The 47068-nt window shown below is 39.5% G+C and carries 40 protein-coding genes; 25 read left to right on the forward strand and 15 right to left on the reverse strand.

Features of this window, described 5'->3' with window-relative positions; translation table 11 throughout:
- Window positions 1-285: 285 nt before the first annotated feature.
- Window positions 286-1056 carry a Rossmann-fold NAD(P)-binding domain-containing protein gene (locus tag CWB66_RS05560; RefSeq protein WP_077536234.1) on the forward strand — a complete coding sequence of 257 codons (771 nt, stop codon included), beginning with the start codon at window positions 286-288 and terminating at the stop codon, window positions 1054-1056.
- Window positions 1057-1240: 184 nt separating this feature from the next.
- Here CWB66_RS05560 and hutH read toward each other — a convergent pair whose 3' ends face one another.
- The 3 genes from hutH to hutC all read right to left on the reverse strand — a co-directional run bounded on the left by hutH (window position 1241) and on the right by hutC (window position 5224).
- Window positions 1241-2773, reverse strand: a complete 1533-nt coding sequence (gene hutH / locus CWB66_RS05565; protein WP_138584613.1) for a histidine ammonia-lyase — start codon at window positions 2771-2773, stop codon at window positions 1241-1243.
- A gap of 2 nt (window positions 2774-2775) precedes the next feature.
- Window positions 2776-4449: a urocanate hydratase gene (gene hutU / locus CWB66_RS05570; RefSeq protein WP_138584614.1), complete on the reverse strand. Its 1674-nt coding sequence runs from the start codon at window positions 4447-4449 to the stop codon at window positions 2776-2778.
- Window positions 4450-4516: 67 nt separating this feature from the next.
- Window positions 4517-5224, reverse strand: coding sequence for a histidine utilization transcriptional repressor HutC (hutC, locus tag CWB66_RS05575; RefSeq protein WP_077536229.1), 708 nt, complete (start codon window positions 5222-5224; stop codon window positions 4517-4519).
- Between the two features lie 118 nt (window positions 5225-5342).
- Between hutC and hutI the strand changes: the two genes are divergently transcribed.
- Window positions 5343-6590: an imidazolonepropionase gene (hutI, locus tag CWB66_RS05580; RefSeq protein WP_138584615.1), complete on the forward strand. Its 1248-nt coding sequence runs from the start codon at window positions 5343-5345 to the stop codon at window positions 6588-6590.
- A gap of 123 nt (window positions 6591-6713) precedes the next feature.
- A complete protein-coding gene (locus tag CWB66_RS05585; protein ID WP_171037467.1) occupies window positions 6714-8375 on the forward strand; it encodes a bifunctional diguanylate cyclase/phosphodiesterase in 1662 nt (553 codons plus the stop codon).
- Here the strand turns inward: CWB66_RS05585 and CWB66_RS05590 are convergent.
- Together CWB66_RS05590 and rraA are read right to left on the reverse strand one after the other, a co-directional pair.
- Complete coding sequence (locus tag CWB66_RS05590; protein WP_138584617.1) at window positions 8372-9421, reverse strand: formimidoylglutamase; 1050 nt, start codon at window positions 9419-9421, stop codon at window positions 8372-8374. The genes CWB66_RS05585 and CWB66_RS05590 overlap by 4 nt on opposite strands.
- 1 nt (window position 9422) lies before the next feature.
- Window positions 9423-9920: a ribonuclease E activity regulator RraA gene (gene rraA, locus CWB66_RS05595; protein ID WP_138584618.1), complete on the reverse strand. Its 498-nt coding sequence runs from the start codon at window positions 9918-9920 to the stop codon at window positions 9423-9425.
- 205 nt (window positions 9921-10125) lie between these two features.
- Here rraA and CWB66_RS05600 point away from each other — a divergent pair, with 205 nt between their 5' ends.
- The 3 genes from CWB66_RS05600 (at window position 10126) to CWB66_RS05610 (ending at window position 13668) form a co-directional block, all read left to right on the forward strand.
- Window positions 10126-10665, forward strand: a complete 540-nt coding sequence (locus tag CWB66_RS05600; protein WP_138584619.1) for a phosphatase PAP2 family protein — start codon at window positions 10126-10128, stop codon at window positions 10663-10665.
- Window positions 10662-11696: an MJ1255/VC2487 family glycosyltransferase gene (locus CWB66_RS05605; protein ID WP_138584620.1), complete on the forward strand. Its 1035-nt coding sequence runs from the start codon at window positions 10662-10664 to the stop codon at window positions 11694-11696. Before CWB66_RS05600 ends, CWB66_RS05605 begins: the two co-directional genes overlap by 4 nt.
- A gap of 91 nt (window positions 11697-11787) precedes the next feature.
- On the forward strand, window positions 11788-13668 hold the full coding sequence (locus tag CWB66_RS05610; RefSeq protein WP_138584621.1) for a methyl-accepting chemotaxis protein: 1881 nt from the start codon (window positions 11788-11790) through the stop codon (window positions 13666-13668).
- Between the two features lie 50 nt (window positions 13669-13718).
- On the opposite strand, the gene CWB66_RS05615 is transcribed toward CWB66_RS05610, so the two are convergent.
- The 5 genes from CWB66_RS05615 to priA all read right to left on the reverse strand — a co-directional run bounded on the left by CWB66_RS05615 (window position 13719) and on the right by priA (window position 18812).
- Complete coding sequence (locus CWB66_RS05615) at window positions 13719-14093, reverse strand: gamma-butyrobetaine hydroxylase family protein (RefSeq protein WP_138584622.1); 375 nt, start codon at window positions 14091-14093, stop codon at window positions 13719-13721.
- A 55-nt stretch (window positions 14094-14148) separates the two neighbouring features.
- Window positions 14149-15477, reverse strand: coding sequence for an ATP-dependent protease ATPase subunit HslU (gene hslU, locus CWB66_RS05620; protein WP_138584623.1), 1329 nt, complete (start codon window positions 15475-15477; stop codon window positions 14149-14151).
- 11 nt (window positions 15478-15488) lie between these two features.
- The gene (hslV, locus tag CWB66_RS05625) at window positions 15489-16007 is read right to left on the reverse strand and encodes an ATP-dependent protease subunit HslV (protein WP_002958366.1); all 519 of its coding nucleotides are present in this window, start codon (window positions 16005-16007) and stop codon (window positions 15489-15491) included.
- 79 nt (window positions 16008-16086) lie between these two features.
- Window positions 16087-16605 carry an SPOR domain-containing protein gene (locus CWB66_RS05630; protein ID WP_077536212.1) on the reverse strand — a complete coding sequence of 173 codons (519 nt, stop codon included), beginning with the start codon at window positions 16603-16605 and terminating at the stop codon, window positions 16087-16089.
- A gap of 20 nt (window positions 16606-16625) precedes the next feature.
- Window positions 16626-18812, reverse strand: coding sequence for a primosomal protein N' (priA, locus tag CWB66_RS05635; RefSeq protein WP_138584624.1), 2187 nt, complete (start codon window positions 18810-18812; stop codon window positions 16626-16628).
- A gap of 232 nt (window positions 18813-19044) precedes the next feature.
- Here priA and rpmE point away from each other — a divergent pair, with 232 nt between their 5' ends.
- Window positions 19045-19260, forward strand: a complete 216-nt coding sequence (gene rpmE / locus CWB66_RS05640) for a 50S ribosomal protein L31 (protein WP_007377245.1) — start codon at window positions 19045-19047, stop codon at window positions 19258-19260.
- A gap of 523 nt (window positions 19261-19783) precedes the next feature.
- The gene (locus CWB66_RS05645; RefSeq protein ID WP_077536209.1) at window positions 19784-21025 is read left to right on the forward strand and encodes a malic enzyme-like NAD(P)-binding protein; all 1242 of its coding nucleotides are present in this window, start codon (window positions 19784-19786) and stop codon (window positions 21023-21025) included.
- A gap of 94 nt (window positions 21026-21119) precedes the next feature.
- Here CWB66_RS05645 and metJ read toward each other — a convergent pair whose 3' ends face one another.
- Window positions 21120-21440: a met regulon transcriptional regulator MetJ gene (gene metJ / locus CWB66_RS05650; protein WP_077536207.1), complete on the reverse strand. Its 321-nt coding sequence runs from the start codon at window positions 21438-21440 to the stop codon at window positions 21120-21122.
- 198 nt (window positions 21441-21638) lie between these two features.
- Between metJ and metB the strand changes: the two genes are divergently transcribed.
- Window positions 21639-22886, forward strand: a complete 1248-nt coding sequence (metB, locus tag CWB66_RS05655; protein ID WP_138584625.1) for a cystathionine gamma-synthase — start codon at window positions 21639-21641, stop codon at window positions 22884-22886.
- Between the two features lie 20 nt (window positions 22887-22906).
- Window positions 22907-25252, forward strand: coding sequence for a bifunctional aspartate kinase/homoserine dehydrogenase II (gene metL / locus CWB66_RS05660; RefSeq protein ID WP_138584639.1), 2346 nt, complete (start codon window positions 22907-22909; stop codon window positions 25250-25252).
- Between the two features lie 62 nt (window positions 25253-25314).
- On the opposite strand, the gene CWB66_RS05665 is transcribed toward metL, so the two are convergent.
- Entirely contained in the window at window positions 25315-27816 is a 2502-nt protein-coding gene (locus CWB66_RS05665; RefSeq protein WP_138584626.1) for a penicillin-binding protein 1A, read from the reverse strand.
- Window positions 27817-27947: 131 nt separating this feature from the next.
- Between CWB66_RS05665 and CWB66_RS05670 the strand changes: the two genes are divergently transcribed.
- The 9 genes from CWB66_RS05670 to CWB66_RS05710 all read left to right on the forward strand — a co-directional run bounded on the left by CWB66_RS05670 (window position 27948) and on the right by CWB66_RS05710 (window position 36858).
- Window positions 27948-29027, forward strand: a complete 1080-nt coding sequence (locus tag CWB66_RS05670; RefSeq protein WP_077536202.1) for a pilus assembly protein PilM — start codon at window positions 27948-27950, stop codon at window positions 29025-29027.
- Window positions 29015-29587 carry a PilN domain-containing protein gene (locus CWB66_RS05675; protein WP_077536201.1) on the forward strand — a complete coding sequence of 191 codons (573 nt, stop codon included), beginning with the start codon at window positions 29015-29017 and terminating at the stop codon, window positions 29585-29587. Before CWB66_RS05670 ends, CWB66_RS05675 begins: the two co-directional genes overlap by 13 nt.
- Window positions 29577-30182, forward strand: a complete 606-nt coding sequence (locus CWB66_RS05680; RefSeq protein ID WP_138584627.1) for a type IV pilus inner membrane component PilO — start codon at window positions 29577-29579, stop codon at window positions 30180-30182. Before CWB66_RS05675 ends, CWB66_RS05680 begins: the two co-directional genes overlap by 11 nt.
- Window positions 30179-30715: a pilus assembly protein PilP gene (locus CWB66_RS05685; protein WP_138584628.1), complete on the forward strand. Its 537-nt coding sequence runs from the start codon at window positions 30179-30181 to the stop codon at window positions 30713-30715. The genes CWB66_RS05680 and CWB66_RS05685 overlap by 4 nt, the downstream gene beginning before the upstream one ends.
- Window positions 30702-32795: a type IV pilus secretin PilQ gene (locus tag CWB66_RS05690; protein ID WP_138584629.1), complete on the forward strand. Its 2094-nt coding sequence runs from the start codon at window positions 30702-30704 to the stop codon at window positions 32793-32795. Before CWB66_RS05685 ends, CWB66_RS05690 begins: the two co-directional genes overlap by 14 nt.
- A 184-nt stretch (window positions 32796-32979) precedes the next feature.
- Window positions 32980-33498 carry a shikimate kinase AroK gene (gene aroK / locus CWB66_RS05695; RefSeq protein WP_006793103.1) on the forward strand — a complete coding sequence of 173 codons (519 nt, stop codon included), beginning with the start codon at window positions 32980-32982 and terminating at the stop codon, window positions 33496-33498.
- A 27-nt stretch (window positions 33499-33525) separates the two neighbouring features.
- Window positions 33526-34596 carry a 3-dehydroquinate synthase gene (aroB, locus tag CWB66_RS05700; protein WP_077536194.1) on the forward strand — a complete coding sequence of 357 codons (1071 nt, stop codon included), beginning with the start codon at window positions 33526-33528 and terminating at the stop codon, window positions 34594-34596.
- Window positions 34597-35952 (forward strand): SPOR domain-containing protein, encoded by a 1356-nt coding sequence (locus CWB66_RS05705; RefSeq protein WP_138584630.1) that lies wholly within the window; start codon window positions 34597-34599, stop codon window positions 35950-35952.
- 54 nt (window positions 35953-36006) lie between these two features.
- A complete protein-coding gene (locus CWB66_RS05710) occupies window positions 36007-36858 on the forward strand; it encodes a Dam family site-specific DNA-(adenine-N6)-methyltransferase (RefSeq protein WP_138584631.1) in 852 nt (283 codons plus the stop codon).
- On the opposite strand, the gene CWB66_RS05715 is transcribed toward CWB66_RS05710, so the two are convergent.
- Window positions 36821-37006: a DUF2970 domain-containing protein gene (locus CWB66_RS05715; protein ID WP_138584632.1), complete on the reverse strand. Its 186-nt coding sequence runs from the start codon at window positions 37004-37006 to the stop codon at window positions 36821-36823. The genes CWB66_RS05710 and CWB66_RS05715 overlap by 38 nt on opposite strands.
- Window positions 37006-37287 (reverse strand): hypothetical protein, encoded by a 282-nt coding sequence (locus CWB66_RS05720; protein ID WP_138584633.1) that lies wholly within the window; start codon window positions 37285-37287, stop codon window positions 37006-37008. The genes CWB66_RS05715 and CWB66_RS05720 overlap by 1 nt, the downstream gene beginning before the upstream one ends.
- A 215-nt stretch (window positions 37288-37502) precedes the next feature.
- Here CWB66_RS05720 and rpe point away from each other — a divergent pair, with 215 nt between their 5' ends.
- The 3 genes from rpe to trpS are packed head-to-tail and all read left to right on the forward strand — an operon-like array spanning window position 37503 to window position 39888.
- A complete protein-coding gene (rpe, locus tag CWB66_RS05725; protein ID WP_138584634.1) occupies window positions 37503-38186 on the forward strand; it encodes a ribulose-phosphate 3-epimerase in 684 nt (227 codons plus the stop codon).
- Complete coding sequence (locus CWB66_RS05730) at window positions 38186-38851, forward strand: phosphoglycolate phosphatase (RefSeq protein WP_138584635.1); 666 nt, start codon at window positions 38186-38188, stop codon at window positions 38849-38851. Before rpe ends, CWB66_RS05730 begins: the two co-directional genes overlap by 1 nt.
- Before the next feature lie 32 nt (window positions 38852-38883).
- Window positions 38884-39888: a tryptophan--tRNA ligase gene (gene trpS / locus CWB66_RS05735; RefSeq protein ID WP_138584636.1), complete on the forward strand. Its 1005-nt coding sequence runs from the start codon at window positions 38884-38886 to the stop codon at window positions 39886-39888.
- Window positions 39889-40045: 157 nt separating this feature from the next.
- On the opposite strand, the gene uvrA is transcribed toward trpS, so the two are convergent.
- A complete protein-coding gene (uvrA, locus tag CWB66_RS05740; protein ID WP_138584637.1) occupies window positions 40046-42871 on the reverse strand; it encodes an excinuclease ABC subunit UvrA in 2826 nt (941 codons plus the stop codon).
- A 162-nt stretch (window positions 42872-43033) separates the two neighbouring features.
- Here uvrA and CWB66_RS05745 point away from each other — a divergent pair, with 162 nt between their 5' ends.
- The 3 genes from CWB66_RS05745 (at window position 43034) to CWB66_RS05755 (ending at window position 46969) form a co-directional block, all read left to right on the forward strand.
- Window positions 43034-44401, forward strand: a complete 1368-nt coding sequence (locus tag CWB66_RS05745; protein WP_138584638.1) for an MFS transporter — start codon at window positions 43034-43036, stop codon at window positions 44399-44401.
- 20 nt (window positions 44402-44421) lie between these two features.
- Complete coding sequence (ssb, locus tag CWB66_RS05750) at window positions 44422-45147, forward strand: single-stranded DNA-binding protein (RefSeq protein ID WP_077536174.1); 726 nt, start codon at window positions 44422-44424, stop codon at window positions 45145-45147.
- A 91-nt stretch (window positions 45148-45238) separates the two neighbouring features.
- The gene (locus CWB66_RS05755) at window positions 45239-46969 is read left to right on the forward strand and encodes an EAL domain-containing protein (protein WP_354384675.1); all 1731 of its coding nucleotides are present in this window, start codon (window positions 45239-45241) and stop codon (window positions 46967-46969) included.
- Window positions 46970-47068 lie beyond the last annotated feature (99 nt).

A 47068-nucleotide genomic window follows, 5' to 3' on the forward strand; every position in this document is an offset into this window, starting at 1 on the left:
GAGCCTCTTTTTCATTTAAAACATGTGGCTCACTCGTAATCATGGCTGGCCTATTGCAAGTAAATTCAACGCAGTTAGCGCTGAAAATAGCTGCTCGAGATAGATTTATTATCAAGAGTTCAGGTTAAATAGTGTTGTTGCATTTTACGTAATAACTAACGGTTTAATACAAGTGCACATATTCTTTTGATTTAGTAGAGTACCTATAATTATATCGCGTTTGAAATCTGTATTAAAGTTAGACAAAAATACTAATTTTTCTTTTAAAGTGGAGGCTTACACAAAATGGAAAATAAAATAAATAAATTGGTAGTTTTAGGAGCCGGTTGGCTAGGTCATACTTTATGTGTAAATGCACAAACAGCGGGCTGGCAAGTGCAAGGGACGCATAGAAGTGATGTACACAAGTTTGATTTTGAACGTCAATTTATACTCGAGAATGACCAATTAACACATCAAATAGACTTGCAAGATGCTTATTGGGTGTGTGCTATCGCGCCGCGTAGCAGGCACAATGAAAGTAATTATCCTGACACACTCACGGCAGCACTTAAACTTTCAAAGGGGCTAAACGCTAAAGGTTTTTTGTTATGTTCATCAACAGGTGTGTACGATCAAGAGCCTGGTGTATATAGCGAAAGCAGTGATATTTCGTGTACTAATGAGCGACAGATAAAGCTTTATGAGGCTGAAGAGCAAGTGCTGCAACAAGATGGCAAAGTACTTCGTTTAGCTGGGTTGTTTGGTCCTAACAGAGAACCTGGTCGTTTTGTTGCGGGTAAGGAGCTCAATACATCAAGTGAGCAAGTGGTAAATATGGTGCATCAACAAGATGTTATTAATGCCATTTTTGCTGTGATAGAACATTGGTCAGTTGGGCAAAATATTTATAATGTGGTTAATCCGGCGCATCCAACAAAAGCTGAATATTACGCATTAAAGTGTCTGCAGCAGGGGAGTGAAATGCCTCGTTTTGCCAGTGACGAAAAAGCTGAGCGCAAAGTGATTGGCTCAGCTATTGAGGCGTTAGGCTTTACTTATCAATATGGGATTTAGCAAAGACATTCCACTAAAATTTTATACCAATTGCATTAAATGAGTGATCTATTATAGCGCTAAGAGAATAGCGCTATAACAAGGCGAAAATTATTATATATAGTTGTTCTATATAAATAATTTTTAACGCAGTAAGTGCGCTATTCAATGCGCTAGAACGATCATATTTTTTATAAAATTGGTATTAGTATGAAGGCAAGGGGTTGCTGTCAATAAAGTCACATAACTTGCCTTCACTTAATAGTGTATTTGTTTGTTCTATATCCGGTGCAAAATAGCGATCTTTATCATAGTAACTAACGTGTTCGCGTAATAATGTTTTTGCGTTTTGTACCTTATTAGATGGTTTGAGTGGCTTTCTAAACTCTAGCCCTTGCACCGATGCTAACCATTCTATAGCTAAAACACCCTGAGTATTATTGGCCATTTCACCTAAGCGCCTAGCTGCAAAAGTGGCCATAGATACATGATCCTCTTGATTTGCTGATGTTGGCAAACTATCGACCGAAGCGGGGTGTGCTAATGATTTATTTTCTGATGCGAGCGCTGCGGCGGTTACTTGTGCAATCATAAAGCCTGAATTTACACCGCCGTTTGCAACTAAAAATGGTGGTAATTTAGATAAGTTAGAATCGATAAGTAATGCAATTCGTCGCTCTGCTAATGCGCCAATTTCGGCAATAGCGATCGCTAAGTTATCGGCGGCCATCGCTACCGGCTCTGCATGAAAATTCCCACCAGAAATAATATCGCCTACATCCGCAAAAACTAATGGGTTATCGGTGACGCCGTTTGATTCACAGAGTAATACTTCTGCAGCTTGGCGTATTTGCGTTAAACACGCACCTAACACTTGTGGTTGGCAGCGCAGGCAATAAGGGTCTTGTACTTTTTCACAATTGACGTGTGAATCGCTAATTTGTGAATGAGTATCAAGTAACTCTCTAAATACTTGAGCAGTATCTATTTGCCCTCGTTGACCGCGAATGTCATGAATACGCGCATCAAATGGTGAACGACTGCCCATTGCGGCTTCAATACTAATAGATCCAATAACACAGCTTTGTGCATATAAATCTTCAGCTCTAAATAAGCCTTGTAGTGCAAATGCAGTAGATGCTTGTGTGCCATTTAATAATGCTAGGCCTTCTTTTGCTGCAAGGGTAAGCGGTTTAAGCTCTGCTATTTTTAAGCCTTCTTCGGCACTAATAATATTACCTTTATAGCGCATGTTACCCTCACTGAGTAAAGGTAGGCACATATGCGCAAGAGGGGCTAAATCGCCCGACGCACCCACAGAGCCTTTTTTAGGTACGCATGGGTAGACTTCACTATTAAGCAATTGCATAAAAAATTCGATAACTTGCAGGCGAATACCTGAGTAGCCACGAGACAGCGAATTAATTTTTAAGGTGATCATCAGCCTTACTGTACTGTCATCCATGTATTCGCCAATACCCGCTGCATGCGAAAGTACAATGGAGCGCTGTAATAATTCAAGTTCATCATCGGCAATTTTAGTATTGGCTAATAATCCAAAGCCGGTATTTATTCCGTATACAGTGCGGTGTTCGTTAATTACATTTTGAACGGTTTGTGCGCTTGCTGCTATTTGTGACTCAGCATGCTTGGCAAGGCTTAACTTTACTGATGAATTATTAATTTTTCTCAGCGTGCTTAAATCAAGCGAGCCAGGTGTGAGAGTAAGTTCTACCATGATCATTCCTCGTTTAGCATTGGTAAGTCTAAGTTTTGCTCTTTAGCACAGGTTTTTGCGATGTCGTAGCCCGCATCTGCATGGCGCATTACGCCAGTTGCAGGGTCGTTCCATAACACACGGCCAACACGCTCTTTGGCTTCGTCTGTTCCATCGGCAACAATAACCACACCAGAGTGCTGACTAAAGCCCATGCCAACGCCACCACCATGGTGAAGCGATACCCATGTAGCGCCACTTGCTGTATTAAGTAATGCATTAAGTAATGGCCAATCTGATACTGCATCAGAGCCATCTTTCATGCTTTCTGTTTCACGATTAGGGCTTGCAACAGAGCCTGAGTCTAGGTGATCGCGACCAATGACTATCGGTGCTTTAAGCTCGCCATTTTTAACCATTTCGTTAAAGGCCAATGCAAGGCGTGCTCTGTCTTTTAAACCAACCCAACAAATGCGTGCAGGTAAGCCCTGAAATTGAATACGTTCACGCGCCATATCTAGCCAATTATGTAAATGTGCATCATCGGGAATCAGCTCTTTTACTTTTGCATCGGTTTTATAAATATCTTCTGGGTCGCCCGATAAGGCTACCCATCTAAAGGGCCCAATACCTTGGCAAAATAAAGGTCGAATATAAGCAGGAACAAAGCCTGGAAAATCAAATGCGTTGGTAACGCCTTCATCAAATGCCATTTGGCGAATATTATTACCATAGTCAGTTGTTGCAGAACCTGCTTTTTGCAGCGCTAGCATGGCGTTAACTTGCACTGCCATTGATTGCTTAGCCGCTTTTACTACGGCTTTCGGATCTTGCTCACGCATTTTTGCTGCGTGCTCCATTGTCCAGTTTTGTGGTAAGTAACCATTTAATGGATCGTGAGCAGATGTTTGATCTGTGACTACATCAGGGGTAATGCCTGTTTTAACGAGTGTACTAAATACATCGGCAGCGTTGCCAAGTAAGCCCACCGAGAGGGCCTCACCTTTAACACATGCATCGGTTATTAATTGCAGTGCATGTTCAAGGTTCGTTGCTTTTACATCAACGTAACCTGTTTTTATACGAAAATCGATTCTGCTTTCATCGCACTCAACAACAAGTGCGCTAAATCCAGCCATTGTGGCTGCAAGCGGTTGTGCGCCGCCCATGCCGCCAAGACCACCTGTTAATACCCATTTTCCTTTAGCTTGACCGTCAAAATGCTGTTTTGCCATGGCAACAAACGTTTCGTAAGTGCCTTGCACTATGCCTTGCGAGCCAATGTAAATCCAAGATCCGGCAGTCATTTGCCCATACATCATCAAGCCTTTTTTATCGAGCTCGTTAAAGTGTTCCCAATTTGCCCAATGCGGCACTAGATTTGAGTTGGCAATCAGTACGCGCGGTGCATTACTGTGGGTTTTAAATACGCCGACGGGTTTGCCCGATTGTACAAGTAGGGTTTCGTCGTTTTCGAGCCTATCGAGGGTTTCTATAATTTTGTCATAACTTGGCCAATCGCGTGCTGCACGGCCAATACCACCATACACAACAAGCGAATGAGGATGTTCTGCAACCTCAGGATCTAAATTATTCATGAGCATGCGTTTAGCCGCTTCAGTTTGCCAGCTTTTAGCGCTTATTTTATCGCCATGCGGTGCACGTATTACGCGACTTGTGTCGAGTCGGTTGTTCATGTTTTGCTCCTGTTGTATATACAAGGTTGTTAATTATAAAAAAAGCGCAATAAGCGCAATTTTTTTGTTATTTTTTAAATGTTAAATGGCCACCTAAGCGGTATTTACTGCCAGGTGATACAAGGCGTGCAAAGCTTACAATGCCATGAATAGACCATGTGCGTCGAATAACTTGTAAGCATGGCTCTTCGTTATATAAATTGAGCCATTGGCACATTTCGCTGTTTGGCATAATGGCTTCTACGGTATGCCTTGCTTGAGTTAGCGGTGCAACGCTCGATAGATATTCATGAGGAGTGAGTGCCGTAAAATCTTGCTGTAGATAGCCACTAGCAAGTGCTGGATTTACAAAGCGTTCTTCTAGCTGCAAAGGGCTATCGTTCTCATTGTGTACGAGTACACTGCGATATACTACGCTGTCAATTTCAACACCAAGTGCAATAGCTATGGGCGCGACTGCATTTATAGATTCAAGTATGAGTACATTACAGGTGTAGTTCCCGTTGCGCTCTTTTACTTCATCAGCAATATTTTTGATTTCGAGTAATGATGACTGCGATTTAAATGTGGCAACGAATGTACCTAACCCTTGGCTGCGCGTTAAAATACCGGCTTCGGTTAGTTCGCTTAGCGCTCGACGAGCCGTCATTCTGCTCACGCTAAATTGACTAGCCAGCTCGTTTTCAGAGGGCACACGTTGATTTTCTTGCCATGTGGCGCTGCGAATTTTATCAACAATAAATTGTTTTATTTGCGCAAATTTAGGTGTCGTCATTAAATTAATGGTTACATTGAAAGTAAACTATATAAACAAGATGGCATAATTACCTTGTATATACAAGGTGAATTGCTAGACTATATTTTCATCATAATAGGGCAAAAAAGGGTATAAGATGCAAAGCACATCACAACATTATGAGTTAGAAGATCTCGACTTACTTTTAACCGACGCCAATATTGCCACTATGGATAGCAGTATCGATGCGGCTTATGGTGCCATTGAGAATGCAGCAATAGCCATTAAAAATGGTGAGATTGTGTGGCTTGGAAAGCAGTCGACATTACCAAGTTTTGATGTTTTTGCAACGCCGACATTAAGTATAAAAGGGCAATGGCTAACGCCTGGATTAATCGATTGTCATACGCATTTAGTGTTTGCAGGTTCAAGATCGCAAGAGTTTGAACAACGCTTGCAAGGAGTTAGCTATGAGCAAATTGCAGCACAAGGCGGTGGCATAGCGAGTACGGTAAAAGCGACTAGAGCGGCTGATCGAGAACAATTATTTGTTGATGCAAAAGACAGACTCAATACTTTGTTAAAAGAAGGGGTTACCACAGTCGAAATTAAGTCAGGCTATGGGTTAGATACTGAAAACGAAATAAAAATATTAGAAGTCGCCCGCTTGTTAGGTGAACACCATCCTATAGATATTAAAACTACGTTTTTGGGAGCACATGCTTTACCGCCAGAGTACAAAGGCCGTGCTGATGAGTATATTGATCTAGTTTGTACAGAAATGCTTGAGCAAGTAGTTGCTAGTGATCTTGCTGATGCTGTCGATGTATTTTGTGAAAATGTAGGATTTAGTTATGCACAAACCAAGCGTGTTTTTGAAGCCGCTAAAAAGCACAATCTTCCAGTTAAATGTCATGCTGAACAGTTATCTAATCAACATGGTGCTAAGCTAGTAGCGCAGTTTAATGGTCTTTCGGCCGATCATATTGAGCATCTTGATGAAGAGGGGGTAAAAGCAATGGCACAAGCAGGTACTGTTGCCGTGTTATTGCCTGGTGCATTTTATTTTTTGAGAGAAACTAAATTTCCACCCATTGAACTACTCAATCAATATAAGGTGCCGATAGCGATAGCCAGTGATTTTAATCCCGGAACTTCGCCATTATGCTCTGTGCAGTTGATGATGAATATGGCATGTACTCTATTTAGGTTAACGCCGGAACAGGCCTTATTAGGCGTAACTCAAAATGCGGCTAAGGCATTGGGATTAAAAGATCGTGGTGTGCTAAAGGTGGGTGCCAGAGCTGATATAGCGCACTGGGAAATAGGTCATCCATCACAGCTGAGCTATCAATTTGGTGTAAATAAACTGTTAAATCTATGGGTTTTGGGTAAACTTAATTAGTTTGAATTAATTTGGTTCACAATAAATATGCTTATACTGAATTTTTTAATCAATACGAGCGGTACAGATTTGGGAATTTTAGCTGATAGCCGTTTTGCTATTTTTTTTAGCGGTGCGTTGCTTATGGCGATGATTGCTACTTTGCTTGTTGTTAAAAGTAACAGTATTAAATTTAGTTATTTATGTATTGCGCTGATTGGCTTTGCGATTTTGAGCAATGAAACGCCTTGGCTTGTTATTTTACTTACCTTTGGGTTTTGCTTTTATTTATGGCAAGCTTTTGAGCATAATAATTGGGCTATGATCATGGTCAGTGCAGCTGCAGGCTTATTGTTTGTATTACTGCTAAGTGCCTATTTTTTAATACATATCCCTTTATTTTGGGTCGTGCTCGCTATCCTATTGTTAACATTAGCAGGTTTTTTCAATGATAATGCAGCTATAAAAAATCAACGAATAGAAAATACACCAGAGCAAGAAACATTTATTGATAACTCGCCTCTTGCCGCCTTCAGTAATATAAGTAAATTGCGTAAAAAGGTTGATGAGTGGTGTATTAATAAACCACTCAACGCCGTACTTGTTATTATCCGTTTAGAAGGTTTTGAGCAGGTAAATCAGCATTTAGGACGTAATTTTGGAGATTTACTTTTAGCGCAATCGGCCAATAGAATAAAGGCGCTATTAGAGAGTGATGAGGTTGTTAGCTTAGCCCCACAAGAGAAGCTTGCGCATTTGGGCGGGCTCAACTTCGCATTTATTTGTGATCTCGCGAATCAAAAGCATATTCATGAGCAGCTAATACAAAAAATACTAGATGCAACACTTAAGCCTTTTAATGTTGCCAATTGCACCGTTGAAGTAAAAGCAAGAGCAAGCTATGTGGATTGTACAGAGCAAAAAAATGACTTTGATAATTTAATATCCTTTGCTTACCTTGCGCTTGATAGTTACCCAGATAGACAAGTCATTGCTTATCGAAAACAAATGATGGTTGAGCAATTAGAACAGCAAGCTAGGTTAAAGGAGCTGGCCAATATCGATTTTTCGAGTGAATTTGAGTTATATTTTCAACCCATAATTTGTAATGAAAATGGAAAGATTGAGTTTTTAGAACTACTGCTGCGTTGGCAGCATCCAAAGCAAGGTATTTTATCGGCTAACCGATTTATTGATGACATTAAAATTGCGGGGCTTGCTTTTCAATTAGCGACGTTTGTGATGGAGCGAGCGGCGGAGCTGGCGATGGCGTTACGCATGGAAGGTATGGCGATACCGCTCAGTGTTAACGTATTTGGTCCTGAGATGCTAAATGAAGAATTTGTAGAGTTTGTTGACAACATAACAAAAGATCATCAATTAGAAACTGGCGATTTAATTGTTGAATGTCCATTGCATATTTTTACTAACTTAGACAGTAAAGGTAAAGCAATGATTGCTCGACTTAATAATATTGGTTTAAAAATATGTGTTGATGGCTTAGGCGATAATCCTGTGCTGCTGTCTAAATTACCCAGCTTGGCCGTTGAATATATTAAAGTTGCGCCATCATTAACCGCTGATTTTAGTAATCAAAATACGATACGCAGTTTGATCGGTGGTATGGTTGAAATGCATAACCAGCAAAAAACAAAAGTTATTTTTGAAGGGATTGAAACGCTTGAGCAACTGAGATTTATTAAAAGCTTAAATGCTTATGCCGCACAAGGTTATTACTTTGGGCACCCACTAAGTAGTGTAGGCTTAATGAGCTGGCTAAAGCAGTGGCTATTAGCTCAGCGTTAAAGGCTCTCTTTAGATTGTATGTAGCTATTGACGAGTGCCGTTATTACTTGCCCACAATGCTGCATTCCACTATCTAGTCCATTGGGGTGTTGACTCGGTGCCGCTTCACATAAATGTAGGTATGTAGATTGACGTTTTTTAGCTGCTAAATGTACAAAATGTTCAGTGTCGCTGACGCTAAATCCACAGCATGTATAAGCACTAACCGGCATACCAGTAATGCTATCTAAATCAACTTCTACACCTAGCGGTGCTTCATCAAAACAATTTAGTGCATTATTAATTGCTTGAGTAAGAGTAATCTCTCGTTTAACTTGTATTGCTTGATAACTATTAAACTTAAAGTTGGCTTCATTCATTGCTGTAATAATTGCTTGGTTGTTCTTTAACTCATGTAAGCCAATAACATGGTAATTATTTAAATGTTTTTCGTTGTATGCATAGCGAAAACCATTGCCACTATGGCGACCTTCACACTCTCTAAAATCAGCATGGGGATCAAAGTTTATCGCATTTATTGGTGTGTTTTTATGCTTGCTCAGCGCTCGAATAATTCCCAAGCAGTTGTTGTGTCCGCCACCAATTATTATGGGTTCAAGTCCTGCTTTAAAAATAAGATTCAAAACAGATTCAACGCGTTCATCAAGTTGTTGGCACAAAGCGCGTAACTGAGTTAATTGTTGAGTTTGTTGATTATCGAGTAGATTACTTTGCGCCATTAAATCATCAACATTAACTTCACCCAACAAAAGTACTTTTTGAGTCGTGATAAATTGATTATGAGGCTGGTTTAAAAAGCGTTTTAGAAATGCTGACCATGCTTGATTTGCACCGCCATTACCTAAGTTTGCTTTGGGGCCAATATCTTCGCAAATACCAAGAAGAACATAGCGAATACCAAATTGTGCAGCGTCAACAAGAGCTTGTTGTACGTTTACTTGGGTGTCGAGCAAGGCCATTGTTTGCCAAGCTTTTTTCTCGTTTGCGCGGGTAGAGCAAAGTGCTGTAACCGCGCTTTCATCATATACTTTTAATTGAATGGTCACGTTATATTTCTACGACTTCCAATTCTAGTTCCTCAGCAGATAGAACGATGCCTGTGCTGTCGGCATAAATAAAGTCGTCATCAAAAAAGGATACGCCAGCAAAGTTAACACCTATAGCGTCTTCGCCTGCACCCTCACTGTCGGCTGCAACAGGAATAGAAGCAATGGCTTGAATGCCTAAATCAAGCTCTTCAAGCTCGTCTACGTGGCGCACTGCGCCGTAAACAATAATGCCATTCCAGTTATTTTCAAGTGCTAACTCGGCCAGTTCAATATCAATAAGTGCACGACGAGTTGAGCCACCGCCATCAATAAGCAGCACTAAGCCTGTACCATCTTGAGAAAGCAATTCGCGGATCAGTTCATTATTTTCAAAACATTTGACCGTTTTAATGCGGCCACCAAAGCTGTGTCGACCACCAAAGTTGATGAACATAGGCTCTAGCACGTCAACCACATCAGCAAAGTGGTCACATAAGTCAGAAGTGCTGTAATCCATTATTTTATCCTCAAAAGATACATTAATTTATACCTCAGTATACCCTCCTTATATGCAATAACAACGACTTAATCGCAGTAAATTTAGCCAAAACAAAGCCTAAATCAATAATAGCAACAATAGTGTCTTAAAAGCGTCACTCAATTGTTATTTACAACACCTAAGCTAAATCAGTGTTCATATATTATGCAGCGTGGAGTAAGTGATGGATGATAATAATATGCTTAAAAAGGTAGCTCAGGTGGATGAGCAATTATTTTTAACTCTGTTTAATTGCAACTCACCTAGATGGCTTAAAGTAATAGCATTTGGGTTGTCTAAAAGCGGCGATGGTGGTTTGTACTTGCTTATGTGCGCAGCTGTTTGGTGGCTTAGCAATAACGAGCAGCACCAATTACTACCCATTACAATTTTGGTTGGCTTTGCCATAGAAAGACCCATCTATTTTTTAGCGAAAAAGAGCTTTGCCCGGGTGAGACCTTGTGATTGCTTAGTTACGAATGCGTACATAGTACCCAGTGATAAATTTAGTTTACCGTCAGGGCACAGTGCCGCCGCATTTCTTGTTGCTATTATATTGAGCAATTTTTTCCCTGAGTATGTGTGGTTGTTATTTGGCTGGGCTTCTAGTGTGGCAATTTCTCGTGTGGTCTTAGGTGTACACTTTCCTGCAGATATTATTCTCGGTGCAATTATTGGCAGTTCTTGTGGCTTATTTGCATTAGTCTTGGTGGTTCCTGTATGAAAATACTGTATGGCATTCAAGGCACTGGTAATGGTCACATAACGCGAGCTCGTGTTATGGCGAGCTGTTTTAAACAACATGGAATTGATGTTGATTATATTTTTTCAGGGCGTGCTACTAAAGACTATTTTGATATGCAGGAATTTGGACATTATAAGAGTTTTCGAGGGTTATCTTTTAACACTAAAAATGGTCAAATAAAAAGCTTACAAACAGTTAAAAATGCGCGGATTTGTGAGTTGGTTTCAGATATAAAGTCACTCGATATAAAACAGTATGATTTTATACTTAACGACTTTGAACCAATTACGGCATGGGCTGCAAAACGTGCAGGCGTTCCTGTTGTAGGAATTAGCCACCAAGCGGCGTTTTTATCAGACAGCGTGCCGATGTTCAGCCGAGGTATTTTACGTAAATCTTTAATTAAATATTATGCCCCAGCAAACACTTATCTCGGTGTTCATTGGCAGCCATTTGCAGATAATATTATTCCTCCTTTTATCGCAAACCATCAACATGGTAACCCTGTTGCAGTAATGAATAAGGTATTGGTATATTTACCATTTGAAAATTTAAATAGCATTATCGATTACTTAAAAGATTTCCCCGAAAAAGAGTTTTATTGTTACCACCCTCATGCATCAAATCAGTCAATGGGGCATATTCATTTACGTGCTCCATCGCGTGTTAGTTTTTTAAATGACTTAGCCAATACCAGTGGTGTTATTGGTAATGCAGGGTTTGAGCTGGCAAGTGAGGCGCTTAAGCTAGGTAAAAAGCTACTTTTAAAACCACTTGATGGGCAGTTTGAGCAAGGCGCGAATGCGCAAACGTTGTTATCAATGAGGATGGCGCATGTAATGAATTATTTAAACCCGCAAGCACTAGATGATTGGAATAGTGCCCCACAAAATAAACGAATTAATTATCCTAGTGATCCCACACCGTTAATTAACTGGTTGGTAAATAAGCAATGGTGTAATACGCAATCACTGCATAAAGGGCTTTGGGGAAGTGTAAATGTGTCATAGCAGAAATAAATTAAAAATTTACTCTGATAATTGAACCACTTGATCTATGCTTAGCTATACTAGAGAAGAATATTAAATATAGGCTCTTAGAATGAATTTTTTGCAGAATCTTACTATCAAACGTCGCTTGCAATTAAATGCGATTGTTGTTGGCTTAGCAATGATTGTTTTATTATGTGTGATAATTTTTGAATCACGTACCACTTTGAATTTAAATAAAACGATTCAATTGGCGGAAGAGCTTAATGTACATTCATTAGCATTACGTAACCACGAAAAAAACTTCTTGTTTTACAAGCAAGCAGATTCACTGGCTGAGTTTGAAATGAATTTTAAGCAGCTAAGCATTAAAATTACTAAGTTAAAACAATTAATGACTCAGCAGGGGATTTCTGCTGCTCAGCTTGAACGTTTTGAACAACTAATAAACAGCTATAACAACGACTTTAACACGGTTACTACGCTGCAAAAAGAGATTGGGTTGACCCCTAAAGATGGCTTATACGGAAAGCTAAGAAGTGCAGTGCACGAAGTCGAAGTACTATTAAAAGAGCAAGAAAACTACAAGCTTTTATCATCTATGTTACAACTTCGGCGCTCAGAAAAAGATTTTATGCTTAGATTTGATGATAAATATCTAGGCCGCTTTAATGAAAGTATAAATACCTTTAAGCAGCAGATTGCATCGGCTGATTTGTTAAGTAGTTATAAAACAAAAATAACCCCGCTAATTGATACCTACCAAAATGAGTTTAAAACACTTGTGCAAGCGCAAACTGAATTAGGGTTAGATCTCAACTCTGGTGCGCTGGGTGTTATGCAAGAGAGCGTAAATAAAAGTGAAAAAATTGTTACTCAAATCGTTCAAGATACCAAGCTACAAGTTGAAAAAAGCGTAGAGCAAGCGCAGTTTTTAGCTATTCTCGTTTTTGTTATTGCAGGTGTTATTGTTTTAGCTTTGGTTTATTTTACTAGTCGCTCAATTATCATTCCTATTGAACGTGTTTATCATACTATAAATGATATTCGCCGCAGCAATGATCTTACTATTTTGATAGAGCAGACTGGCAAAGATGAAATCACCACGATGACAGTCGACTTCAATAGCTTAATCGGTGACTTTAAACACCTAGTTAACGATGTTAATGGGGCTTTGAATACACTTAATATTGCCACAGAGCATTTGTCAGAGAATACAGCAGCAACAAGCTCTGGTATGCAAGAGCAATTGCATGAAGCTGATATGGTGGCAACGGCAGCCACTGAGATGCAAGCAACAATTCAGGATATTTCACATAATACTGAGGCTGCGGCTAAAAAAGCTGAATCAACCAACTTGAGCGCACAGCAAGGGCGTAATGAGGTTGAGTCAACCGTTAAGCAAATTAGAGAGCTGTCTGGCTCACTGGGAGATGCATCGAGCGTTGTTTCTCAATTAGAAAAAGATGGTGAGACTATTGGATCTGTACTCGATGTGATTCGTGCCATTGCAGAACAAACCAACTTATTGGCACTTAACGCAGCGATTGAAGCTGCAAGAGCTGGTGAATATGGACGCGGTTTTGCGGTTGTAGCAGATGAAGTTCGTTCATTAGCAAAACGTACCCAAGAGTCCACAAGTGAGATTGAAGGTATAATAAGTACTTTGCAGCAGCGTACACAAGAAGTCGTCAGTATTATGCATAAGTGCCGCTCACAGGGGGACGAAAGTGCATCGCAGGCAATTAAAGCTGGCGATTTACTTGGAGCAATAACGGAAGATGTACAAACGATAATGGAAATGAGCACACAAATTGCCGTAGCCATTGATGAGCAAAGCCAAGTGGCATCAGAGGTAAATAAAAACGTAGTGCGTATACGCGATATTGCACAAAGCGCATCAGAAAATGCATCTAGCAATGCACAAACAAGTGAAGAAGTATCTCAACAATCTCGTGTGCTATTTGCTGCTATTGATAAGTTTAAGGTGTAATCAACAAGCTATTTATAACTTACAATAAACTATTAAATGGCCAATAAGGTTTAAGGAATAAACTTTATTGGCACACTATCTTTATTGTTTTTATGCTCGTTTATACGTTGTAAATATTCATCCCACAGTGCGCTTTGCTGCTCTTGTAGTTTTGCAAAATATTGCCAGCTGAATAATCCACTATTATGACCATCATCAAAGCCTAAACGAAGCGCATAGTGCCCAACGGGTTCAATACTGTTAATACTCACAGATTGCTTATTAAACACTAACTTCATCGGACCTGAACCATGTCCTTGTACTTCAGCAGATGGAGAATGGACGCGTAAAAATTCACTACTAAATACCGATTTGCTTTCGTCATCAAAGTAAATATCTACGTTTTTACTTATGCTGTGGTAATGTATTTTTGTTACGTGTTTCATTTTTATCCCATTAAAAAGCCCCCATAACGGAGGCTTTTAGTATAAGGGGTATCAATTAAAGAATGAAGCGGCTTAAGTCTTCATCTTCAACCAATGCACCTAGGTGTTTTTCAACATAAGCGGCGTCAATAATAAGTGACGAACCTGCTTTTTCAGAAGCGTCGTATGAAATCTCTTCCATTAACTTTTCCATCACAGTATGCAAACGGCGAGCACCGATATTTTCAGTTTTTTCGTTAACTTGCCATGCCGCTTTTGCAATACGATCAATAGCATCATCACTAAACTCAACAGTTACCTGTTCAGTTTTTAGAAGCTCTCGTTGCTGCTCTGTAAGCGATGCATGAGGTTCTGTGAGAATGCGTTTGAAGTCATCAGCAGTAAGCGCTTCAAGCTCTACACGAATTGGCAGGCGACCTTGTAGCTCAGGGATCATGTCAGATGGTTTTGCCATTTGAAATGCACCAGAGGCAATAAACAACATATGGTCAGTTTTAACCATGCCGTGTTTAGTGTTTACTGTTGAACCTTCAATAAGCGGCAGTAAATCGCGCTGCACACCTTCACGGCTAACATCAGGACCTGAAGAATCACCACGCTTACAAATTTTGTCTATTTCATCAATAAACACAATACCATTTTGTTCTACTGCAAAAATAGCTTGTTCTTTTAGCTCTTCAGGGTTCACTAATTTCGCGGCTTCTTCTTCCGTTAATAGTTTGAAGGCTTCTTTGATTTTTAGCTTACGTTTAGTGCGTTTGTCGCCACCCATGTTTTGAAACATGCTTTGCAGCTGGTTGGTCATATCTTCCATACCAGGGGGCGCCATAATCTCTACGTTTGGCTGTGTTTGAGCTAAATCAATTTCAATTTCTTTATCATCTAGCTGGCCTTCACGTAGTTTTTTACGAAACGTTTGACGTGTTGAGGAGTTATCATCACGCTGTGTTTCGCCGTATTGATCTTTAACAGGAGGAAGCAAGGCATCTAAAATACGCTCTTCGGCCGCTTCTTCTGCGAGATGTTTAAATTTTTTGGTTTGCTGCTCACGAGTCATTTTAATCGACACGTCGACTAAATCACGGATGATCGTATCAACTTCTTTACCAACATAGCCAACTTCGGTGAATTTTGTCGCTTCTACTTTAATGAATGGCGCATTCGCTAATTTTGCTAAACGGCGTGCAATTTCTGTTTTACCTACGCCAGTTGGGCCAATCATTAGAATGTTTTTAGGTGTCACTTCACCACGTAAATCTTCATTAAGTTGCATACGGCGCCAGCGATTGCGAAGTGCAATAGCCACTGCTTTTTTTGCATTCGCTTGGCCAATAATATGTTGATCTAGTTCGTGAACAATTTCTCTTGGGGTCATTGCAGACATAGCGGTTCCTATTATAATTCTTCGATGGTTTGGAAATTATTAGTGAATACACAGATATTGCCTGCAATAGTTAAGCTTTTTTCGACGATTTCACGAGCGCTTAAGTCGGTATTTTCTAATAAGGCTGTTGCTGCAGATTGGGCAAAATTACCGCCACTGCCGATGGCGATTAGATCATTCTCTGGCTGCACCACATCACCGTTACCGGTAATAATAAGAGATGCAGTTTCATCTGCTACAGCGAGCAATGCTTCGAGTTTTCGAAGAGCCCGATCGCTGCGCCAGTCCTTAGCCATTTCGACCGCTGCTTTGGTTAGGTTGCCTTGGTGCATTTCTAATTTACTTTCAAAGCGTTCGAAAAGGGTAAAGGCATCAGCAGTACCGCCGGCAAAGCCAGCAATTACTTTGCCATTATAAAGGCGTCTAACTTTACGGGCGTTGCCTTTCATTACGGTGTTACCAAGAGATACTTGGCCGTCACCGCCGATTACAACTTTGTCGCCGCGGCGTACACTTACGATAGTAGTCATGTTATTCCTCATCATCGAGCTGTAGAGACAACTCGTAAAAAACGATTATGATGAGGTTATATGGGTGAATGGTTTATTTTCAAGTCCAGTTCCAAATTCCGCAGCTGACTATATTCACACGTTTAAGCTTGTTTTTATCACTTTCGGCTTGGCGTTTGGTTTTATAAGGCCCTAAACGCACCTTGTGCCAAGTGCCTTCTTGCTTAATTTCAGATATAAGTCCTGCAAATGCAATTTTAGCTTTGAGTGATTCGGCTTGGGCGTGGGTTTTAAATGAACCACATTGCATAACGTAAGGACCTTTTTGCTCAAGCTGTTTTACCTCAACTTGAATTTCGTGGTTTCTAATTTCTTTAATAAATGCGGGCGTACGTGGGATAACCACTTCGACCTTTTTTTCAGCTGTCGTCGGGTTAGCCTGCTTTTCTACCAGCTTAGGATCGGCGTTACTTTTAATAAACCATAACCCGTAGACGAAACCGCCTACAAGTAAAAGAGCAATACTCACTAAAAAAATCGGAAATGGTTTTTTCGCAGGTGCTTGCTTATTGTTTTTTCTGTTTGCTGGTTTTTTGTTAATGTAATCGTGCTGTGCCATAGCGTTATTTTGGCCTTAACCTAAATCATGTCTATAGGGTCTACGTCTAAGCTCCAGCGGACTTTTTGTGCGAGTTTGCTTGAGCTTAAATAATCAACCATTTGCGCAAGATATTGGTGCAGTATGCGGCGATCTTGCGCTTGAATATGTAACTGAAAACGATACATACCTGCGACCCTTTCTAGAGGCGCAGGTATCGGGCCGAGCAATTGTATACCAGATACCCCATTGACTGGAACCAAATCAGTCAAAAAGTCGACGACTTGCTTAATGCTATGTCCTTGAGCACGAACAATAGCCATATTTGTAATTGGAGGGAGATCGGCATCATCGCGTTCACTCAGTGCAAAGCGAGCAAAGTCTTGATATCCATTGTTAACCAAGTCTTGTAAAAGTGGATGCTCAGGAAAGTGGGTCTGCAATAGTACTTGGCCAGGTTCTCCAGAGCGCCCAGCACGTCCTGCTACTTGTGTAACAAGCTGAGCTAAATGTTCGGTTGCTCTAAAGTCACAGGAGTATAAACCGCTATCTACATCTAAAATAAGCACCAAGCTGACATCAGCAAAGTGATGACCTTTGGCAAGCATTTGTGTGCCAATTAAAATACGTGCTCCCCCTAAGTTAATTTCATCAAGTGCTTTTTCAAGACTCCCTTTTCGACGAGTTGAATCGCGATCAATGCGCGTGATCGGCGTATCAGGGAACTCAGTTGATAAAAACTCTTCTATTTGCTCTGTACCTTTGCCGTTGGGGAATATTTGTGTACTGCCACAATCAGGACATTGATGAGGCACCGGGTATTGATCGCCACAATGGTGGCAAATCATTTGACCAATCGCTTTGTGAAATGTTGCGCTAGTGCTACAGCGTTTACACTCGCTTAGCCAGCCGCACTCATGACAAATAAGCGTGGGCGAAAAGCCTCGGCGATTTAAAAATACCATCACCTGTTTACCACGATTTAAATGCTGACGCATAGTGGCAAGGCTTGCATGGGCTATACCAGCTTGATCGGGCTGGCCTTTCATGTCGAGTAATTTGAATTGGTTGTCGGTCGCGGTTTGTGCACGCTCAGTTAGGCTCAATAGCTGATATTTATTATTAATCGCTTTGTGAAGTGTTTCAAGCGCGGGCGTAGCACTGCCTAATATGAGTGGAATCTTATGCTGAAATGCTCTGTATGCGGCTAAATCACGAGCATGATAGCGAAGGGTATCTTGCTGCTTAAATGAAGAGTCGTGTTCTTCATCAACCACTATCATACCGAGTTGCAAAAAGGGCAGAAAGATACTCGAGCGAGTGCCTATTACGATTGCACAGCTGCCTTTTTCGCAAAATCGCCATGTTTGGAGTCTTTCGTTATCGGTCAGGGCTGAATGCCAAAGCATAATGGGTGTATCAGGAAAGCGGCGACGAAAGCGATTAACTGTCTGGGGGGTTAAACCTATTTCGGGAACTAATACGAGGGCTTGCTCACCACGCTTTAATACCTCTTCAAGGCACTGTAAATATACTTCAGTTTTACCACTGCCTGTCACACCTTCCAATAAAAAGCTGCTAAAGCCTTTGCTTTGATTAATCGCCGTACAGGCAACCGCTTGCTCTTTATTAAGAATTGGTTTGCTACCAACTTTGGGGGTAATGCTTTGCCATTGGTTATCGTGTTCGATAGTTTGTGTGACAAGTTCTTTATCAATGAGGCTATCGATGGTTTTTTTGCTAAAGCCTAAGGCTTTTAGTTCAGTTAAAGACGACTTACCTGATTGTGATAACTGCTTCAATAAGTTGAGTTGAGTTTTGGCTTTTAATGACGGTACTTTAGCGCCTTTTTCAGTAAGCATTACCATGTTAATGCTTGTTTTGTCTGGTGATTCACCTTGGCGTAGTGCACTAGGCAGAGCTATATGAATCGTTTCGCCCAAAGGGTAGCAATAATAACGAGCGGTAAAGCTAAGAAGCGCTAAGTGTTGCGTAGATAAAATAGGAGCATCGTCAATGACTTCAAGAATACTTTTAATTTTATTTTCAGGAACTTCAGTGCTGGTTTTTAAAGCTAATATAACGGCCACTTTACGTTGGTTGCCAAAAGGGACTAAAACACGCATTCCAGGCTTTAGATCCGAAACCAAGCCTGAGAGCTGTTCATCTACTTTATAATCAAAGGTGCGCGGTAACGGGACTTTTATAGCAACTTCAACAAAACGCATAACAACTCAACTAATAAAATTAATGGTATAATGTACTAAATATACGGTTAAAAACCTACTAGCAAATTATAACCGTTTTATTATTTGATTACTTTTTTAGCAAAAAAATATAATTAAACCTTGTGTGCTTGGTAGTTGTTGGATAAAATCCGCCACCAACAAATTTGTTTTAACGACGTATGGTACCAAACTACGGGTTTGGAGAGCGATGCGGCCTTAACTAGAGGTTTCTATGAAAGAAGGTATTCACCCTAAGTACGAAGTAATTTCAGCAACATGTTCATGCGGAAATGAATTCGAAACAAGCTCTACTCTTTGTAAAAACATTCACTTAGACGTATGTTCTGCGTGTCACCCGTTTTACACTGGTAAGCAAAAAGTTTTAGACACTGGCGGACGTGTTGATCGTTTCAACAAGCGTTTCGGTGCACTTGGTAGCAAGAAGTAATTTTTGCTATTTAGTTAAAGGAAGCACCTTAGGGTGCTTTTTTTATGCCTAAAATTCATCTTTTATTTACTTTTCCTGCCTATTTTGACGTTATCTTCTTTGCATAACTATTTCCTGTTCTTATTCTGAGTATGCATAAACCTTTGCAGACAAAGTACGCAATAGTCTCTATATTTTGAAGTGTTCAATTTTTAACTAAGTTGTTAAATGTAGCTAACGTGAAGATAAATGTTTTTAAAGTAGAGTATTAAGCTGTTTATAGTTATTTATACTAAAAATTTGACAGTCGTTTTTAGAGAAAACGACTCGCGGCTAAAAGTACCTCTAAAATTCTTTTTATATGAATTTCTATTTATGAAATGTCAGTATATCTTCGCAAAGTTACTGAAAAACCTCTTAAAATCAATGAATCTAGCATATAACAGGATAGACCTGATATTGCTTGGAATTTAAAAATAATAAGGGTATCGTAACCCAGACAACACCTCTCACTTTAACTTAAATTGCAGGATACAATCGCGTTATGTCAGACTTTCGTGAACAAGCACTACATTACCATTCTCATCCCGTTCCAGGAAAAATCAGCATTGAGCTAACCAAGCCTGCCGAAACGGTTCAAGATTTAGCCCTAGCATATAGCCCAGGTGTTGCTGAACCTGTGCGTGAAATTGCTGCTGATCCTGCAAATGCTTATAAATATACCGGTAAAGGTAATATGGTTGCGGTCATTACTAATGGTACTGCAATTTTAGGTCTGGGTAATTTAGGGCCACTCGCATCTAAACCCGTAATGGAAGGCAAGGCTTTATTATTTAAGCGTTTTGCAGGCCTAGACTCGATTGATATTGAAGTTAAGCACCGTACTACCGAAGACTTTATAAATACAGTTGCAAATATAGCAGATACATTTGGTGGCATTAATCTCGAAGATATTAAAGCACCAGAGTGTTTTGAAATCGAAAAAGCGTTAATTGAGCGCTGTAGCATTCCAGTTTTTCATGACGATCAACACGGCACCGCCATTGTTACCGCTGCAGGTATGCTTAATGCGCTTGAGGTACAGGGAAAGTCAATTGAAGATGCGACTATTGTTTGTTTAGGGGCCGGTGCCGCTGCTGTTGCGTGCATGGAGTTACTAATTAAGTGTGGTGCGCTACGCGAGCATATCTATATGTTAGATCGCAAAGGGGTTATTCACACACGCCGTGATGATTTAAATGAGTACAAGCAATTGTTTGCCAATAATACCGATAAACGTACGTTGCAAGATGTAATTGCAGACGCAGATGTATTTGTTGGTGTATCGGGACCTAATTTATTAGGTGCTGAAGATTTAAAGTTAATGGCTGATAAGCCGGTTGTGTTTGCGTGCTCAAACCCAGATCCTGAAATAGATCCTGCACTCGCACACAGCGCACGTAACGATTTAATTATGGCAACAGGGCGCTCTGATTACCCTAATCAGGTTAACAACGTTTTATGTTTCCCGTTTATTTTCCGTGGCGCACTTGATGTTCGTGCAAGCGCGATTAACGACGAAATGAAAATAGCCGCAGTAGAGGCTATTCGCAGTATTGCTAAAGAGCCTGTACCGGCTGAAGTATTAAAAGCCGCAGGTGTGGATAAATTAGAATTTGGCGCTCATTATATTATTCCAAAGCCGATGGACCCACGTTTACTTCCACGTATAGCAAGAGCAGTAGCGCTTGCTGCTGTTGAGTCGGGTGTAGCGCGTATTGAGCTACCTGAAAACTATATGCAGTAAAGTATGCAGTAAAGTATGCAGTAAAATATGCAGTAAAATTCAGTTATAAAAAAACCTCAGTAATTACTGAGGTTTTTTTATGTTTTTTAAACGCTTAATCTTCATTTAAAACAGGTACTTCAAGCCCCATTTCTTGCATTATTTTTTTCACTTCTTCAGGTACTTTTTCGGCATTATCTTTACGTAAATCGTCGTCATTAGGTAAAGGTTGGCCTGTAAATGCATGTAAAAAAGCTTCGCATAATAGTTCACTGTTTGTCGCATGGCGTAGGTTACTAATTTGACGACGTGTACGTTCATCAGTTAATACTTTTAATACATTTAGTGGGATCGAAACGGTGATCTTTTTAACTTGTTCTGATTTTTTACCGTGTTCTGCGTATGGGTGAATATACTCACCATTCCATTTAGCCATAAGATGTATCGTTGCCTCAGATTATTAATTGCTCACACAAGATAAAAGCGTGTGAATATGCGTGAAATTCTATCGATTTAAAAAAGATAGTCAAATACTTGTTATTTAGCCATCTAGCGGTTTAAATGTTTTGACTTCTTAAATTGAATAAACTACTCTTTTAGACGTCTAAACATCCAAATTAATTAGGTGACAAGTATGAGTGGAAAAAATAAAGCAACTATTGCAGTGCGTAGCGGTATAGAGGCTGATAAACAGCATGGTGCAGTGGTAGCTCCACTCTATTTGTCGACAACGTATTCGTTTGCTGATTTTGATACTAAGCGCCAATATGATTACGGCCGTAGCGGTAATCCTAATCGTGATATTTTAGCTGAAACGCTTGCAGAGCTCGAAGGTGGGGCGCGTGGCATTATTACAGCTACAGGCATGGCTGCTGTGCATTTAGCTACGCAGCTACTTAATCACGACGATACATTGGTGATCCCACACGACTGTTACGGTGGTAGTTATCGTTTATTTACTTCATTACAAAAGCGCGGCTTATTAAAACTTAAAGTTTTAGACTTAACTAAACAACAGAGCCTTGATCAAATATTAGAGATTAAACCAAAATTAATTTGGATAGAAACACCCAGTAACCCAGTATTACGTTTAACTGATATTAAAGCGGTCACTGAAGTTGCAAAACAATGCGGTGCATTGGTTGCAGCAGATAACACATTTTTGTCACCAGCATTACAAAACCCAATTAAATTTGGAGTAGACATTGTCGTGCACTCTACAACGAAGTATATCAATGGCCATTCGGATGTTGTTGGTGGTGCAGTCATAACCGCAACACAAGCACTGGGTGATGAACTTGCTTGGTGGGCAAATAATATTGGTATTACAGGGGCACCTTTTGATAGCTACTTAACATTACGAGGTTTGCGTACCTTAAATATCCGTTTAAAACAGCACCAAGAAAACGCATTAGCAATTGCTAAGTATCTTGAAGAATCTGAGTTTGTTAGCCAAGTTTATTATCCAGGTCTTGAGTCGCATCCTCAACATGAATTAGCGAAAGCACAGCAGCTTGGTTTTGGTGGCATGGTTAGCTTTGATATTAAAGGCGACATACACGATGCGGCTGCATTTTTAACAAGCTTAAAAGAGTTTAGTTTAGCTGAGTCATTAGGGGGAGTGGAGAGTCTAATTTGCCACCCTGCGACAATGACTCATGCAGGAATGGAAGAAGAAGCACGCTTAGAAGCGGGGGTGGGCGATACGCTTATCCGTATTTCGGTTGGTATTGAAGATATACATGATTTACTTGCAGACTTTGATCGCGTATTTAATCTTGTTAAACCAGGGTATAAAAAGAACGAAAGTCACGCAGGGAAAAGGGCTGGCGTTTCTAATAACAATGTTAAATTAAGTGCTGCTCATCCGGCACTTTGGTGATTAAAATGGATTGGTACAATATGGTTAACTGTGTACATAAATTTGGCGGTTCGAGCTTAGGGTCGGCCGAACGTTATCAAAGTGTGGCAAAAATTATTTTAGGGCACACTCAACTAGGTGATTGTGTGGTTGTGTCGGCATCAGGTAAAACAACCGATACCTTAGTAACTTTGTGGCAAAGCTATCAACAAAAAGACACGCAAGCTGTTGCTGATATTGTGTTGCAGTTGAGTAATCATCAAGGTGATTTAATTGAACAATTACTGCGCGCAGATGTTAAGCGCAATGCTTTACATACATTAAACGAAGAGTTAAATTTAATCGCTGAGCTTGCTCAAAATGGACAGTTACAAGAATCTGCATTGCTTGCTCATGGGGAATTATGGTCGGCGCGTTTATTGGCCGCTTATTTACAGCAGCTTAATGTTGAAGCTTGCCTGCAAGATGCCAGAAATCTGTTTATCTTAAATGACGGGCAATTATTACATGCGCAAAATATTCAACAATGTAGTGAGTTAATTGCCAGTAATAAAATTAATGTCGTCACTGGGTTCATTGCGTCCAACAGCCTTGGTGATACCGTAACGCTTGGGCGTAATGGCAGCGATTACAGCGCGACTTTATTAGCAAGTTACTGTAATGCAAAGCACGTAAGTATCTGGACTGATACGCAAGGTATATTTAGCGCCGATCCCCGTAAAGTAAATAAAGCGATTAAGTACGCAAAAGTGTGTCGCGGGCAAGCGAATTTGCTAGCCAGATTAGGCAATCCTGTTTTGCATGCAAAAACACTATCCCCACTTAAAAATACCGACATAAAACTTGCTGTGCGCAGTAGTTACGATGTACAAGCCAGCCAAACCGATATAGTTAAAGAAGGCTGTGTAAAACAAAAGCGTTTTATAACAACCTTACAGAATGTCGATTTATTAGTTATTGAAGGTCTGAGTGAAGGTGAGGTTACTCATGTTAGCCAGCTTATTCAGCACAGCCTTCATCATTTTAGTCAAAATGGAGATACGTATTTAGTGGTACCAGCAGCTTCAACGTATCAGGTAGTAAGCTACTTCGCTGGCAGAGCGAATATTAGTGAATCGAATTTAAATGGTTGTGCGGTTTTAGCTCCTGAGCAGGACGTAAATACGTTAGCTTTACATGCCCTTGATTTACTCAACCTACAAAGTATTCAGCCTCGTTTTGTACATCAAGGTGATGGCTATGTATTACTACTGACAGATCAATTAATTGATAGTGATATTTTAAGTATATTACACGATAAGCTTATTAATAAAGGGCAAGAAGTTGCGCTGATAGTAGCAGGGCTGGGTAATGTCGGTGAAGTATTTATTGAGCAGCTATCTACTCAACTCGATCGTTTATCGGATAACTTTAGCGTCAAACTTGTGGGGTTAGTGCGCTCGACACAGATGCTATTTAATGCCAGTGGTATCAATACAGTACAATGGAAAACTCAATGGCAACATGAAGCAAATAACTACAATGAACATGATTTATTGAGCGCGATCAATGAGCTAGATTATGAGCATAAAGTAGTTGTTGATATAACCGCCAGTGAAAAATTTAGTGCGTTATATACTGATCTTGTTGAACGCAATTGCCATTTAATTAGCGCTAATAAATATGCAGGAACAGCTCCAACTATTTGGTATGAATCACTGTGTAAAAGCATTACAGAAAAAAACTTGCATTGGCGCTATAACACAAGTGTTGGAGCTGGTTTACCAATTAACTTTGCACTCGCTGATTTACAAAATAGTGGCGACAAAATTACGCGCATAGAAGGTGTTTTCTCAGGGACATTATCGTGGTTATGTAGTAAATATGATGGTTCAAAAGCATTTTCTGATTTAGTGCTCGAAGCACAAAGTATGGGCTTTACAGAGCCTGACCCTAGAGAGGATTTATCGGGTCGAGATATGCAGCGCAAGTTGCTGATTTTAGCGCGTGAGCTGGGCATTAAATTAGACCTTGACGATATAGCGTTATCGGCACTTATGCCCGATGAGCTGGCTCAAGGTAGTTGGAATGATTTTATTGATCAAAAAGATCAGTTAGATGAATTTATAAAAGCGCATGCCCATAAAGCGCAATTAGAGAATTCAGTTCTTTGTTACACGGGGTTATTAGAAATAAATCAAGGTAAAATAACCGCGAAGGTTGGTATCAGTTATGTAGCAAAAGGTAATGCTTTGGCTAATTTAACACCTGGCGACAATATATTTGTGATTAACAGTCAATGGTACAGCGATAACGCGTTAGTTATTCAGGGTCCAGGTGCTGGAAAGGAAGTTACAGCAGCTGGCATTCACTCAGATCTATATTGGCTGATGCAAAATTTAAAGTGACAGCATATAGCCAAAAGCAAACAGGCAGCTAAATTAGCTGCCTGTTTATTTGCGAAAATAACCTAAAATAGCTCTTCTTCAGTTTTAGTCTCTTCTTCAAAAATATCAGTTGGCTGCGAAAGTACGTATTTCGTTGGTGCAGTGCCTTTATCAAAGTATTCAAACCGGCTGGTATAGTCATTTTTATGGCTTAACAAGCCAGTCGCTAAATCAATTCGAATTGAAATAAGACCTTCTGGTGGCTCTATCGGCGCCTCTGGTACGCCCTCAAGTGCGGCTTTCATGAACTCAATCCATGCAGGTTGAGCTGTTTTTGCTCCAGACTCAGCACCTGAAATTTGACTGCTATCAAGATTGTTATTGTATGTTGAACGACCTAAAGAATTTCCAGGGTTGTCAAAGCCAACCCAAACAGAGGTCAGCACATTTTTATTAAATCCACTAAACCAAGTATCAACGGAGTCATTAGTAGTGCCTGTTTTGCCAGAAAGATCGCGGCGATCTAATGACTGAGCACGCCAACCCGTACCGCTCCAGCCTGTTTTTTGCGCCCAACTACCTCCGCCCCAAATACCACTGTGCATAGCATCTGCAATTAAAAATGCATTTTGCTTAGAAATAATACGTGACGCACATTGTGTGATTTGGTTAGCTTCATTCTCATTATTTTGGGCTGTAAAGTTGGTAGGGATAGTTGTTGCTTCATTCATTTCTTCATCGCATACAACAACAGGGTTCGTTTTAAATAATATATTGCCGTAGGCATCTTGAATTTCAGAGATAAAATAAGGTTCTATTAGGTGCCCGCCATTGGCAAATGCGCTCATACCACGGGCTAGTTCAAGCGGAGTTATTGATGCGCTACCTAGTGCTAATGATTCGCTGCGATTTATATCTTCATTCTTAAAGCCAAATTTTAGTAAGTGATCGGCGGTACGTTGCAGCCCTACACCACGCAGTAAACGTACGGAAATAACGTTTTTAGATTGTGCTAACGCGCGGCGAATACGAATCGGACCATTATAAATAGCGGGGCTATTTTTTGGTCGCCATGCAACACCTTGGCTTTTATCCCACTGATTGATTGGCGCATCATTTAATATAGACGCTAAGGTGTAACCCTTTTCAAGCGCTGCTGAATAAATAAAAGGTTTAATGTTTGAACCCACTTGGCGTTTAGCTTGCACCGCTCGATTATATTGGCTCTGCTCAAAGCTGTAACCACCTACAATTGCTTTAATACGTCCGTCTTGAGGATTGAGCGATACAATAGCACTTGATGGCTCAGGTATTTGGCTTAGCAAATAACTGTCGTCATTATTTTTACGAAGCCATATCTGCATACCAGGTGCTAGGATGTCGGTCGCCGCTTTTGGTGCAAAGCTCTGGCGGTAACGCGTAATGTATTTACGCGCCCATTTTAAATTATCCCAAGTAAGTGTGCTTTGCATACCATTTTTGAGAATAACATCAGCTGTTTTTTCATTAACAGCAACTACAACTGCGGTTTTTAGAGATCCTAGCTCTTGTACGTTTTGCAGCTCATTAATAATTTGTGATTTGCTAAGTGCTGGTTGAGTTTCTTGCTCCCACAACACCTTTACAGGGCCTCTAAAGCCATGTCGCATATCATAGTTGTGCAAATTATTGATCAGTGCTGTTTGTGCTGCTTGCTGTACATTAGACTCAACCGTTGTAAAAATCTTATAACCAGAATTATACGCTGTATCAATTCCGTAACGGGCAACCATCTCTGCACGTACCATCTCAGATATATAAGGTGCATATAAATCAATTTCTGCCCCATGAAAATAAGCGGTTATAGGTTGATTTGTTGCGTCATTATATTCGGATTGTGTTATGTATTTTTCTGTCAGCATGCGGCCAAGTACTACATTACGACGAGACTTTGCACGTGTGGGGTTACGAATGGGATTGAGTGCTGACGGTGCTTTAGGTAAACCTGCGATCATTGCCATTTGTGCAAGTGTTAAATCTTTTAATTCTTTTCCGTAATACACTTGTGCGGCGGCACCAATACCAAATGCACGATTGCCTAATTCTATTTTGTTTAGATAAAGTTCAAGGATTTCATCTTTTGTTAATATATTTTCTATATGTAGCGCAATAAATATTTCTTTAACTTTACGGATATACGCTTTTTCGCGGGTAAGGAAAAAGTTACGCGCTAATTGCATTGTTATTGTACTAGCACCTTGTTTTTTCTCACCAGTAGAAATAAGTACTAACGCCGAGCGTACTATTCCGATAGGATCTATACCAATGTGGCTGTAAAACCGATTATCTTCTGTTGCTAAAAAAGCATTGATTAAAGGTGTTGGTATTTCGTTTATAGTAACGGGAATACGTCGTTTTTCGCCAAATTGATTTATTAAAAGCCCATCTTTAGTGAATACTTGCATGGGGGTTTGCAGTTGCACGTCTTTCAAAACTTGAACGCTAGGGATATCCGATTTAACGTAATAATAAAGGCTGATTAAAGTGATCAGTCCAAGTAACGTGCAAATGATAAAAAATTGTAAAGTTCGTTTTAATAAAATCACTTATATTTCCCTAAATTGACTCCCAATTATGCATGGAGACTGCTAGTATATATTGATTAAAAAATGAATAATATTTTTTCAGATAAAAATTATAACTTGTTTATTATTAAAACAAAGGTCAAGTTGCAAACATGCTAAGTCAACTATTTCAAAAACCGTCGACTATGATGGTCGGAATTGATATTGGATCGCATTCCATTAAGGCGGTACTTTTAAGTGAAATTGAAACTGGATTTCGGCTAGAGGCGCTTGCCATTGAGCCAATGCCAAAAGGTGCAATGAGTGAACGCGCCATTCAAGATATTGAAGCGATTGGCAATGTAATTATTAAGTTGAAAAGAAAACTACCAAGATCGTTAAAATTTGCCGCTGTTGCTGTTTCAGGCCAAACTGTTATCACAAAAGTGATTTTTATGGATGTGTCATTAACCGATGCTGAATTGGAGTCGCAAATAGAAATTGAAGCAGACAGCTTAATTCCTTACCCCCTCGATGAAGTAAATCTTGATTTTGAAAAGCTCTCAATAAACGAAGCCGATCCAAGTAAGATGAACGTACTACTTTCAGCTGCGCGGACAGAAAGTGTGGAAGCCCGTGTTGGTGCGCTTGAGGTTGCAAATTTAGAAGCGAAGGTTGTAGACGTAGAAAGTTACGCGCTTAGTCGCTCAATGGATGTTTATTATCAGCAACTACCTAGTGATGCATTTAATAAATGCGTAGCTGTTGTTGATATTGGCGCGGTGCTTATGCTTGTAAGTATTGTGCAAGCAGGAGAGACTATATACACCCGAGATCAAATGTTTGGCGGCGATCAATATACAAACAGCATTGTTGCTTATTATAATAAAGGTTTTGATGAAGCTGAAATTGGCAAAACAACGGGCGATTTGCCTCCAAATTATACTTTCGAAGTACTTGCGCCATTTCAGACATCGTTACTTCAACAAGTACGCAGAGCCGTGCAAATGTTTTTAACAACCAGCGGTAAAGATCAAGTTGATTATATTGTTTTAACAGGAGGTACTGCCATGATTAAGGGAGTCGATCGTCTGTTAATTGAAGAGCTGGGTATCCACTCTGTGGTTGTTGAACCTTTTGATAATATGGAAATATCTCCTAAGGTTGATCGTAATGTAATGCAGCGACATAAAACGCAATTTGCAATTGCTACAGGATTGGCATTGAGAGGGTTTTCATCGTGCCACATATAAATTTACTGCCTTGGCGTGAGGAACAGCGCCAAGAGTCGAAGAAGAAATTTGTCACCATTTTAATTGCCATTGTCATTGTATGTTTTGCGAGCATGTATTTGTTGAGTTCATTTTATGGAGCTTTAAAAGATGGGCAAAATTTAAAGAATAGTTATCTCAGTGCAGAGATTAACAAACTTGATAAAAGAATCACTGATATTAGAGACTTAGATAAGAAAAAAGAGAACTTACAACAAAGAATGCGTTTAATAGAAGAGCTACAAAGTAGTCGTAATTTAGGGACTCAAATCATGGATGAGGTGGCAAAAATTGTCCCGGCGGGCGTTTACTTTACAAAGCTAGAGCGCAGAGGTAACCAAATTCATGTTTTAGGGCGTAGCGAATCTAATAATCGTTTGTCGACTATGCTTCGCCAAGTACAAAGCTCCTACCTATTAGAACGACCATCAATGCAAGGTATTGTTGCTGGTAATAAATCATCGAGCCTACTGAGTGACTTTAATATGGAATTTTATGTAAAACCATTCAATAAAATTGGTGAAGTTAACAATGAACCTTGATTTTAAAGTACTTAATGATATTGATTGGAATGAAATAGAGCTTGATAACATCAGTGAATGGCCTATCGCAGTTAAGGCCATTTGCTGCACATTTATTGCGAGCCTTGTGTTGTTTTTTAGCTATAGCTTATTGGTTTCTGATGAAATTAATAGTTATCACAATGCTGTTGCAAAAGAAGTTGAGTTACGAACGACTTACCGCACAAAGTATGCAGTGGGCAGTAAACTTGATATTTATCGTCAACAAATGCTTGAAATGGAAGATAAATTTTCTAAATTATTAAAGCGCTTACCTACTTCAAATGAAACCCCTGGTTTATTAGATGATTTGTCGTATGTAGGAACAACTAGTGGCTTAACATTCTTAAAAATAGGGTGGTTACCTGAAGTTGAAAAAGAATTCTATACTGAATTACCAATAAAGATAGAAGTGGTAGGAACCTATCATGAGTTTGGTGAATTTGTCGGTAAAGTAGCGCAACTCCCCCGTATTGTTAGTTTGCATGACTTTTCTATTTCATCATCAGGTGAAAAACAGTTAACATTTAGCGTAGTGGCAAAAACATATCGTTATGAAGAAGGTCTGCAAAAATGAAGCGCTTGTTTTTAACTTCAGTACTGGCCCTTGTGCTATGCGGGTGTAACGATGACATATCTGAGCAAAAAGAATTTATTGACCAAGTTAAAGCGAGTACAACGCCTAAAGTTGACTCAATTCCTGAATTATTAAAATTTGAACATTTTGAATATAACGCAAAACAATTGCGAAGCCCTTTTGTAGCACCGCAACCAGAGATTATTCAAAATAAACTAACACAAATTAAAAACTGTTTGCATCCAGATCCAGAGCGTACACGCGAAGTGCTGGAAAAATATCCGTTGGATAATTTGGCAATGAAAGGCACAATCGGATCAGCTGAACAAGTATGGGCACTTATTACTGCTGCTGACGCCACTTTGCACCGGGTAACCGTTGGCAACCATTTAGGCAGTTATGATGGAAAGGTAAGATTAGTAACGAATGACTATATAGAGCTTGTAGAATTAATCCCTGATGGGTCTGGTTGTTGGAAAGAGCGCCTGACGAAATTGGAAATGTTAGAGGCGGCAATTGATGGCGCAAATTAATAAGAAAAAAGGTAAAAACAGCATGCATAAGGATGTTCCTTGGCTTAACCGCATCTCGATAATTTTATTTGTTATCGTGAGTGTGTTTACAGCTAACTCCGCTATCGCAACACCGTTACTTTATGATGTTCGTTATAACCCACTGCTTAAAGGTGAAACTGAGTTACAGCTGGTATTTGACGAAGAATTAATTCAAGAGCCTAAAATCCAAGTTTTTAATAATCCGGCACGTATAGAAATGTTATTCAGTGCTGCTCACTTGGAAGAGGGATTAGAAAATGTACCGGTTAATCAAGCGGGCATCAAGAGTGTTACTAGCGCGCTAACAAGTAATGGCTTAAAAGTTATCGTCAATCTTGAGCGTCTAAAAATTTATGAAACACAAATCCATAACAATCTTGTTTCTTTACGTGTCTCTGATAATCCATTAACAGAACATATGGTTGAAGGTGAAAATACTCACTCTCAGGAAATAGCGGGTAATTATATTAACCGCGTTCAATCAATCGATTTTCGTCGAGGCGAAAAAGGTGAAGCGAAGGTGCTTGTTTTTTTACAAGATACTCAAGCAGCAATAGAGGTACATGAAAGCGGCGGTAAAATCATTGCTGACTTTCACCATACTGATATTTTAGATGATTTACTGTATGAGCTAGACGTACTCGATTTTGGAACGATTGTTAGTAAAATAGAAACATTTAAAAAAGATGGTCTAACCCAAATAGTTATTGAGCCAAATGCAGCATTCACTTTCACTTATCAACAAATAGATAATATTTTTACATTAACAGTAGAAAAAGACGATGCTCAAAATGCTTATTTAGATGGTGGTAAAGAGTATCAAGGTCGCCCTATGACCTTAAATTTTCAAGATATTTCTGTTCGGGCTGTGTTGCAAATTATAGCCGGTTACAATAACTTTAATTTAGTGACCAGTGACTCAGTGACAGGCAATATTACGCTACGATTGGATGGTGTGCCATGGGATCAGGCGCTTGATGTAGTGCTTCGTATCAAAGGGCTTGATAAGCGCATGGATGGCTCTATATTGATGGTTGCTCCTTCAGAGGAACTGGCAGCGCGAGAGGCAAAAGATTTAAAGGCAAAGCAAGATGTTGAAAATTTAGAGCCGTTATATAGCGAGTATATTCGTCTAAATTATGCTAAAGCTGAGGAGTTTGCCGATCTACTAAAAACAGATACTAATAGCATCATCACTCAGCGGGGGAGTGTTTCTGTTGATAAGCGCACGAATACATTATTAATAAAGGACACCGCAAAAAGCATTGAAAGTGTGCGCCGCATGGTCGAAACCCTCGATATAGCAGTTAAGCAAGTTGTAATAGAAGCCCGTATGGTCACAGTGCGCGATAACGTAACAGAAGACTTAGGTGTTCGTTGGGGTTTTAGCGATCAGCAAGGTAGTGATGGTATATCGGGCACATTGGAAGGGGCTAATACAATTTCTAATGGTGTTATCCCTGCTATATCAGATAGATTAAATGTAAATTTACCCGTTGCAAATGCGTCAGCAAGTATAGGCATGCATATTGCGAAGCTTGCCAATGGGACATTGATTGATTTAGAGTTAACTGCACTTGAGGAAGAAAATAAAGGCGAAATTATCGCGAGCCCTCGTATCACTACAGCAAATCAACAACAAGCACGTATAGAGCAGGGGACTGAAATCCCTTACGTTGAATCGGCTTCAAGTGGTGCGACAACGGTTAGCTTTAAAAAAGCAGTGCTAAGTTTGCAAGTAACACCACATATTACACCTGACAATAAAGTCATTTTAGATTTAATTATCACTCAAGATACACGAGGGGATACAGTTCAAACTGGAACTGGCCCAGCTGTTGCTATTGATACCCAACAAATAGAAACACAAGTGCTTGTTGAAAATGGCCAAACAGTCGTACTTGGTGGAATTTTTCAGCAACAAATTATAAATTCGACTAAAAAAGTACCAATTTTAGGCGATATTCCATACTTAGGAAGGTTGTTTAAGAGTACCAGTGAGTTTAACGAAAAGCGTGAATTACTGATTTTCGTGACTCCAAAAATACAAATTGATTAAAATAAGATAGTTTTTTGTTAACCAACGGGTAATTATTTAGATTAATTGCTCGTTATATAGCTTTTTATGCTAATTGACTTGAAATGCCCCTGCAATTACTGAGATAATCCCCTCCTTAATTTTGGGGCCAGGTCGTTAGGCGGGGTTTTATTTCAAATTTTAGAGTTCGTTTGTACTAAAAGATATGGCTGAGAAACGTAATATATTTCTAATTGGCCCCATGGGGGCTGGAAAAAGCACAATTGGTCGTCACATTGCCGATCAATTACACCTTGAATTTGTTGATTCTGATCAAGAAATCGAACGCCGAACAGGTGCAGATATTGCATGGGTGTTTGATCTTGAAGGTGAAGAAGGCTTTAGACTTCGTGAAGAATCTGTTATTGGCGACTTAACGGAAATGCAAGGTATTGTACTTGCTACCGGTGGTGGTTCAGTAATGAGTAAAGAAGTTCGAAACAAGCTTTCGGCTCGAGGTATCGTTGTATACCTCGAGACACCGATTGAAAAACAAGTTGCACGCACACAACGCGACAAGCGTCGCCCGTTACTGCAAACAGAAGAAGCACCTCGTGATGTATTAGAGCGCTTAGCAGAAGAACGCGAACCGTTATATAAAGAAGTGGCAGATTTTGTTGTACGCACTGATGAGCAAAGCGCTAAAGTTGTTGCTAACCAAATCATCGAGAAACTAGATTTTTAAAAACCAATAATAAAGGAATAACGGAGCATGCTTGAATTAACTGTTAATTTGGACGAGCGAAGTTATCCTATATACATTGGTAAATCTGCACTTCAAGATAATGGCCGCCTAGTCCACCACATTGGTGATTGTCGGCCTATCATCATTACTAATGACACAATAGCGCCTTTATATTTACAAAAGCTACTTGATTCATTAGCCGAACTAAATCCACTTTCTTTTATCATTCCTGATGGCGAACAGTATAAATCATTAGAATGGTTTGAAAAAATATCTGCCTTTTTACTTCAAAACAATTGCGGCCGAGATACGTGCTTAATTGCATTGGGCGGTGGTGTTGTTGGTGATTTAACGGGCTTTGTCGCTGCATGTTATCAGCGTGGTGTGCCGTTTATTCAAATACCCACAACGTTATTATCGCAAGTTGATTCATCAGTAGGTGGTAAAACCGCTGTAAATCATCCTCTAGGTAAAAATATGATAGGGGCGTTTTATCAGCCACAAGCTGTTTTTATCGATACACAATCACTACATACGTTACCTGCCAGAGAGTTTGCTGCTGGTATGGCTGAAGTAATTAAATATGGTTTGATTTACGACACCGATCTATTTAGTTATTTAGAGCAACATGTGACAGATTTACAGCAATTAGATGAAGTTTGTTTGCAACATATTATTTTTAGGTGTTGTGAAATTAAAGCATTAATTGTTGCTCAAGATGAAAAAGAGCATGGTTTACGAGCACTACTCAACTTAGGCCACACATTTGCTCATGCGATTGAAGCGCAAATGGGGTACGGTGTTTGGTTACACGGAGAAGCTGTTGCTACTGGGATGGTACTTGCGGCTAAGCTGGCGAATGCGCGTGAAGATTTAAGTGCGGACGAAGTAACACGTATTATTGATGTGATTGCACAGTATAACTTACCTACCAAAATACCTACAAAAATGACAAGCGAGCAATTTCTAACGCACATGCGTAAAGATAAAAAGAATAAAAAAGGAACGATTCGTTTTATTTTACCCACCCAATTTGGCCAATGTGCATTAGTTGATGATGTATCTGACGACCAAGTTCGAGACTTAATCGAGCAATAAATGCAGCTACAAATTTTACCAAGCCGTGCTGCTTTGGTGGATAGAATCGCACTGCAATTTGAATACGGGCAAAACCTCATTGTTTTATTGGGCACTTCAGGGCTCGGTAAAAGCTATATGCTCGAAACTTTCATTACTGATAAATATACCGAGTTTAATAAAGTTTTTGTGCAGACAAGTGCAAAAATGACTGACACTCAATTAATGAGTAATTTGTTAGAGCAAAGTTTTAAGACCCCTTTAGTTGATCATAACTTAACTTTGTCTGAAAATTTTTACCAGCTATCACAACAGCAACCTTGTGGCCCCTGTTTATGGGTGCTTGATGGCGGCCGAAATTTATCTGAAGAATTTTTGTCTGAATTAGAATTACTTGCAAAAAATAGCCCGAGTACTTTGTACATCATGCTTGCATCATCATCAAAGTTACCTTTGAATAATGCGGTAGAAATTTATTTAGAGCCGCTGACGCTGAGTGAGAGTAAGCAATTAATGGGATGGTATTTTAAGGACCTTCCTTATGATGAGGATCCCGTATTCCAAGCATTTTTAACTGAGGCACACGGAAATCCAAGTTTATTACTTGCATGGCAAGCTAATGAACACGTTGCCAATGTTGTTGTAAAAGACAAGGTATCTTGGCGTTTGCATTTGCTTATTTTGATGTTGATCATCATGTTTTTAATTATAGGTTTTTTATATAAATCAGATATGACTCAATGGTGGCAACAGTACTATCAGCAAGAGCAGGTTGAGGTTAGTACCACAGCAATTTCTGTAAAGCGGATTACCGAATCGTCGCTAGAAAAAGATAATTTAAAAAGCGCTTTCTCTACACCTAATAGCTCTACCCTCAGTGCTGGCGAAGTAATTGCTGAACCAAGCATTGCTGAGCGCAAGCCACTTCATAATGATGTGCCGGCAATAATGCAAAGCCTCACAAAGCCTAAAGAGAACGTTGATGTTGTCGCTAGCAATGATAGAGAATCGACTCCTGTTATTGAACAGCCAGCAAAAGTCAGCAAAGAAATTGCTAATAAGACTAGTCAGCCCGAAAGAGAAAAACAATGGTACCTCAAGCAACCAGAAGCTAATATTGTTATTCAGTTATTAGCAGTTACGCAGCAGCAAGTGAGTGTTCAATTTATTGCTCAATATAAGCTACAGAATACGGTGCATATTTATCAAACAAAAAGAAACAATAAAGTTTGGTGGGTAATAACATACGGCAGTTTCGAAAACTTAAGCGATGCGACCTTAGCGATGAAAAATTTGCCAATAGGTATTTTAAAGAATAAACCTTTCTATAAGAGAATTAATAAAATAAAACAAGAAATTGCACTACTAGATCAGTAAATTAAACGACTTTAGTGTAAAATCTCGCAACACCGAATTGAAGTAAAGAGCCCAATGCAGCAAAAGAGTAGAGCCTTCCTTAAATGGGCTGGCGGAAAATACAGTCTAGTTGATGATATTAACGCGCGATTAAAGCAAGCAACTAAGCATGCTGATACTTTGGTTGAACCTTTTGTTGGCGCGGGCTCAGTTTTTTTAAATAGCAATTTTAAACATTATATTCTCAATGATATTAATGCTGATTTAATCAACTTATATAAAGAACTGAGAGACTCTCCTGATGAGTTTATCAGTGATGCTAAAAAGCTATTTGTAGATTTAAATAATCACCCCGACGCTTACTATGAGTATCGTGTGCAGTTCAATCAAAGCCGCGATGTTTATGAGCGATCAATGCTGTTCTTATACATGAACCGTTTTGGTTATAATGGCCTTTGTCGATATAACTTAAAAGGTATTTTTAATGTACCTTTTGGAAAATATAAAAAGCCTTATTTTCCTGAAAAAGAAATGTATTTCTTTGCCGAAAAAGCGCAGCAAGCTACCTTTACGTGTTTAGGTTACGATGATGTGTTTAAACTGGTGCCCGAAAATGCCGTTATATATTGCGATCCACCCTATGTACCATTAAGCAAAACAGCGTCGTTTACATCTTATGCTAAAGGCGGGTTCAATTTAGATGATCAAGCTAATTTAGCTAATTTAGCTGAACAAGCTGCATTTGAAAATAATACCCCCGTACTTATTTCGAATCACGATACCGTCTGGACTCGTAAAATTTACAGCCAAGCATCGCTTGAGCAAATTCAAGTAAAACGTACTATTAGTCCTAAAGGGGGATCTCGTAATAAAGTCAATGAGCTGATGGCTATGTATTTAACACCAGAACGACCACGGCATAAATAGCGACAACAAATAGAATAAAGAAAACAATAGCGATTATTGCAATTGAAAATAGGGAGTGTTGTTTGAAATCTGTTTGGCGCTTATTTTCAGATTGAACACCAAAAAATGCTGCTAACACACTCTGTATCGCGCTAAAAAAATGCAGCATTATTTAAACAATGGCTTTAAAGATGAGGTGTTTTTAGAGTCTTCGTTGCTGGTAAGTAGTTCTAACAAATCAAGGTAATGAAACTGAGCGCTTCGGCTATCACCGGTAACCCAAGAAAACCAAGATGAGTCATCTTCTATTTTGATACATGCATTTACAGTTTTTTGATGTTGGCAGCTATTTACAGAGCTAAGTTCTTGCTCGCTATCTGAAGCAAAACTAAACGCCCCAATAAATAGTATTGCCGATGCAATTAATATCCCAATTTTAAAAGCCCGCATAATATAACCTAATAATTTGTTACTTTTTTAAGCATAACAAAAATTGATTAAATAACAAACTTAAATTTAACTGAATATAGGTAATAATTATATAAAATAATAACTTAACTTTTAAATAATTAACTTTAAAGCTACGACTATTTTGTTGTAGTAACTTGGGTAACATCACAAATTAAGTTACATTATGGAATAAATGATTCATTGATGGATTTACTATGTTTACTCCAGAACAAAAATACTTGATAGCCCCTTCAATTCTCTCTGCTGATTTTGCAAAACTAGGTGAAGACGTCGACAAAGTCTTGGCAGCCGGTGCCGATGTGGTGCACTTTGATGTAATGGATAATCATTATGTACCTAATCTAACTATTGGCCCTATGGTATGTAAAGCACTTAGAGATTACGGTATTACAGCACCCATCGACGTACATTTAATGGTGAAACCAGTCGACAGCCTTATTCCCCAGTTTGCACAAGCGGGTGCCTCAATTATTACGTTTCATCCAGAAGCGAGTGAGCATGTTGATCGCACCATCCAGCTAATAAAAGATCATGGTTGTAAAGCGGGCTTAGTGTTTAACCCTGCAACCAGCTTAAGTTATTTGGATCATGTTATTGATAAACTTGATGTCATTTTACTTATGTCGGTAAACCCCGGATTTGGCGGGCAAAGTTTTATACCTCACACGCTTGAAAAACTACGCCAAACTAAACAACGAATTGTTGAATCAGGTCGTGAAATTCGTTTGGAGGTGGATGGTGGCATTAAAGTTGATAACATTGCAGCTGCAGCAGCTGCGGGTGCAGATATGTTTGTTGCGGGTTCTGCTATTTTTAATCAACCAGATTACAAAGAGGTGATAGATCAAATGCGTGAGCAGCTCGGAAGTGTTAAATAATGAAGTACGATGTCGCTTTATTTGATTTAGATGGAACCTTGGTTGATAGCGTTTATGATTTATACATTGCCCTTAATCTTACCTTGAGTGAACTCGCTTTTCCTATTGTTAGTCAGCGCTTAGTTGAAAGCTGGGTAGGTAATGGTATTGAAGTACTAGTAAAACGCGCTTTAAGCGGTGATATGCAAGTTAGCGAACATTTAGATGAAGCACTAAGTAGCAAAGCAACAACGCAGTTTCATATGCACTATGAGCATCAAGTTGGTGAATACAGCTTATTGTACCAACATGTAGAAACAGGCCTTGCGGCACTTCGTGGTATGCCAAAAGCGTTAATTACAAATAAAGCCCGTATATTTACAGAAAAGCTACTTGATAAACTAGCGCTAACAAGCCACTTTGATGTGATTATTTGCGGTGATGATATGGCAAAAAAACCATCGCCGGAACCATTGCTTTTTGCTTGCAAAAAGCTAAATGTTGAACCCAATAAAGCCATAATGATAGGCGATTCAAAAAGCGATATACTCGCCGCTAAAGCCGCTAATATAGACGTAATTGCACTTAGTTACGGCTATAATCAAGGCGAAAATCTTGAGGATTATAATCCGCAGTACCTATGCGATAACTTCTTAGATATAATACCTGTTCTAACACAGCGTTAAATATTATTCATTAAGCAAAATAAAGGAAAATCATGAGTAAACCAGTAGTTTTAAGCGGCATTCAGCCAACCGGTGGTATGACAATAGGCAACTATGTTGGCGCTATTAACCAGTGGCTAAAGTTACAGGAAGACCACGAAAGTTTCTTTATGTTAGTAGACTTACACGCTATTACGGTTCGCCAAGAGCCTGAATTACTGCGCTCTCGTGTGTTCGATGGTATTGCTCTATACGCGGCATGTGGCATTGATCCTGAAAAATCTGCGTTATTTGTACAGTCGCAAGTACCTGAGCACGCACAGTTAGCGTGGGTATTAAATTGTTACGCGCAGATGGGCGAGCTTAATCGAATGACTCAGTTTAAAGATAAGTCATCTAAGCATGCAAATAATGTAAACGTGGGCTTATTTTCATACCCAGTATTGCAAGCGGCGGATATTTTATTATACCAAGCTGACCAAGTACCTGTAGGGGATGATCAAAAGCAGCATTTAGAGCTGACTCGCGATATAGCAACACGCTTTAATAATTTATACGGTGACGTATTTAAATTACCAGAGCCGTACATTCCACAGTTTGGTGCACGCGTAATGAGCTTGCAAGATCCACTTAAAAAGATGTCTAAGTCTGACGAAAACCCAAATGGTTACATCATGTTATTAGATGAGCCTAAACAAATTGTGAAAAAGCTTAAAAAAGCAGTAACTGATTCAGATGAGCAAGCGCGCATTTACTTCGATCGCGCAGAAAAGCCAGGTGTGTCAAACTTGCTTACTTTATTGAGTGTTGCAACTAAGCGCTCAATTGAAGACTTAGTGCCTGAGTATGAAGATAAAATGTATGGCCACTTAAAGAAAGATACAGCTGATGCAGTTGTCAACATGATTGAGCCGATTCAAGCACGTTTTAAAGAGATCAGAGAAGATCAAAACCTACTTGATAGCATAATGAAATCAGGTGCTGAAAAAGCCAGTGTACGTGCTGAGAAAACACTGAAGTCGGTATACGATGCGCTTGGTTTTATACCTCGCGGTTAAATTATATAAGTTTAAAAACAAAAAATGCCGCTTTATTAAGCGGCATTTTTTATATGATACGGATTAATAGAATTATATTTATATAGAAGCTTATTTGCCCGCCACTTTATAACTCTAGAGTACTCAACACCGACTTTCTTTATGGTAAGTAAAACCTCTATTTACTTAAGAGAGGTTTTAAGTAATGTCCTGTATGTGAACGCTCACATTCGGCTACTTCTTCTGGTGTACCTGCAATGAGTATTTCACCACCGCCAGCACCGCCTTCAGGTCCTAAATCGATAACCCAGTCTGCTGTTTTAATAACATCAAGATTGTGCTCAATAACCACAATTGTATTGCCGTGATCGCGTAAGCGATGAAGCACAACAAGCAGCTGTTCAATATCAGCAAAGTGTAAGCCTGTTGTTGGCTCGTCCAATATATAGAGTGTTTTACCCGTATCACGCTTTGATAGTTCGCGCGCTAGTTTTACACGTTGCGCCTCACCACCTGAAAGAGTAGTAGCGGCTTGACCTAAACGAACATACGACAAACCAACGTCCATCAGCGTTTTAAGCTTACGGGCAATAGCCGGTATTTTATCAAAGTAATCATGGGCGTCTTCAACAGTCATCTCAAGCACTTGGTGTATGTTTTTACCTTTGTATTGTACTTCGAGTGTTTCGCGGTTATAGCGCTTACTCTTACATACGTCACACGGTACATACACATCAGGTAAAAAGTGCATTTCAACTTTAATTAAGCCGTCGCCTTGGCACGCTTCACAGCGTCCGCCTTTAACGTTAAAGCTAAAGCGACCTACTTTGTAGCCACGTGAGCGCGCTTCTTGCGTACCTGCAAATAACTCGCGAATACCGGTAAATATACCAGTGTAGGTTGCCGGGTTTGAACGCGGAGTACGACCAATTGGGCTTTGATCAATATCGATCACTTTATCAAAATGATCTAAACCGCTAATTGATTTATACGGTGCCGCTTCGGCAGTGGTTGCGCCATTTAGCTCCGTATGAGCAAGTTTAAATAAGGTGTCGTTTATTAGCGTTGATTTGCCCGAGCCCGATACACCGGTAACACAGGTCATTAAACCAAATGGAATTTTTAAATCCACACTTTTGAGGTTGTTACCCGTTGCGCCAAATAGCTCTAGCCATTTTTCGTTCGTTGGGTGACGTTCTTTTGGTATTTCTATTTTACGTACGCCTGATAAAAATTGGCCGGTAACAGATTCTTTACTTGCTAAAATATCGTCGCGCGTACCTTGAGCAATAATATGCCCACCATGAACACCCGCGCCTGGGCCAATATCAATAATATGGTCAGCGGCACGAATAGCATCTTCATCGTGCTCTACCACAATAACGGTGTTACCTAAGTCGCGCAAATGGATTAGTGTTTGTAATAAGCGGTCGTTATCGCGTTGGTGTAAGCCAATAGATGGCTCATCTAGTACGTACATTACACCTACAAGGCCAGCACCAATTTGGCTCGCTAAGCGGATACGCTGTGCTTCACCACCTGATAGTGTGTCGGCGCTACGCTCAAGTGATAAGTAATTTAGGCCAACGTTAATTAAAAACGATAAACGGTCGCGAATTTCTTTTAATATTTTTTCAGCAATTTGGCCTTTTTGTCCGGTTAGCGTTAACCCTTCAAAAAAGCTCATGGCTTCACCAATACTCATGCACGTGATTGCAGGTAAGTTAGTTTGCCCAATAAATACATTTCGAGATTCTTCGCGTAAACGTGAACCATGGCAGCTAGGACACGCTTGGCTAGTTTGGTATTTAGCAAGCTCTTCGCGTACTGAGTTTGACTCGGTCTCACGGTAGCGGCGGTTCATGTTGTTTAACACACCTTCAAACTCATGATTACGCGTAATTAAATCGCCACGGTCGTTACGGTAATTAAACGCAATTTTAGTGCTACCAGAGCCATCTAAAATGATTTTTTTCGAGTCGCTGTCTAAATCTTGATAAGGCACATCTAAATCAAAATTGTAATGATCCGCAACCGCTTGCAGCATTTGATAGTAATAAAAGCTGCGTTTATCCCAGCCTTTAATTGCACCGCCAGCAAGGCTTAACTCTGGGTTATGCACTACGCGATTAGGATCAAAATATTGACGTATACCTAAGCCATCACAGGTTTGACAAGCACCAGCTGGGTTATTAAACGAAAACAAACGCGGCTCAAGTTCAGTCATTGCATAGCCACAAGTAGGGCAGGCAAAATTTGCTGAAAATAGAATCTCTTCAGCGCTGCTATCGTCCATGTATGCTACATGTGCAACGCCATTAGACATTTCAAGTGCAGTTTCGAACGATTCTGCTAAGCGTTGTTGTAAGCCATCTTTTACTTTAAAACGGTCTACAACAACTTCTATTGTATGTTTTTTATGAAGCTCAAGTGTTGGTGGATCAGACAAGTCACATACTTCACCGTCTATACGAGCGCGAATATAACCTTGGCTTGATAGCTGCTCTAATAACTTAACATGCTCACCTTTACGCTCTTTTACTATAGGCGCAAGCAGCATTAATTTACTGCCCTCAGGCAGTGCCAAAACAGTATCTACCATTTGACTAACTGTTTGCGCGGCAAGTGGTAAATCATGTGTAGGGCATCGTGGTTCGCCAACGCGGGCAAACATAAGTCGTAAATAATCGTAAATTTCGGTAATAGTACCCACGGTTGAACGCGGGTTATGAGACGTTGATTTTTGCTCAATAGAAATTGCAGGAGAGAGGCCTTCGATGTGATCTACATCAGGCTTTTCCATAAGCGATAAAAATTGTCTTGCATACGCAGAAAGTGATTCAACATACCGGCGTTGTCCTTCTGCATAAAGTGTATCAAATGCAAGTGATGACTTCCCCGAACCAGATAGACCAGTAATAACTATTAATTTATCACGTGGGATGGTTAGGCTGATGTCTTTTAAATTATGCGTACGGGCGCCTCGGACTTCAATGTTTTCCATGCTATCTCGTTTATTACCAAAATTATTTACTCAGTATCGCATAATACGAAGCAATATTAATCCTTGATCAATGAAAAATCCTTACTTATAGGCGATTAATTATTGCCAAGCTTATGGTAGAATCCCAACCTCAATTTTTCATAGAGTAAGATCACGCAGATAATGACCGCATCTTCACTTAATTCACGAGAAAAACGCGCCGCAGTATCGCTGGCGAGTGTGTTTGCATTTAGAATGCTCGGCTTGTTTATGCTGATGCCTGTATTGGCTATTTATGGACAATCGCTTGAAGGTTTTTCGCCTATTTGGATTGGTTTTGCCATTGGTGCGTATGGTTTAACGCAAGCCGTATTGCAAATACCTATGGGTCGATTATCCGATAAAATTGGTCGTAAAAAGGTTATTGTTGGTGGTTTAGTCGTATTTGCTATTGGCTCTGTAGTTGCTGCATTAGCTGACTCTATTCAAATGGTTACCGTAGGCCGCGCTCTACAAGGTATGGGCGCAATAGCCAGTGCACTACTCGCGTTTGCTTCAGATTTAAGCCGCGATGAGCAACGACCAAAGGTAATGGCCGTTATTGGTATGAGCATAGGAATGAGCTTTGCCTTTGCTATGCTACTTGGGCCAATTGTTGCAGCTTCGTGGGGCATTGCCGGCGTATTTTGGCTGACTGCTATTTTAGCTGTTTTTGGTATATTTATTGTTACTATGCTAGTGCCAAATGCGGTAAATAAAGCACCCAAAGGCGATACGTTAGCAAGCTTTAGTGATATTAAAAAACTAATTAAACACCCGCAATTAGCACGATTAAATGCAGGTGTGCTGCTATTACATTTAACGCTAACCACAATATTTGTCGTACTGCCGAGTCAATTAATTAAAGATGGCTTAGTTGCCGACCATCACTGGTATTTGTATATTCCAGTGCTATTTTTTGCATTTTTATTAATGGTACCAATAATGATTGTGGCCATTAAAAAAGAGAAAGAAAAACAAGCATTTATTGGCTCAGTAGCCTTGTTAACTATTAGTATGTTAGCAATGTCGGTGTGGGTAAATAGCGTAGTAGGCATTGCAGTGTGTATGCTGCTTTATTTTGTGGCGTTTAACTTTTTAGAAGCCACTATGCCTGCACTTGTATCGCGTATAGCACCTGCAAGCCAAAAAGGTTCAGCAATGGGTGGCTACTCATCTAGTCAGTTTTTAGGCGCCTTTTTAGGCGGTATGTTAGGTGGTTATGTAGCACAAACTACAACGACGCAAGCTGTGTTTGCGGCAGCGGCACTTGTTGGGTTAATATGGCTTATTATTGCGTGGAAAATGCAAGTCCCACCCAAAAGTAAAGTTATTAGTTTAATGACCAAATTAGATTCTGAAGAGCATGCTCAAACACTTGCTTCTCAGTTAGTTGCTTTACCAGGCGTAATAGAAGCAACTGTGGTTCGCGATGAAAGTCGCAGCTATTTAAAGATTAATGATAAAGAATTTGACCTAGACCAAGCACGTAAAGTAGCTGGTTTAATCTAACATTTATAGGAGATGGTTCCATGGCACGCGGTGTGAACAAAGTAATTTTGGTTGGTAATTTAGGGCAAGATCCTGAAGTTCGTTATATGCCTAACGGCAATGGTGTAGCAAATATTACTTTAGCAACTTCGGATAGCTATAAAGATAAAAACACTGGCCAAATGGTTGATAAAACTGAGTGGCATCGTGTTGTGTTCTTTGGCAAGTTAGCTGAGATTGTTGGTGAATATTGTCGTAAAGGTTCACAAATTTATGTTGAAGGTAAACTTCAAACACGTAAGTGGACCGATCAACAAGGCCAAGAAAAATACACTACAGAAATAGTTGTAGATGGCTTTACTGGTCAAATGCAAATGTTAGGCGCACGTGGTGGCGATCAGCAAAGTGGTGGTTACCAAGGTAATCAGCCGCAAGGTGGACAACAAGGTGGTGGTTACCAAAGTAATCAAGCGCAAGGTGGTCAGCAAAGTGGTGGTTACGGTCAAAATAATCAGGGCCAAAATAACCAGCAACAAGGTGGTTATGCTCCACAACAGCAAACAGCACCTGCGGCGCAACCTCAGTCAGCGCCAGCACCACAACAAAATAATCAATACCAACAACCGCAAGGCGGCTTTGCACCACAGCAAAACAGCGCACCACAGCAGCAAGGTGGCTTCGCTCCTAAGCCACAAAATGCTCCACAAGGTGGTGCATCAAACCCAATGGAACCAACCATTGATTTTGACGACGATATCCCGTTCTAGATCATATAAAGATATAAATCATTATTTTTAAGCCGCAGCTACTGCGGCTTTTTTTATTTTTTTTAAAAATTTAAACTTGCTGTGCTGCCTTGTGTTAATAGAAATTTTGAACAACACTTCAACTATTACATTAACGAGTGAGCAAGCTATGCAACAGGTAAGGCTGTGGTTCTTAAATCAATTCAAGGCGATTTATTTACTCTTTCTTGTACTGTCACTCATTGCGCTAAACTTGACCTTAAATAATGCATTGCATGATAAGGCTCACCGTTCAGGGCAGCAGTTTGTTAAGCAAATTTACGAACTACAAATAGACCCCATTATTGATTCCCAGATCGTTACAGCACTCGCTCAAAGTCGCGGTTTTATGCTCAAACTCGACCCATCTTCTGCTAGCTTAATACAGCCAGAGCGTGATGTTTTTTCCTATAAAACCCTCAATATAAGCTTATACCATTACCCGAGTTGGATTGTTGAAAGTTATCTATTTATATTGCTAAACCTTATTATTTTTGGGACTGCTCGTTGGTTTTATAAATGGCGAGATACTTTAAAGCTGTCACAGTTAAATTCACTTCAATATCTAATAGCGAAACCAAGTACGGCTGATGTAAAAAAAATAAAAAGTTTAATAAAACCATTAAAAAGCAGAGAGTTGAGAACTTTAGATAAGGAGGTTGTAACATGTCACAGTTTATATGTACTTATAGAATGTGATTGCAGATTTGATAAACATACTGATCAAGAAGTTAGTTTTAAAATTTTAATCATTAAAAGCTTTCCTGAATTGAGGGGGTCATCTTTCAAACTATTGGATAGTGGAAGCTTTGCTATAACATTGTTAAATGTACCCATTACAGAGTTAGATCGGTATATAGAGCGTTTATATCAACGTATTTTTTTATTATGCCAACAACATCAAAAAACGATTGTAAGAAAAAATATTAAAGTAGGCGCATGTGATTATTGTTTTGAGGATGATCAAACAAACGTTTATCAGTTAGCGAAATCGGCGCTTACGCTTTCCCAGTTTAGTCTATTGCAGCATTGCCATCGATTATCCTTAAGCGATAACCAAGAAAAAGGCATAACAAGCAAACAAATCATTGAAAATATTAAAACAAATAAGTTTGTACTTTCTTTTCAACCTTTATTTGATCTTACCGATGGTGACATTCTTCAGCATGAGGCAATTATTAAAGTTAGGTATAATACGCATGGCTTACTTGATGCTAAGTCATATATTACGCAGGTTAAAACTGCTAAAGACGCATTAATGATAGATAAAAGCATTTTGACAAAAATTTTGAAATTAGTAGTTACAGAAAACTCACCCTTGACGGTTAGTATTAATTTACACCCTGAAAATTGGCTCAGTACTCAGTTTTGGGGTTGGTTATCTGTATGTGTTGATGATTTAAAGTTAAGTAGTAGGTTACAATTTGAAATAAGTGATGACTATTTCTTTGCTCATAAAGCGGCAGTGATTAATGCATTTAGAGTCATTAAAAAAGATAGCGCTCATATTATCCTTGATAATGTTAATAGCAGTAAAAATATCCCGATGCTTATTAATTACAAAGAAGTCTGTGGATTAAAGCTCTCGTATCAATTAGTCCACCTAATTAATGAGAAAACTCAGCACCAAAAACAAATAAAAAGAATAATAAATGCAGGGAAATTATTAAATTTACCTGTATATGCCGTCGGTGTAGAAACTCAAAAAGAATTACTTACACTGACTAAGCTTGGTGTGGCCGCAGCACAAGGCTTTTATTTTTCTAGGCCTTTACAAGAATTGACTGAAGCCGTATTTCATTAAATAACCTGAGCTCTGGTTAAGATATTTACTAACGTATTGAATCATGGTGGTATTTAAATTTATTTTCTCTAATACCAGTCTGCATAAATCTTTGATCAA

Origin of the sequence: Pseudoalteromonas sp. S558 (assembly GCF_005886635.1) — a bacterium.
Taxonomy (GTDB): domain Bacteria; phylum Pseudomonadota; class Gammaproteobacteria; order Enterobacterales; family Alteromonadaceae; genus Pseudoalteromonas; species Pseudoalteromonas aliena.

Excerpts from the sequence above, each read along its gene's own strand:
- CWB66_RS05560 (WP_077536234.1), top strand. The coding sequence starts at position 286 with ATGGAAAATAAAATAAATAAATTGGTAGTTTTAGGAGCCGGTTGGCTA.
- hutH (WP_138584613.1), bottom strand. The coding sequence starts at position 2,773 with ATGGTAGAACTTACTCTCACACCTGGCTCGCTTGATTTAAGCACGCTG.
- hutU (WP_138584614.1), bottom strand. The coding sequence starts at position 4,449 with ATGAACAACCGACTCGACACAAGTCGCGTAATACGTGCACCGCATGGC.
- hutC (WP_077536229.1), bottom strand. The coding sequence starts at position 5,224 with ATGACGACACCTAAATTTGCGCAAATAAAACAATTTATTGTTGATAAA.
- hutI (WP_138584615.1), top strand. The coding sequence starts at position 5,343 with ATGCAAAGCACATCACAACATTATGAGTTAGAAGATCTCGACTTACTT.
- CWB66_RS05585 (WP_171037467.1), top strand. The coding sequence starts at position 6,714 with ATGGCGATGATTGCTACTTTGCTTGTTGTTAAAAGTAACAGTATTAAA.
- rraA (WP_138584618.1), bottom strand. The coding sequence starts at position 9,920 with ATGGATTACAGCACTTCTGACTTATGTGACCACTTTGCTGATGTGGTT.
- CWB66_RS05600 (WP_138584619.1), top strand. The coding sequence starts at position 10,126 with ATGGATGATAATAATATGCTTAAAAAGGTAGCTCAGGTGGATGAGCAA.
- CWB66_RS05605 (WP_138584620.1), top strand. The coding sequence starts at position 10,662 with ATGAAAATACTGTATGGCATTCAAGGCACTGGTAATGGTCACATAACG.
- CWB66_RS05610 (WP_138584621.1), top strand. The coding sequence starts at position 11,788 with ATGAATTTTTTGCAGAATCTTACTATCAAACGTCGCTTGCAATTAAAT.
- CWB66_RS05615 (WP_138584622.1), bottom strand. The coding sequence starts at position 14,093 with ATGAAACACGTAACAAAAATACATTACCACAGCATAAGTAAAAACGTA.
- hslU (WP_138584623.1), bottom strand. The coding sequence starts at position 15,477 with ATGTCTGCAATGACCCCAAGAGAAATTGTTCACGAACTAGATCAACAT.
- hslV (WP_002958366.1), bottom strand. The coding sequence starts at position 16,007 with ATGACTACTATCGTAAGTGTACGCCGCGGCGACAAAGTTGTAATCGGC.
- CWB66_RS05630 (WP_077536212.1), bottom strand. The coding sequence starts at position 16,605 with ATGGCACAGCACGATTACATTAACAAAAAACCAGCAAACAGAAAAAAC.
- priA (WP_138584624.1), bottom strand. The coding sequence starts at position 18,812 with ATGCGTTTTGTTGAAGTTGCTATAAAAGTCCCGTTACCGCGCACCTTT.
- rpmE (WP_007377245.1), top strand. The coding sequence starts at position 19,045 with ATGAAAGAAGGTATTCACCCTAAGTACGAAGTAATTTCAGCAACATGT.
- CWB66_RS05645 (WP_077536209.1), top strand. The coding sequence starts at position 19,784 with ATGTCAGACTTTCGTGAACAAGCACTACATTACCATTCTCATCCCGTT.
- metJ (WP_077536207.1), bottom strand. The coding sequence starts at position 21,440 with ATGGCTAAATGGAATGGTGAGTATATTCACCCATACGCAGAACACGGT.
- metB (WP_138584625.1), top strand. The coding sequence starts at position 21,639 with ATGAGTGGAAAAAATAAAGCAACTATTGCAGTGCGTAGCGGTATAGAG.
- metL (WP_138584639.1), top strand. The coding sequence starts at position 22,907 with ATGGTTAACTGTGTACATAAATTTGGCGGTTCGAGCTTAGGGTCGGCC.
- CWB66_RS05670 (WP_077536202.1), top strand. The coding sequence starts at position 27,948 with ATGCTAAGTCAACTATTTCAAAAACCGTCGACTATGATGGTCGGAATT.
- CWB66_RS05680 (WP_138584627.1), top strand. The coding sequence starts at position 29,577 with ATGAACCTTGATTTTAAAGTACTTAATGATATTGATTGGAATGAAATA.
- CWB66_RS05685 (WP_138584628.1), top strand. The coding sequence starts at position 30,179 with ATGAAGCGCTTGTTTTTAACTTCAGTACTGGCCCTTGTGCTATGCGGG.
- CWB66_RS05690 (WP_138584629.1), top strand. The coding sequence starts at position 30,702 with ATGGCGCAAATTAATAAGAAAAAAGGTAAAAACAGCATGCATAAGGAT.
- aroK (WP_006793103.1), top strand. The coding sequence starts at position 32,980 with ATGGCTGAGAAACGTAATATATTTCTAATTGGCCCCATGGGGGCTGGA.
- aroB (WP_077536194.1), top strand. The coding sequence starts at position 33,526 with ATGCTTGAATTAACTGTTAATTTGGACGAGCGAAGTTATCCTATATAC.
- CWB66_RS05705 (WP_138584630.1), top strand. The coding sequence starts at position 34,597 with ATGCAGCTACAAATTTTACCAAGCCGTGCTGCTTTGGTGGATAGAATC.
- CWB66_RS05710 (WP_138584631.1), top strand. The coding sequence starts at position 36,007 with ATGCAGCAAAAGAGTAGAGCCTTCCTTAAATGGGCTGGCGGAAAATAC.
- CWB66_RS05715 (WP_138584632.1), bottom strand. The coding sequence starts at position 37,006 with ATGCTGCATTTTTTTAGCGCGATACAGAGTGTGTTAGCAGCATTTTTT.
- CWB66_RS05720 (WP_138584633.1), bottom strand. The coding sequence starts at position 37,287 with ATGCGGGCTTTTAAAATTGGGATATTAATTGCATCGGCAATACTATTT.
- rpe (WP_138584634.1), top strand. The coding sequence starts at position 37,503 with ATGTTTACTCCAGAACAAAAATACTTGATAGCCCCTTCAATTCTCTCT.
- CWB66_RS05730 (WP_138584635.1), top strand. The coding sequence starts at position 38,186 with ATGAAGTACGATGTCGCTTTATTTGATTTAGATGGAACCTTGGTTGAT.
- trpS (WP_138584636.1), top strand. The coding sequence starts at position 38,884 with ATGAGTAAACCAGTAGTTTTAAGCGGCATTCAGCCAACCGGTGGTATG.
- uvrA (WP_138584637.1), bottom strand. The coding sequence starts at position 42,871 with ATGGAAAACATTGAAGTCCGAGGCGCCCGTACGCATAATTTAAAAGAC.
- CWB66_RS05745 (WP_138584638.1), top strand. The coding sequence starts at position 43,034 with ATGACCGCATCTTCACTTAATTCACGAGAAAAACGCGCCGCAGTATCG.
- ssb (WP_077536174.1), top strand. The coding sequence starts at position 44,422 with ATGGCACGCGGTGTGAACAAAGTAATTTTGGTTGGTAATTTAGGGCAA.